At 75.1% G+C, this 56,282-nt stretch carries 46 protein-coding genes, 1 tRNA gene and 3 pseudogenes (1 of these 50 cut by a window edge); 19 read left to right on the top strand and 31 right to left on the bottom strand.

Annotated elements, in window-relative coordinates; genetic code table 11:
- Window positions 1–85: 85 nt before the first annotated feature.
- Both IE245_RS28980 and IE245_RS28975 read left to right on the top strand, forming a co-directional pair.
- Window positions 86–892, top strand: a complete 807-nt coding sequence (locus tag IE245_RS28980) for a LysR family transcriptional regulator substrate-binding protein (protein WP_189952845.1) — start codon at window positions 86–88, stop codon at window positions 890–892.
- 72 nt (window positions 893–964) lie between these two features.
- A complete protein-coding gene (locus IE245_RS28975; RefSeq protein ID WP_189952843.1) occupies window positions 965–1,546 on the top strand; it encodes a Type-2Aa cytolytic delta-endotoxin in 582 nt (193 codons plus the stop codon).
- Window positions 1,547–1,585: 39 nt separating this feature from the next.
- On the opposite strand, the gene IE245_RS28970 is transcribed toward IE245_RS28975, so the two are convergent.
- From IE245_RS28970 to IE245_RS28940, 7 genes are all read right to left on the bottom strand, one after another.
- The gene (locus IE245_RS28970) at window positions 1,586–2,137 is read right to left on the bottom strand and encodes a DUF6328 family protein (RefSeq protein ID WP_229851638.1); all 552 of its coding nucleotides are present in this window, start codon (window positions 2,135–2,137) and stop codon (window positions 1,586–1,588) included.
- Window positions 2,138–2,213: 76 nt separating this feature from the next.
- Window positions 2,214–3,872 carry an FAD-dependent oxidoreductase gene (locus IE245_RS28965; RefSeq protein WP_189952841.1) on the bottom strand — a complete coding sequence of 553 codons (1,659 nt, stop codon included), beginning with the start codon at window positions 3,870–3,872 and terminating at the stop codon, window positions 2,214–2,216.
- A 71-nt stretch (window positions 3,873–3,943) separates the two neighbouring features.
- On the bottom strand, window positions 3,944–4,849 hold the full coding sequence (locus IE245_RS28960) for an AurF N-oxygenase family protein (RefSeq protein WP_189952839.1): 906 nt from the start codon (window positions 4,847–4,849) through the stop codon (window positions 3,944–3,946).
- A 191-nt stretch (window positions 4,850–5,040) separates the two neighbouring features.
- A complete protein-coding gene (locus tag IE245_RS28955) occupies window positions 5,041–6,819 on the bottom strand; it encodes a S8 family peptidase (protein WP_189952837.1) in 1,779 nt (592 codons plus the stop codon).
- A 219-nt stretch (window positions 6,820–7,038) separates the two neighbouring features.
- Window positions 7,039–10,032, bottom strand: a complete 2,994-nt coding sequence (locus tag IE245_RS28950; RefSeq protein WP_189952835.1) for a carbohydrate binding domain-containing protein — start codon at window positions 10,030–10,032, stop codon at window positions 7,039–7,041.
- 195 nt (window positions 10,033–10,227) lie between these two features.
- On the bottom strand, window positions 10,228–11,076 hold the full coding sequence (locus tag IE245_RS28945) for a DUF4344 domain-containing metallopeptidase (protein ID WP_189952833.1): 849 nt from the start codon (window positions 11,074–11,076) through the stop codon (window positions 10,228–10,230).
- 101 nt (window positions 11,077–11,177) lie between these two features.
- Window positions 11,178–11,633, bottom strand: a complete 456-nt coding sequence (locus IE245_RS28940; RefSeq protein ID WP_189952873.1) for a MarR family winged helix-turn-helix transcriptional regulator — start codon at window positions 11,631–11,633, stop codon at window positions 11,178–11,180.
- Window positions 11,634–11,776: 143 nt separating this feature from the next.
- Between IE245_RS28940 and IE245_RS28935 the strand changes: the two genes are divergently transcribed.
- Window positions 11,777–13,225, top strand: a complete 1,449-nt coding sequence (locus IE245_RS28935) for an MFS transporter (RefSeq protein ID WP_189952831.1) — start codon at window positions 11,777–11,779, stop codon at window positions 13,223–13,225.
- A 62-nt stretch (window positions 13,226–13,287) separates the two neighbouring features.
- Here IE245_RS28935 and IE245_RS28930 read toward each other — a convergent pair whose 3' ends face one another.
- From IE245_RS28930 to IE245_RS28915, 5 genes and pseudogenes are all read right to left on the bottom strand, one after another.
- Window positions 13,288–14,118, bottom strand: coding sequence for a VOC family protein (locus IE245_RS28930; RefSeq protein ID WP_189952828.1), 831 nt, complete (start codon window positions 14,116–14,118; stop codon window positions 13,288–13,290).
- Window positions 14,119–14,223: 105 nt separating this feature from the next.
- Window positions 14,224–15,519 (bottom strand): ABC transporter substrate-binding protein, encoded by a 1,296-nt coding sequence (locus IE245_RS28925; RefSeq protein WP_189952827.1) that lies wholly within the window; start codon window positions 15,517–15,519, stop codon window positions 14,224–14,226.
- Between the two features lie 14 nt (window positions 15,520–15,533).
- Window positions 15,534–15,623: pseudogene (locus IE245_RS37340) on the bottom strand (4Fe-4S dicluster domain-containing protein); the annotation flags it as partial.
- Window positions 15,615–16,043 (bottom strand): annotated as a pseudogene (locus tag IE245_RS28920) (GntR family transcriptional regulator); the annotation flags it as partial. The pseudogenes IE245_RS37340 and IE245_RS28920, both read right to left, overlap by 9 nt.
- 130 nt (window positions 16,044–16,173) lie before the next feature.
- The gene (locus tag IE245_RS28915) at window positions 16,174–17,139 is read right to left on the bottom strand and encodes a MerR family transcriptional regulator (protein WP_189952825.1); all 966 of its coding nucleotides are present in this window, start codon (window positions 17,137–17,139) and stop codon (window positions 16,174–16,176) included.
- Window positions 17,140–17,251: 112 nt separating this feature from the next.
- Here IE245_RS28915 and IE245_RS28910 point away from each other — a divergent pair, with 112 nt between their 5' ends.
- Window positions 17,252–18,718, top strand: coding sequence for an alpha/beta fold hydrolase (locus IE245_RS28910; protein WP_189952823.1), 1,467 nt, complete (start codon window positions 17,252–17,254; stop codon window positions 18,716–18,718).
- Window positions 18,719–18,961: 243 nt separating this feature from the next.
- On the opposite strand, the gene IE245_RS28905 is transcribed toward IE245_RS28910, so the two are convergent.
- Window positions 18,962–20,596 (bottom strand): amidohydrolase, encoded by a 1,635-nt coding sequence (locus IE245_RS28905; protein ID WP_189952821.1) that lies wholly within the window; start codon window positions 20,594–20,596, stop codon window positions 18,962–18,964.
- Between the two features lie 209 nt (window positions 20,597–20,805).
- Here IE245_RS28905 and IE245_RS28900 point away from each other — a divergent pair, with 209 nt between their 5' ends.
- On the top strand, window positions 20,806–21,543 hold the full coding sequence (locus IE245_RS28900; protein WP_189952819.1) for a TetR/AcrR family transcriptional regulator: 738 nt from the start codon (window positions 20,806–20,808) through the stop codon (window positions 21,541–21,543).
- A 7-nt stretch (window positions 21,544–21,550) separates the two neighbouring features.
- Here IE245_RS28900 and IE245_RS28895 read toward each other — a convergent pair whose 3' ends face one another.
- Window positions 21,551–23,113 carry an IclR family transcriptional regulator domain-containing protein gene (locus IE245_RS28895; protein ID WP_189952817.1) on the bottom strand — a complete coding sequence of 521 codons (1,563 nt, stop codon included), beginning with the start codon at window positions 23,111–23,113 and terminating at the stop codon, window positions 21,551–21,553.
- Window positions 23,114–23,309: 196 nt separating this feature from the next.
- Here IE245_RS28895 and IE245_RS28890 point away from each other — a divergent pair, with 196 nt between their 5' ends.
- A complete protein-coding gene (locus IE245_RS28890; protein ID WP_229851634.1) occupies window positions 23,310–24,011 on the top strand; it encodes an HAD family hydrolase in 702 nt (233 codons plus the stop codon).
- Here IE245_RS28890 and IE245_RS28885 read toward each other — a convergent pair.
- From IE245_RS28885 to IE245_RS28875, 3 genes are all read right to left on the bottom strand, one after another.
- Window positions 24,001–25,581, bottom strand: coding sequence for a right-handed parallel beta-helix repeat-containing protein (locus IE245_RS28885; RefSeq protein WP_189952816.1), 1,581 nt, complete (start codon window positions 25,579–25,581; stop codon window positions 24,001–24,003). The genes IE245_RS28890 and IE245_RS28885 overlap by 11 nt on opposite strands.
- A gap of 682 nt (window positions 25,582–26,263) precedes the next feature.
- The gene (locus IE245_RS28880; protein ID WP_189952813.1) at window positions 26,264–26,704 is read right to left on the bottom strand and encodes a cytidine deaminase family protein; all 441 of its coding nucleotides are present in this window, start codon (window positions 26,702–26,704) and stop codon (window positions 26,264–26,266) included.
- A 14-nt stretch (window positions 26,705–26,718) separates the two neighbouring features.
- Window positions 26,719–27,237, bottom strand: a complete 519-nt coding sequence (locus IE245_RS28875; protein ID WP_189952811.1) for a winged helix DNA-binding protein — start codon at window positions 27,235–27,237, stop codon at window positions 26,719–26,721.
- 140 nt (window positions 27,238–27,377) lie between these two features.
- Between IE245_RS28875 and IE245_RS28870 the strand changes: the two genes are divergently transcribed.
- Window positions 27,378–28,598, top strand: a complete 1,221-nt coding sequence (locus IE245_RS28870; protein ID WP_189952810.1) for a GNAT family N-acetyltransferase — start codon at window positions 27,378–27,380, stop codon at window positions 28,596–28,598.
- Between the two features lie 220 nt (window positions 28,599–28,818).
- On the opposite strand, the gene IE245_RS28865 is transcribed toward IE245_RS28870, so the two are convergent.
- Window positions 28,819–29,220 carry an STAS domain-containing protein gene (locus IE245_RS28865; RefSeq protein ID WP_189952808.1) on the bottom strand — a complete coding sequence of 134 codons (402 nt, stop codon included), beginning with the start codon at window positions 29,218–29,220 and terminating at the stop codon, window positions 28,819–28,821.
- A 235-nt stretch (window positions 29,221–29,455) separates the two neighbouring features.
- Between IE245_RS28865 and IE245_RS28860 the strand changes: the two genes are divergently transcribed.
- From IE245_RS28860 to IE245_RS28850, 3 genes are all read left to right on the top strand, one after another.
- The gene (locus IE245_RS28860; RefSeq protein WP_229851629.1) at window positions 29,456–29,812 is read left to right on the top strand and encodes an ArsR/SmtB family transcription factor; all 357 of its coding nucleotides are present in this window, start codon (window positions 29,456–29,458) and stop codon (window positions 29,810–29,812) included.
- 109 nt (window positions 29,813–29,921) lie between these two features.
- Window positions 29,922–31,418: an MFS transporter gene (locus IE245_RS28855; RefSeq protein WP_189952804.1), complete on the top strand. Its 1,497-nt coding sequence runs from the start codon at window positions 29,922–29,924 to the stop codon at window positions 31,416–31,418.
- A gap of 76 nt (window positions 31,419–31,494) precedes the next feature.
- Window positions 31,495–31,905, top strand: coding sequence for a RidA family protein (locus IE245_RS28850; RefSeq protein WP_189952802.1), 411 nt, complete (start codon window positions 31,495–31,497; stop codon window positions 31,903–31,905).
- 7 nt (window positions 31,906–31,912) lie between these two features.
- Here the strand turns inward: IE245_RS28850 and IE245_RS28845 are convergent, their stop codons facing one another.
- Entirely contained in the window at window positions 31,913–32,599 is a 687-nt protein-coding gene (locus IE245_RS28845) for a hypothetical protein (protein ID WP_229851625.1), read from the bottom strand.
- A 457-nt stretch (window positions 32,600–33,056) separates the two neighbouring features.
- Here IE245_RS28845 and IE245_RS28840 point away from each other — a divergent pair, with 457 nt between their 5' ends.
- Entirely contained in the window at window positions 33,057–34,298 is a 1,242-nt protein-coding gene (locus tag IE245_RS28840) for a S8 family peptidase (RefSeq protein ID WP_189952800.1), read from the top strand.
- A 56-nt stretch (window positions 34,299–34,354) separates the two neighbouring features.
- On the opposite strand, the gene IE245_RS28835 is transcribed toward IE245_RS28840, so the two are convergent.
- The 5 genes from IE245_RS28835 to IE245_RS28815 all read right to left on the bottom strand — a co-directional run bounded on the left by IE245_RS28835 (window position 34,355) and on the right by IE245_RS28815 (window position 39,366).
- Window positions 34,355–36,760, bottom strand: a complete 2,406-nt coding sequence (locus IE245_RS28835) for a hypothetical protein (RefSeq protein ID WP_373305420.1) — start codon at window positions 36,758–36,760, stop codon at window positions 34,355–34,357.
- Window positions 36,761–36,763: 3 nt separating this feature from the next.
- Window positions 36,764–36,835: transfer RNA gene (locus IE245_RS28830), tRNA-Arg, on the bottom strand.
- A 96-nt stretch (window positions 36,836–36,931) separates the two neighbouring features.
- Window positions 36,932–37,576 carry an L-threonylcarbamoyladenylate synthase gene (locus IE245_RS28825; RefSeq protein ID WP_189952795.1) on the bottom strand — a complete coding sequence of 215 codons (645 nt, stop codon included), beginning with the start codon at window positions 37,574–37,576 and terminating at the stop codon, window positions 36,932–36,934.
- Window positions 37,573–38,205 carry a carbonic anhydrase gene (locus IE245_RS28820; RefSeq protein WP_189952792.1) on the bottom strand — a complete coding sequence of 211 codons (633 nt, stop codon included), beginning with the start codon at window positions 38,203–38,205 and terminating at the stop codon, window positions 37,573–37,575. The genes IE245_RS28825 and IE245_RS28820 overlap by 4 nt, the downstream gene beginning before the upstream one ends.
- A gap of 432 nt (window positions 38,206–38,637) precedes the next feature.
- The gene (locus tag IE245_RS28815; protein WP_189952790.1) at window positions 38,638–39,366 is read right to left on the bottom strand and encodes a hypothetical protein; all 729 of its coding nucleotides are present in this window, start codon (window positions 39,364–39,366) and stop codon (window positions 38,638–38,640) included.
- 538 nt (window positions 39,367–39,904) lie between these two features.
- Between IE245_RS28815 and IE245_RS28810 the strand changes: the two genes are divergently transcribed.
- Both IE245_RS28810 and lysA read left to right on the top strand, forming a co-directional pair.
- Entirely contained in the window at window positions 39,905–40,348 is a 444-nt protein-coding gene (locus tag IE245_RS28810) for an SAV_915 family protein (RefSeq protein WP_189952788.1), read from the top strand.
- The gene (lysA, locus tag IE245_RS28805) at window positions 40,345–41,703 is read left to right on the top strand and encodes a diaminopimelate decarboxylase (protein WP_189952786.1); all 1,359 of its coding nucleotides are present in this window, start codon (window positions 40,345–40,347) and stop codon (window positions 41,701–41,703) included. Before IE245_RS28810 ends, lysA begins: the two co-directional genes overlap by 4 nt.
- A 27-nt stretch (window positions 41,704–41,730) precedes the next feature.
- Here lysA and IE245_RS28800 read toward each other — a convergent pair whose 3' ends face one another.
- On the bottom strand, window positions 41,731–42,816 hold the full coding sequence (locus tag IE245_RS28800; protein WP_189952784.1) for a phosphotransferase: 1,086 nt from the start codon (window positions 42,814–42,816) through the stop codon (window positions 41,731–41,733).
- A 252-nt stretch (window positions 42,817–43,068) separates the two neighbouring features.
- On the opposite strand from IE245_RS28800, the gene IE245_RS28795 reads away from it, so the two are divergent.
- From IE245_RS28795 to IE245_RS37330, 3 genes and pseudogenes are all read left to right on the top strand, one after another.
- Window positions 43,069–44,247: an alpha-hydroxy-acid oxidizing protein gene (locus IE245_RS28795; protein WP_189952783.1), complete on the top strand. Its 1,179-nt coding sequence runs from the start codon at window positions 43,069–43,071 to the stop codon at window positions 44,245–44,247.
- A 242-nt stretch (window positions 44,248–44,489) separates the two neighbouring features.
- Window positions 44,490–46,091 (top strand): adenosine deaminase family protein, encoded by a 1,602-nt coding sequence (locus IE245_RS28790; RefSeq protein ID WP_373305421.1) that lies wholly within the window; start codon window positions 44,490–44,492, stop codon window positions 46,089–46,091.
- 131 nt (window positions 46,092–46,222) lie between these two features.
- Window positions 46,223–46,427, top strand: a pseudogene (locus IE245_RS37330) (arginine deiminase family protein); the annotation flags it as partial.
- A gap of 4 nt (window positions 46,428–46,431) precedes the next feature.
- Here IE245_RS37330 and IE245_RS28785 read toward each other — a convergent pair.
- Window positions 46,432–47,979: a pectate lyase family protein gene (locus IE245_RS28785; RefSeq protein WP_189952781.1), complete on the bottom strand. Its 1,548-nt coding sequence runs from the start codon at window positions 47,977–47,979 to the stop codon at window positions 46,432–46,434.
- Between the two features lie 447 nt (window positions 47,980–48,426).
- On the opposite strand from IE245_RS28785, the gene IE245_RS28780 reads away from it, so the two are divergent.
- Entirely contained in the window at window positions 48,427–48,834 is a 408-nt protein-coding gene (locus tag IE245_RS28780; protein ID WP_189952779.1) for a VOC family protein, read from the top strand.
- Window positions 48,835–48,945: 111 nt separating this feature from the next.
- Window positions 48,946–49,305 carry a MazG-like family protein gene (locus IE245_RS28775; protein WP_189952776.1) on the top strand — a complete coding sequence of 120 codons (360 nt, stop codon included), beginning with the start codon at window positions 48,946–48,948 and terminating at the stop codon, window positions 49,303–49,305.
- On the opposite strand, the gene IE245_RS28770 is transcribed toward IE245_RS28775, so the two are convergent.
- The 4 genes from IE245_RS28770 to IE245_RS28755 all read right to left on the bottom strand — a co-directional run bounded on the left by IE245_RS28770 (window position 49,302) and on the right by IE245_RS28755 (window position 53,551).
- On the bottom strand, window positions 49,302–50,858 hold the full coding sequence (locus IE245_RS28770; protein ID WP_189952865.1) for a SulP family inorganic anion transporter: 1,557 nt from the start codon (window positions 50,856–50,858) through the stop codon (window positions 49,302–49,304). The two genes, IE245_RS28775 and IE245_RS28770, sit on opposite strands and share 4 nt — an antisense overlap.
- Before the next feature lie 335 nt (window positions 50,859–51,193).
- Window positions 51,194–51,676 carry a carboxymuconolactone decarboxylase family protein gene (locus IE245_RS28765; protein ID WP_189952775.1) on the bottom strand — a complete coding sequence of 161 codons (483 nt, stop codon included), beginning with the start codon at window positions 51,674–51,676 and terminating at the stop codon, window positions 51,194–51,196.
- Window positions 51,677–51,758: 82 nt separating this feature from the next.
- The gene (locus tag IE245_RS28760; RefSeq protein WP_189952771.1) at window positions 51,759–52,259 is read right to left on the bottom strand and encodes an SRPBCC family protein; all 501 of its coding nucleotides are present in this window, start codon (window positions 52,257–52,259) and stop codon (window positions 51,759–51,761) included.
- 92 nt (window positions 52,260–52,351) lie between these two features.
- Window positions 52,352–53,551 (bottom strand): ROK family transcriptional regulator, encoded by a 1,200-nt coding sequence (locus tag IE245_RS28755; RefSeq protein WP_189952769.1) that lies wholly within the window; start codon window positions 53,549–53,551, stop codon window positions 52,352–52,354.
- Window positions 53,552–53,896: 345 nt separating this feature from the next.
- On the opposite strand from IE245_RS28755, the gene IE245_RS28750 reads away from it, so the two are divergent.
- Window positions 53,897–54,199, top strand: a complete 303-nt coding sequence (locus IE245_RS28750; RefSeq protein ID WP_189952767.1) for a hypothetical protein — start codon at window positions 53,897–53,899, stop codon at window positions 54,197–54,199.
- A gap of 92 nt (window positions 54,200–54,291) precedes the next feature.
- Here IE245_RS28750 and katG read toward each other — a convergent pair whose 3' ends face one another.
- Window positions 54,292–56,282: the 3' portion of a catalase/peroxidase HPI gene (gene katG / locus IE245_RS28745; RefSeq protein WP_189952765.1), read on the bottom strand. 199 nt of this gene lie beyond the right edge of the window; the window shows 1,991 of its 2,190 coding nt (coding positions 200–2,190); the start codon falls outside the window, past its right edge — the gene reads right to left on this strand; the stop codon is at window positions 54,292–54,294.

The following is a 56,282-nucleotide window of genomic DNA, read 5'->3' as shown; positions in this document are numbered from 1 at the left end:
GAGCACACGGAGCTCCTCCGACCACGGCCGCCCTCCGACCTGCGCGGACGGGCTCCGCCGGCGGAGCGGCGGGTAATCTTGCGGGGTGACAGACTCCCCGCTTGCCCCCGCCCCCGACGCCGCGGCCTTCCGGCTCGCCTTCGTGCCCGGTGTGACGCCCTCGAAGTGGGTGCGGACCTGGGAGCAGCGGCTGCCCGACGTGCCGCTCACGCTGGTGCAGGTGACGGCCGGAGAGGCCCCCGGGGTGCTGCGGGACGGCGGTGCGGACGCGGCGCTGCTGCGGCTGCCGGTCGACGGCGAGGACCTGAGCGCGATCCCGCTGTACGAGGAGACCAGCGTGGTGGTCGTGCCGAAGGACCACCACTTCGCCGCCGCGGAGGAGCTGGCGCCGGGGGACCTGGCCGAGGAGCTGGTGCTGCACCCGCTGGACGACACGCTCGGCTGGGAGGCGTCGCCGCCCGGCCTTCCGGCGTTCCAGCGGCCGGAGACCACGGCCGACGCGATCGAGCTGGTCGCCGCCGGGGTGGGCGTGCTGGTGGTTCCGCAGTCGCTGGCCCGGCTCCACCACCGCAAGGACCTCACGTACCGCACGATCACCGGCGTGCCGCAGTCGCGGGTGGCGCTGTCCTGGCCGAAGGCCGAGGAGGCGCCCGACCTGGTCGAGGAGTTCATCGGGATCGTCCGGGGCCGGACCGTGAACAGCACCCGGGGGCGGCGCGCGGAGGAGCGGAAGGGGCAGAAGACCGTCCAGAAGTCCGGTCAGAAGCCGGCGAAGGCGGCTCCCAAGGGCGCGAAGAAGACGGCCGGGGCGAAGCCGGCGCGGCCGGGGAAGCCCGCCAAGGGCAAGGGCGGTGCCGCGGGGCGCGGCGGGAAGCCCCGCCGCGGCCGCTGAGCGGAGCCCTCGGCATACTCCTCCTGTCGATCAAGCGCCCACCGCGGTGGGCGGCGAGAAGAGGAGAAGCCTTTGGCCGCCAGTTTCAGGACCGTCGTCGAGGTGGCGCCCGCCCACCTGGAGGAGGCCCGGTCGATCGACCGGGTGTTCCAGGAGGCGATCGCCCCCGCCACCGTCAATTTCGACTTCGAGGCCATCCACCGGGCCGCGGCCGCCGTCCCGGACAGCACCATCGTCCGGATGGTGCGCGGCTGGGGGCTCAGGGAGCACGCGCCGCTGCTCGTCATGGTGCTCTCGCTGAAGGAGGCCGTCCGGCAGGCGCTGCCGGCCGAGTGCGCGGAGGCGGGCTTCTGGGAGACCGTGGAGCGCGAGCTGGTCTCCGCGTTCACGGGGCTCGGCGAGCAGCTGGGGCAGCCCGGTCTGTCGTTCTACGAGGAGTCCGAGGAGCGCACCCGCTACTACCGGGACCTGTTCTTCGCGCTCCAGGAGGAGGGCGCGGGCGGTGACGCGCTGCACGCGCTCGCGTTCTGCGTGGACGTCACCGTCGAGCTGCCGAAGGAGCGGGTGCTCGGGCTCGGGCTGACCGACGCGGCGCCGTTCGCCGTCGGTCTCAACGCGATCGTGCTGCGGCGTCCGCTTCCCGTCGCGGCCTGATCCGCCGACCGCGCCGGCCCGCCGTCCCGGGCCGGATCCTCAGCGGGGCCACGGGCCGTAGCCGTCCCGCGTACCGTCGTTCCCCCCGTCGCCGTTCCCGCCGTTGGCACCGCCGCGCCGGGCGACGAACGGGACCACGAACCAGCAGAGCGCCAGCCAGAGCGCCATCACGACGACCAGCCACAGCGCGATCGCGTCGTCCAGGACCATGCGCATGATCAGCAGGAACGTCGACACCATCGTCAGGTAGAGCAGCACCACCCCCACCAGGGTGAGGCGCCCCGCCCAGGACACCGCCTCCGGTTTGAGCCGGCGCCCCGCCACGAGCCGGTGGACCGCCACCGGCGCGACGAGCGCGCCCGTGGTCGCCGCTCCCAGGCAGACCGTCACGACGTAGACGACCCGGTCCGTCGTGCCCAGCTCGGTGAAGCGCGGCTGGAAGACGACGGCGACGAGGAAGCCGAACAGGATCTGGGTGCCCGTCTGGGCGACGCGCAGCTCCTGGAGGAGCTCGTTCCAGCGGCGGTCGGCGCGCTGCTCACGACTCTCTCCGCGTCCGTCGTCGGACCGGACGGGGTCTCCGGTGGCCATACGGGGCGAGTGCCCCCACGCCCGCCCCGCATGCCCTTCCCGCTCGGGTGCGTCTTCCCCGCGCACCCGGTCCGTGTCAGCCCACGGGCCCGCGCAGCCGGCCGCGGCGGGCCGCCGCGACCAGTTCGGGGACCGTCGCGAGCTTGACGCGCGGCCGGCCCGTCGCCGCGCCCCGGGCGCGCTCGGCCCGGTCGATCGCGGCGAGGCCGCGGGCGTCGACGAGCCGCCCGGTGCGGCCGCGGGCGAGGCGGGCGAAGGCCTTCGCGGAGCCCGTCGGCTTCGGGAGGCGGCCGTCGACCGCGTCGGCGAGCAGGCTGCCGACGGTCTCCGCCGCGCAGGCGCGGTTGGCGCCGATGCCGCCGGAGGGGCCGCGCTTGATCCAGCCGACGACGTAGGTGCCGGTCATGCCGTCGACGCGGCCGGCGGTGTGCGGGACGGTGCCGGTGGTCTCGTCGAAGGGCAGCCCGGCGAGCGGTACGCCCCGGTAGCCGACGGCCCGCACGAGGAGGCCGGCCGGGATGTCGACGCTGCCCCCGGGGCCGCCGGCCCGGACCGCGCGGACCGCGTCCTCGCCGAGGGCTTCCTCGGGGGCCGAGTGGAAGCGGAGGACGATCCGGCGGCGGCCGGCGCCGGGGCCGGCGGTCCAGTCGACCGTCTCGCGGGCGGTGTCCTTGAGGAGGGCGGCCTTGTCGCCCGGGGCCGCCGCGTCGATGGCCGCGGCGATCCGGGGGTCGTGGGTGTCGACGACGAGGTCGACGCCGGGGAGGTGGCCGAGGGCGAGGAGTTCGGAGGCGGTGTACGCGGCGTCCTCGGGACCGCGCCGGCCGAGCAGCACCACCTCGCGGACCCGGGAGCCGCGCAGGGCGGCGAGCGCGTGGTCGGCGATGTCGGTGCCGGCGAGGGCGGCCGGATCGGAGACGAGGATGCGGGCCACGTCCAGGGCGACGTTGCCGGTGCCGACGATCACGACCCGCTCGGTGGCGCCGAGGGCGACGGCCCCGGGTGCGGTCTCCGGGTGGGCGTTGTACCAGGAGACGAGGGAGGTCGCGGAGAGGCTGCCGGGCAGGTCCTCGCCGGGGATGCCGAGGCGGCGGTCGGACGGGGCACCGACCGCGTACACGACCGCGTCGTGGTGGGCGGCCAGCTCCTCGGGGGTGACGTCCTTGCCGATCTCCACGCCGAGCCGGACGGTGGCCCGGGGGTGGGTGTGGAAGCGGGCGAGGCTGTCGCCCGCGCCCTTGGTGCCCGGGTGGTCGGGGGCCACGCCGTAGCGGACCAGGCCGCCGGCGACCGGGAGCCGGTCGATGAGGGTGACCTCGGCGTTGGTGTGCAGGAGCAGGTCCTCGGCGGCGTACATGCCGGCCGGTCCCGTGCCGACGACGGCGACCCGGATCGGGGCGAAGTCGGAGGGCAGCGAGCGGCCGAAGGAGGGCTCGCCCCAGGGGTGGAAGGTGGGGGAGGCGAGGACGGGGGCGGGTTCGCGGCCCTCGAAGTGGGCGGCGTTGATCGCCTCGTACCGCTTCAGGGGTTCGGTGAGCCGGTCGACCGGGAAGATCGCGTCCACCGGGCAGGCGTCGGCGCAGGCGCCGCAGTCGATGCAGCTCTTCGGGTCGATGTAGAGCATCTCGGTGGTGCCGAAGTCCGGCTCCTCGGGCGTCGGGTGGATGCAGTTGACCGGGCAGACGGCGACGCAGGTGGCGTCGGAGCAGCAGGTCTGGGTGATGGCGTAGGTCATGGTGGCGGCTCGGCTCGGCTCGGGGTCGGACGCGGGGTCGGACGCGGGGCGGACTCGGGTCGGAGTCGCGGTCAGAGGAGATGGGCGCGCCGGTAGAAGTGGACGGCCGGCCGGGTCAGCATGCCGACGTCGCCGAGGAACTCCATGAGGCCGGAGCAGCTGGCGCGCAGCCGGGCCTTGTAGTGCTCGTTGGCGGCGGCCTCGCGGCGGGCGCGCTCGGGGTCGAGGCCGGCCCGGACGTACACCTCGGGGTTCACCAGGCTGGTGATGATGTAGTACGCGGCGATGGCGACGATCAGCGCCTGGAAGTGGCGGCGGGCGCGGCTCGCGCCGGCGAGGTTGCGGCGGGTCTCGTCCCGGGCGAACTTCATGTGCCGGGATTCCTCGACGACGTGGATGTTGTTGATGGTCCGCACGAAGGGGACCACCCGCTCGTCGCGCATCCAGTCGCGCTGCATGACGTCGAGGACCTCCTCGGCGACGAGGATGCCGGCGTAGGCGGCCTCGCCGAAGCCGACGGTCTTCATGACCCGGCCGAGCTCCATGACGGCGCGCTTCGGCCGGTAGGCGGGGGCGCCGAGCTTCTGGGAGCCGCGGGCGAACATGATCGAGTGGCGGCACTCGTCGGCGATCTCGGTGAGCGCCCACTGGAAGCGGGGGTCGGTGTGGTCGGTGCGGTAGATGTCCCGGAGCACCAGCTGCTGGAGGATCATCTCGAACCAGATGCCGGTGGAGGCGACGGAGGCGGACTCCTGGCGGGTCAGCTCCTTCTGCTGCTCCTCGGTCATCTCGTTCCAGTAGGCGGTGCCGTAGAGGCTGTTCCACTCGGGGCTCTGGCCGTGGAAGTCCTTGTCGAGCGGGGTGTCCCAGTCGACCTCGACGGCGGGGTCGTAGCTGAGCTTGGCCGCCGACCGGAGGAGCCGCTCGGCGACGTCGTCCTGGTCGTGGTTGTCCGGGCGAACGGTGCTGCTGGCCATCGTTGCGGCTCCTTGGGTCACGCGGTCGGCTCGTGGTCGTTCCGTGGCTTGTTAGACGCTGCGTCTAGCAAGCTTGTTAGACGGAACGTATAGCAAGCGTGTCGCGCGGGCTACCCCCCGGTACGGACTTTCTCGTCCGGACATGCCGAAGGGGCCGGAGCGCGGTCCGCTCCGGCCCCTTCGGCCGACCGTCAGAAGGTCAGGTTCCAGGCGTCGATCTTCCCGGTGTCCGCGCTCGCGTTGTCGTTGACGCGGAGCTTCCAGACGCCGTTCGCCACCTCGGAGGAGGCGTTGACGGTGTACGTCTGGGCGATGTTGTCGGCGGAGCCGCCCGTCCGGTTGTGCAGGACGTAGACCGAGCCGTCGGGGGCGACCAGGTCGACCTTCAGGTCGCCGATGTAGGTGTGCTTGACGTCCACGCCCACCTTGAGGGTGGCCGGCGCGTTGCCGGTGACGCCGCTGACGGTGATCGCGCTCTCGACGGTGGTGTTGTCGGGGACGGTCACGTCGGTGAGGTTCTCGAAGTACTTCCCGGGCGGAGGAGTGGTCGAGCCGCCGACGGCCTTCAGGGCGTCGACGCGGCCCTCGCCGAAGAAGCTGTTCTTCGCCGTGGTGCCGGTGCAGCGGGCGTCCGACGGGCAGGCCAGGTCGGTGGCCTGCTCGCCGAGCTTGGCCCGCAGGTCCGCCGGGGTGTACGCCGGGTTGGCGCTGGCCATCAGGGCGGCGACGCCCGCGACGTGCGGGGCGGCCATCGACGTACCGCTCAGCGAGGAGTACTTGCCGCCGGGGACGGTGCTGTAGACCGACTCGCCGGGCGCCGAGACCTCGATGACGTCGCGGCCGTAGTTGGAGAAGGACGCCTTGGACGTGCCGCTGGTGCCGTTGGCGGAGACCGTGACCACGCCCGGCAGCTCGGCGGGGATGTCGAGGCAGTCGTTGGTGATCGTCCGGGTCACCGGGGTCGAGTCGTTCGGGCTCGACGAGTCGGTGGTCTTGTTGGCGAGGTCGACGTTGGAGTTGCCGGCCGCCGCGACCTGCAGCGAGCCCTTGCCCTCGGCGTAGGCCTGGGCGCGGCCCACGCCCTCCAGGATGGCCGCCTGGTCGAGGTTGTTCGGGCAGTTGAACTGCCACGGGTCGGTGTAGTAGCTGTTGTTGGTGACCTTGAAGCCGTGGTCACCGGCCCACACCAGGCCGCAGATGGTGTTCTCGGCGAAGAAGAGGGTGCTGCCGGGCTCGGCGATGCGCACCGAGGAGATCTTCACGCCCGGCGCGACGCCGATGGCGCCCTTGCCGTTCTTGGCCGCCGCGACCGTCCCGGCCACGTGGGTGCCGTGCTGGTCGACGTCGCGCCAGGCGCCGATGCGGGTGTCCGCCTTGCCGTAGGCGCAGGAGACCGAGTCGGCGGCGTTGAAGTTCGGCGCCAGGTCCTGGTGCTGGTCGTCGACGCCGGTGTCCAGGATGCCGACCTTGACCGAGGTGGAGCCCGGATTGACGGCCCAGGCCTGGTCGGCCTTGATCTGCGTCATGTCCGAGCGGACGGGCTCCGTCGACGGGGCCGCGGCCTGCGAGGGGTTGGCCGGGAGCGCCGGGTTGTAGGCGTCGGCCGGGACGTCCGAGGTGCGGGTCGCGCCGACCTTCTGCACGCCGGCGACGCCACGCATGGTGGTGGCGAAGGAGGCGGAGGTCGAGTGGGCGACGATCACGCCGATGGCGTCGAAGGAGGAGAAGACCGAACCGCCGTTCGCGGCGACGGCGGCGCGGACCGCGGTCGTGTCACCGGGGGTGGTGATCACCAGGTAGGCGCGGGTGCCGGCGGCCCAGGCGGCGGACGCCGCGGGGGCCTGCTGCGCGGTCCGCGCGTTCGCGGTGAACGTCGCGAGCGGCTCGTTGTCGACCGGGGCGGCCTGGGCGAGCGAGACCGGGCCCGAGAGGGCCAGGGCCGTGCCGAGGGCGGTCGCCGCGAGCCTCATCCGGCCGGATATGTGGGAAAACAATGCGTCCTCCGATGGCCCGGTGGCGCGGGTGGCGCCGGCCGGGCCCTGTGATGTGTGGGGTGGACGCAAGATCCCAGACGGGCGGCGCGGAAGGAAGCCTTCTGTCCGACAGGCCCGTTCACGTAACAAAATCTTGACTTGAGCATGGCGAAAGGGGGCGGATTTCCGTTTCCGCCCCCTTCCGTGCGCGGGCGCCTACTTCAGGTAGGGGCCCGCCGCGCCGATCTTCCCGGGGCCGTTCAGGACGTACACCCGTAGGTTGCCCTTGCCGGGCGCGCCGACCGTGAGGGTGCCGTGGGAGACCGTCTTCACGTCGCCGGTGACGGCGTCGGTGTACGTGCCGTTCGGGATGCCGTCGTACGTGGCTCCGCCGGAGACCGTGACGAGGGCGAAGCTGTCCGTGGAGCCGCTGGTGTAGCGGCGCTTGAACGCCATGCCGCCCGAGATGCCCTCGGTGGAGTACTGGCCCATCTGGAGCGCGGGGATCGCCCGGCGGATCTCGTTGAGCCGCTGGACGTGCTTGACCAGGGGCTGCTGGAGGGTGGTCGCGACCTGGCCGCTCGCCGCGGAGACCTTCGAGAAGCCGGAGGCGGTGACCGTGCCGGCGAGGTGGGCGCCGTAGTAGGCGCGGCCGGTGGTGGCCAGCGGGCAGCTGGGCCCGCAGTCGATCTTCTGGCCCTTCTGGAACTCGATCTCGGAGCCGTAGTAGAGCGTCGGGATGCCGCGGAAGGTCCACATCAGCGACATGTTCTCGGCCCAGGCGTCGGTGCCGCCGGTGTACCGCTCGCTCGACTTGTTCGGGCCGTAGTCGTGGCTGTCGACGTAGACGACGTTGTAGGTGGCGTCGTTGTAACTGTCGTCCGAGTCCTTGCCGTTGGAGAAGGCGTTGGAGGCGTCGCCGAAGTTCATGTGCATGCGCATGTCGATGACGTTCATGCCGGAGAAGCGGCTGTGGTCGGGCGCGTGGTAGTTGTTGCCGTTCAGGAAGGCGTTGGTGGAGGTGGGCTGGTCTCCGGTGCCCCGCTGCTGCTCGTGGTCGTACATCTCCAGGGCGGCCTTGGTGTCGTCGGCGTCGTACTCCTTGCGCTCCTTCCAGGTGAAGAACTGCGCGGAGTGGTTCACCGAGCCGCGGTTCCACTTGTCGTTGACGAAGGCCGCGACCTCGCCGAAGACGAAGAAGTTCTTCGCCGCCCCGGCGCCGTGCCGCTGGGTCACCCGCTCCTGGATCGCGGGGAGGAAGCGCCGGTTCCAGGTGGTGCGGGGGATGTGCACGGCGGTGTCGACGCGGAAGCCGTCGACCCCCATGTCGATGTACTTGTCGTACGCGCCGATCAGGTAGTTCTGGACGGCCGTGTTCTCGGTGTCGAAGTCCGCCAGGTCCTCGTGCAGCCAGCAGGAGCGGGAGTCCTCGCCCTCCCAGTTGCCGATCCAGCACTGGTGGAAGAGCGCCTTCGGGAACATGCCCGAAGTGGGAGTGGGCCACTGGCAGTTGTAGAGGGTGTAGCCCTCCGGGCTCTTCCCGCCGGTGGGCTTGCCCCAGTCGACGCAGGTGTTGCCGGTGGGCTCGGCCGTCGACCACAGGTCGCCGTTGTAGTACGACTTGCCGGTCTTCGGGTCGACGGTCAGGCCGTCGTACTCGAAGCCGGGCTGCTTCTCGTCGTAGTACCAGCTCCACTGGGTGTCCCGGACGCCGTACACGGTCGGCGTGAACAGGCCCTTGGCGCCCCAGCGGGACGAGTGGTTGTAGACGACGTCCTGGTAGATCTTCATGCCCTTGGCATGGGCGGCGTCGATGAGGTCCTGGTAGGAGGCGCCGGCCGACTCCAGGCGCGGGTCGACCTTGTAGAAGTCGTAGCCGTGGTACCCGTGGTAGTCGTAGTCCGAGCGGTTGAGCACCACCGGGGTGACCCACACGGCGGAGAAGCCGAGGCCCTTGATGTAGTCGAGCTTCTGGATCAGGCCCTTGAAGTCGCCCCGGAACATGGGGTCGTCGTTCGCGGCGTTCCCCGACTTCGCGTGCTGGCTGCCGCCCCGGTTGTTGGAGGCGTCGCCGTCGTGGAAGCGGGCGGTGAGGACGAAGTAGATCGGGTCCTTGCGCGGATCGGTGCCGAGCGGCTTGCCGCCGGCCGGGGTGCCGGGCTTGTCGCCGGTGGTGGCGGTGGCCGGCGCGGAGGCGGCCGAGACGTTCCCGGCGGCGTCCACGGCCTTCACCGTGTAGGTGTACGCGGTGCGTTCGGCGAGGTCCGTGTCCGAGAAGACCGTCGAGCCGACGTCCGTGACGATCGTGCCGGTGGTGCCGCCGGTACGGGTGACCTGGTACTTCGTCACGCCCCGGTCGTCGGTGGCGGCGTTCCAGGAGAGCAGCACGGAGACGCCGTCGGCGGTCGCGGTGAGGCCGGCCGGCGCGGTGGGCGCCCGGGTGTCCGGCGGGGTGGCGGCGCAGGGGTCGGTGGCGTTCGCGGTCACCGCCCGGTCCCGGACCGTGGAGGTGCCGGCGGCGATCGTGTAGTCGGTGCCGCCGTTGTTGTCCCACACGCCGTTGCCGTTGTTGAAGGCCGCCTTGAGGGAGCCGGCGGAGCCGAGGTCCAGCTCCCGCTTCCACCAGCCGGTGCAGGCCGCCGTCATGCCGAGACCCGGGGCGGACGTCCACGTGCCGCCGGCCGGCTGGTAGTGGACGTTCACCGTCGACCAGCCGAGGGAGGCCGAGGAGTAGTACACCGTCGCCTTGTTCGCGGCCGGCGGAGGCGTGGCGGCGCAGGGGTCGGAGTGGGCGACGACGCCGTCCTTCACGGTGATGTTCCCCGTGCCGAGGGCGTAGTCGGCGCCGCCGTTGTTGTCCCAGGTGCCGGCGCCGTTGTTGAAGGTGGCCCGGAGCCCGGCCGCGGAGCCGAGATCGACGGTCTTCTTCACCCAGTCGGTACAGGCCGGCTCCATCGCGGTGCCGGGGACGGTGGTCCAGGAACCGCCGTCGGGCGCCCAATGGAGGTTGTGGGCCGACCAGTTCTTCGTCCTGGTCCAGTAGAAGACGGTCGCCGTGTTCCCGGCGGCGGCCGCGGCAGGGGCGGCGTCGAGGGCCGGGACGGCGGTGGCGGAGGCGCCGGGTGGCGCGGCCACGAGGCCGGCGAGGCCGGCCGCGGCACCGAGCAGCGCGAGCGCGCGCCCGCGTCGCCGTGTGCGGGTGGGGGGCATGGGGATCTCCAGACGGGGGCGCGCCGGACCGGGAGGCCGGTGGAGCGAAGGGGATCGGCCCCCATGGAAGCGCATGCGGAAATTTGCGGAAAGTTCTTGCGTCGGCGGGAAGTTACCGCCGTGGGACGCGCGCGTAAAGGGCCCGCGTCGAAGCGGTCCGCATCCCGGGACGGAGCCCGCGTCCGGGGCGCGGGCTCAGCCCTGCTTCAGGTACGGCGCCAGGAGGGTGCGCCAGGCCGCGTCGATGCGCCGGTACTCCGCCGGGCAGAGCGCGGCGCGGTCGCGGGGCAGCACCCCGTCCGGGTTGCCCTCCGCGTCCACCGCGTCGGCGAACCGCCCGGGATCGGAGCCGTACAGCCGGCAGGCCCAGTCGAAGAAGCGCTGCCCGTCGAGGGAATGGACGTCGGAGTACGCGGCCACTCCCGGGTCGCCGCCCTCGGAGGCCGCCCAGAGCGCGCCCCAGGCGTCGACGGTGGAGATCGCGTAGTCGGCGTGGCGCTCGTCGCCGGAGGCGAGCAGGAGGACGGCCAGTTGGTCGACCGCGTCCTCCTCGCGGCCGGTGACGGGGAGGTCGTAGAGGTCGACGAGGGCGTGGCCGGGCTCGTGGAAGAGGACGCCGTGGGAGAGGCCGACGACGTCCTCGTCGACGGACTCGCCGGCGGCCGTCCGTTCCGCCGGGGCGCCGTCGTCGGCGGCGCGGGCGAAGACCCGGCGGGCGTCGGCCACGAAGCCGTAGCAGTAGGTGATCCGTCCGGTGGCCTCGTCCCGGAAGGGGTTGGGCGCCTCGCAGCCCGCGGCGCGCGGCGGTACGTCCCGGGGGAGGGCGATCCGCGCGTCCGCGTAGGCGGCGGCGTCCTCCAGGATCCGCCGCTCGCGCAGGAAGGCGAGGGCGGCGCGCTCCTCGGGCGTGCGCGGCTCCTCGTGGGCGACGACGAGCCGGCCCGTGCCCCGGGCCGGGGGCGCCGGGGTCGCGGCGCAGCCCGCGAGCAGGGCCGCCGCGGTCAGGGCGAGGGCCGGGCGGCGGAGGCCGGCGGCGGCGGGCATCGGCGGCACCTCGTCTCGTGGGCGTCCCTGCCGACGAGCCTGGCCGGAGCGGGTGTCGGGGGCGAGTCCGCGGCGCCGGACGGGTGAGCCGGGGCCCGGTCTCAGGCGCGGGGCCAGGGGCGGCCCTCCAGGCGCTCGATGTCGCGGTTGAAGCGCTCCAGGAACCCGGCGAAGGCGGTGACGTCCTCCGGTGACCAGTGCTCCATGATCCGTTCGAGCCCGCCGATGTTGAAGGAGCGGTCGGCCTCCAGGCGGCGCTCGCCCTCCTCCGTGATGCGGAACTTCCGGGCGATGCCGCCGTCCGGGTCCGGGATGCGCTCCACGACCCCGGCGCGGAGCATCGCGGCCGTCTGCCGGTTGAGGGTGGAGGCGTCGAGCCCGAAGGCGTCCGTGAGCTGGCCGATGGACATGGGCCCGTGCATCCGGATGCGGGTGAGGAGCACGTACGCGCTGCGGTCGAGGGCGCCGGCGCCGACGCGGGTGCGCGGCGCGTGGAGGTGCGCGTGCCGGCTCAGCAGCATCGTCTCGAACTCGACGCGGTCGGTGGGCTTCTCCACGGGCTTGTCCATGGGGGTCATTCTCCCCTGCGAGGGCGTGGTGTGCGGCATGCATAACTTGTGCATCATGCATTCAATGTGCATCATGCATGAGATGTGCATGATGCACAAAACATTCGCTCCGTGACCCCAGGGAGACACCCGTGGACCGCGCCCAGACCGACGCACGCCCCCGAGGCGTCGTCGGCGTCCTCGTCTTCGCCGGCATCGTGGCGGCGCTCATGCAGACCCTCGTGGTGCCGCTGATCGGCGACCTGCCGCGGCTCCTCCACACGGGCGCCGACGACGCCTCGTGGGTGATCACCGCCACCCTCCTCGCCGCGGCCGTCGCCACCCCCGTCGCCGGCCGCCTCGGCGACACCCTCGGCAAGCGGACCGTGCTGCTCGCCTCCACCGTCCCCCTGGTCGCGGGCTCCGTCGTCTGCGCCCTCGCCGACTCCGTCGTCCCGATGATCGTCGGCCGCGGCCTCCAGGGCCTCGGCATGGGCGTCGTCCCCGTCGGCATCAGCCTGCTCAGGGACGTCCTGCCGCCCGAACGGCTCGGCGGCTCCATCGCCCTCATGAGCGCCTCCATGGGCGTCGGCGGCGCCCTCGGCCTGCCGTTCGCCGCCGCCGTCGCCGAACACGCCAGCTGGCGCGTCCTCTTCTGGGTCGCCGCCGGCCTCGGCGCCGTCGTCGCCGTCCTCGTCCACCGGCTCGTCCCGGCCGGCCGCCGCCACCCGAACCCCGGCCGCTTCGACCTGCCCGGAGCCCTCGGCCTCGGCGCCGGCCTCGTCGCCCTGCTGCTCGCCGTCTCCAAGGGCGCCACCTGGGGCTGGGGCAGCGCCACCACCCTCGGCCTCTTCGCCGCCGCCGCGGTCGTCCTGCTCGCATGGGGCTTCTGGGAGCTGCGCACCCGCGACCCGCTCGTCGACCTGCGCGTCACCGCCCGCCCGGTCGTCCTCCTGACCAACCTCGCCTCGGTGCTCGTCGGCTTCTCCCTGTACGCCCAGTCGCTGGTCGTCCCGCAGCTGCTCCAGCTGCCCGAGGCCACCGGCCACGGCCTGGGCCGGTCGATGATGGAGATGGGCCTCTGGATGGCCCCGGCGGGCCTCGCGATGATGGCGCTCGCCCCGCTCGGCGCCAAGCTGTCCGCCGCCCGCGGACCCAAGGTCACCCTCTCCGTCGGCGCCCTCGTCATCTCCGCCGGGTACGCCTCCTCGCTCGCCCTGATGGGCTCCACCTGGGGCCTGCTCGTCGTCACCCTGATCTGCAACACCGGCGTCGGCCTGGCGTACGGGGCGATGCCCGCGCTCATCATGGGCTCCGTGCCCGCCGAGGAGACCGCCTCCGCCAACAGCTTCAACACCCTGATGCGGTCCATCGGCACCTCGGTCTCCGCCGCCGTCATCGGCGTCGTCCTCGCCCAGATGACCACCACCCTCGGCGGCCACGCCCTGCCGTCCGAGGACGGCTTCCGGACCGCCCTGCTCATCGGTGCCGGCGTCGCCCTCCTCGCCGCGCTCGTCGCCGCCGTCATCCCGGCCCGGCACGCCTCCGCCGCCGACGCCCCCGCGGAAGCGCCCGCGCCGCGGGCGGCCCACGCCGCCTGAACCCGGACCGCCCGCGGCGGAGCGGTACGGGTACGAGGCCGCCGGCCCCGCACCCGTACCGCTCACTTCGTTCCGTCCGCCTCCAGCGTGAACAGCGCACCGTCCGGGTCCCGCACCACCACCCGGCGATCGTCGCCGGCGGCCCCCGGCTCCCGGGCACCGCCCCACTCACCGCCCGGCACCACCAGACCGCCGTGCTCCGTCACCGCCGCCACCGAGGCGGCCACGTCGGGCACCCGGAACCGCACCAGCCAGCGCGGCCGCAACTGCGGCCGGGACGAGGCGGCCTCCACCGGACCGCTGTCGAGCCGCGCCACCGGCACCCCGCCCCGGCGCAGCACCACCCCCTCCTCCTCGTACGAGGTGTCGCAGGAGCCGGGCGTGTCGTCCGCCCAGCGCAGCACCCCGCCGTAGAACACCGCCGCGTCGAAGGCGTCCCGGGTGTGCAGCTCCACCCACGCCGGAGCACTCCGCTCGCCCACCTGCCAGCGCGACACCAGGCGCCCCTCCCACACCGCGAACGCGGCCCCGTCCCGGTCCGTCGCCAGCGCCACCCGCCCCTGCGGCGGGTACGCCACCGGGCCCACGCCCACCGTGCCGCCCCGCTCCCGGATCCGCGCCACCGCCGCGTCCGCGTCGTCCACCGCGAAGAACACCGTCCACGCCACCGGCACCGCCAGCTCGGCCGCCACCGCGGCGATCCCCGCCACCGGCACCCCGTCCCGCTCGCCCACCACGTACGCCGAGCCCGCCTCCAGCTTGCCCGGCCGGAACGTCCAGCCCAGCACCGCACCGTAGAACCGCTCCGCCGCGCCCAGATCCCGCGTCGCAAGACTCAGCCAGCACGGCGCGCCCTGCGCCTCCGCCGTCGTCGGCCCCGTCACCGGAACCACCTCCTCGCCCGAGCGCCCGCCGCCCGGACGCCACCCCGCGCGCCTTCCCCGGTGCGCGGGCTCCCACACCCCGCTTCACCCGGCCGGCCGTACGGTCGGCCGGCCTCAGGGCGTCGCCGGGACGAGCCCGCGGGCCGCGTACGTCCGCACGTCCGCGTCCGGGTCGGCCGCCGCCGTCGCCAGCGCGGCCCGCGCCTCCGGTGCCGGGACGTGCGCGAGGAGCGCGAGCACGGCCGCCTTGCGCACATCGGCGTTCCGGTCCGCGAGGCCCCCGGCCAGCGCCGGCACCGCCCGCTCCGGGGGCGCCGCCCGCAGCTCGGCCTTCGCCGCCCCCGCCTCCGGAAGGCCGGGGGCGGTGACCGCCCGCCGCAGCGGGGCCGGGTCGACGAAGGCGTCCACGTCGACGTCCTTCACCAGACCGGCCTCCCGCAGCACCGGCACGTCCTCCCTGAGCGCGGCCAGCAGCTCGGGCCGCAGGGCGGGGTCGAAGGTCGCGATGCCCTGGGCGCCGTTGTAGAGGTACACGACCTCCGCCGGGAGACCCGTCTCCTTCGCCACCGACTCCGCCGACGCCACCGGCGCGGACCGCAGCCGGTCGGTGGCCCGCCGCTTCGCCCGCAGGAACGCGTCCAGCGCCCCGGCCCGCTCGCGCGCGAACTCCTCGCGGACGGTGATCCCGTGGAAGGTCGGCAGGTCCAGCTCCGCCCCGTCGTACAGCGCCTCCGCCTTGCCCTGGAAGGCGAGCAGCCCCGGCCAGGCGACGAACTGGGACAGGGCGTCGGCGCTGCCGCCGACGAGCGCCGAAGCGCCCACACTGGGCTGCTGGTTGAGCTTGGTGACGTCCTTCGCCGGATCGAGACCGGCCCGCCGCAGCGCCCGTACGAGGGTGCCGTCGGCGGCGGAGCCGACGCTCGTCGACACCCGCTTCCCCTTCAGGTCCGCGAGCGTACGGAGACCCGAACCCGGCGCGGTGACCACCGTGTTGAGGCCGCCGCGCAGGTTGTAGCCGGTCACCGACACCAGCCGGGTGGGCTCCTTCAGCTGCCGTCCCCGGGCCGCGTTCAGGAGCAACGGGAAGTCGCCCATCGAACCGATGTCGATCTTCCCCGCCGTCATCCGGGCCGTGATCGGCGCGCCCGTCGCGTAGTCCTGCCACTGGACCCGGTAGCGGACGCCGTCCCGCCGGCCCTGCGCCGCCAGCTCCTCCTCGAAGTAGCCGAGCGAGCGCAGCAGGGTGCCGGCGGTCACCGTGTTGATGGTCTTCGACTGGTAGCCCACGGCCACCGTCACGGTCCCGCCGGCCTCGTCGTCCGCGCCCGCCGGGCCCCCGCAGCCGGCGGTGAGCGGGAGCAGCAGCGCCACGAGCGGCGCACCGACGCGGGTGATTCTCTTTCCGGACATGGGAGTTCGGCCTTTCAGCGGAGCAGGTAGGGCATGTTGACGGTGACCGCGCCGGTGGGGCAGCGGGCGGCGCACGGGCCGCAGTACCAGCACTCGTCCACGCACAGCACGTCCGCGCCGTCCGGCAGGCCCAGCCGATGGGCCACCGGACCCGGCGCCCGCACGGGACCGAGGTTCCGCACCTCGTTGGTGACCGTGCCGTGCTCGCGCAGCGTCTCGGCGAGGCCCTGGAGCCGGTCCAGGCCGTGCGGGTACTTCTCGGCGACGACGACCGTCCCCACCCCGGGCTGCCGCTCCACCAGACCCTCGCCGCGCAGCAGGTCGAGGGCCTGCCGCACGGTGTTCCGGCTGGCGTGGTGGTCGGCGGCGAGCGCGTCCTCCAGCGGCAGCACCCCCCGCGGGAAGGCGCCGGTCAGGATCTGGTGCCGCAGCAGGTCGGCGAGCTGCCGGGCCCGGTCCGCGCGCAGCCGGCGACGGCGGGCGGCGGCGACCGGAAGGGCGGTGGGGGTGCGTTCGGCGGGCATGGCAGGGAACGTAACCGGGGTGCCGCCCCGATGGTGTTGCCGCAGTATTGCGCCACCGGAAGCCCGCCGCGTACGGCTCTGACCTGCGAGGACGCGTCGGCGGGGCGGACATCCGCCACCCTCGTGCCCATCAGGCGGACGGTCGGCCGCCCAGCATCCGAACACCCGGCGGCCGGGCCCCTCGGGCGGCGGCGCAGGACTCCGACAGGGCCCGCGTGAGGTGGTGGTGCAGCAGGCCGAGGGGAGGGCGGTCCGAGGGGAGGAGGAGCGCGGCCAGCTTCCAGTAGCGGGCCATCACCGTCGTCTCCTCCCGGGCCAGCAGGCCGGCGAGACGGCTGCGGAAGGCGGGGGAGTCGGACTCGCCGAGGGCCCGGGCGTACGCCTCGGCGAAGCAGTCCAGGACACCCCGGCCGGCGGGCGGGCGGCCCGCCTGCACCTCCGCGCCCGCCAGGTCGTACGCTTCCGCCAGCCCCTCGTACAGGACCGCCGCCCGGTAACGCTCGCCCGGCAGCGGCGGGCCCGGCGCCCGCTCCGGCCGCGGATCCGACACCAGGCCGCGCAGCAGGGCGAAGGCCCGTACCTGCGCGGGCGTCGGGTCGTCCGGCGGCAGCGGCACCACCTCGTCCAGGACCCGGGCCACCAGGGGCGGCGGCAGGCGCACCGGCAGCGAACGCCGCCAGAAACGGACCACGGCGTCCGTGTCCGGCGGCAGCTCACCGGCCCCCAACAGCGGCAGCAGTTCGGCGCGTTCGACGCCCTCGCTCTCCGCGAGGAGCCGCAGCGACGCCTCCCGCCACGCCAGCGCCGCCCGCTCGCGCGCCACGCCCCGCAGCTCCCCGGCCACCACGTCCGCCAGCCGGCCCTCGTCCTCCAGCGCCCGCGCCACCTCCGGCACGGCGAGGCCCAGGGCGCGCAGCGAGCGGATCTCCCGCAACCGGGCCAGCGCGCCGGGCCCGTACCGCCGGTGGCCGCCGCCGCTGCGCCCGGCCTCCGGCAGCAGCCCCCGGTCCGAGTAGAACCGGACGGTCTTCACCGTCACCCCGGCCCGCCCGGCCAGCTCACCGATGCTCCACGTCCCGCCGTCCGCGCCCGACACCCCGCACCTCCGCCGCCTCCCCCGGCCCGCCGCGTCCGGGGTGGAATCTCCCCCAGGGGGAGTTCCTAGTCTGCCGGAGGCCGCTGGGGCCACGAGACGCGAGGAGGCGACGATGACGGCGTTCGTACTGGTGGGAGGCGCGTTCACCGGCGGATGGGTGTGGGACGGGGTCGCGGAACGGCTGCGGGAGGCGGGGGCCGCCGCCCACCCGGTGACCCTCGACGGCGGACCGGAGGCCGGACTCGGCACGCACGTCGGGGAGTTGGCGGCCCTCCTCGACCGGATCGACGAGCCGGACGTCGTCCTCGTCGGACACGACTACGGCATCCATCCCGTCCTCGGCGCCGCCGACCGGCGGGCGGACCGGGTGTCCCGGGTGGTGTACGTCGCCGCCGGGCTCCCCTCGGACGGGGACCCCGCCCTGCTCCTCGTCCGCGACGAGGAGGTCCGCGCCCGCCTCGGCCACGACACCTCGCCGGTGCCGCCGCCGAGGGGACGGGAGTGGGCGCGCTGGGGGAGCCTCGACGGGCTCTCCGCCGAGGACCTGGACCGCCTGGACCGGCTCGCGGTGCCGCAGCCGGCCCGCACCCTCACCGAACCCCTCCGGCTCGGCGGCGGCCTCGACCGGGTGCCGGCCGCCGCGGTGATGTGCACGGGCGACGGGCCGGGCGTCGACGTCGTCGAGATGCTGGTCCGCACCGGCCCGCCGCGCTTCCGGAAACTGGCCGGTCCCGGCTACGCCTTCCTCGAACTCGCCGCCGGGCACTGGCCGATGCTGTCGCACCCGGCCGAACTCGCCGACCTGCTCCTGCGGGCCGCGTCGGGGGAGGGGCGCCGCATCACCCTGGGGGACGACCAGCCCGCGTACGAGCAGAGGGAGTTCCTGCTGCCCACACCGGAGGTGCCGTACGAACGGCACGGGCGACTCGACGTGTACGCGCCCGACGCGGAGGGGCGGTGGCCGGCCGTCCTCCTCGTCCACGGCGGGCCCGTCGACGCCGACCGCGTCCCCACCCCGCGCGACACACCCTTCTACCGCGGCTACGCCCGCCACCTGGCCGGCCACGGCGTCGTCGGCGCCACCGTCGACCACCGGCTGTACGCCCTCACCGACTACGCCCGCGCCGCCGGCGACGTCACCGAGGCACTCGAACGGCTCCGCGCCCACCCCCGGGTCGACCCGGACCGCATCGCGCTCTGGATCTTCTCCGGCGGCGGCCTGCTCGCCGCGCACTGGCTGGCGTCGCCCCCGCCGTGGCTCCGCTGCCTCGCCCTCTCCTACCCCGTCCTCGCCGCCCCGCCCGGCTGGGAGACCGTCGAGTCCCGCTTCCGCCCCGCCGACGCGCTCGCGGGTGCCGGGCCGCTGCCCGTGGTCCTGGTGCGCGCCGGGCGGGAGCATCCGGCGTTCGCGGCGACGGTGGAGGCGTTCCTCGCCGCCGCGGAGAAGCACGGCACGGACGTCGAGATCGTCGACGTGCCCGAGGGGCGGCACGGCTTCGAGGCCCTCGACCGCACCGACGCCTCCCGGGACGCCGTCGGCCGCGCCGTCCGCGCCGTGCTGCACCGGGTGGCCCGCTGAACGACCGGCCGGAGCCGTGGTGCCGCCCCCCGACGGCGCCGCGACCCCATGACCGGTCGGCCACCCGGGCCGGGTCCCGGCCTCTTCGCGGCACCGAGCCCAACAGGAGCCGAGTGTAGGGGCGTTCGGGCCCGCCGAGGATGCGGTCGACCGAACCGGACTCCACCCCCCCCGGCCCCCATCACGTCGTGCTCTCGGCGCGGTGCCGGGCGTCGCGGACCCGGCGTGATCCGGGCGCACCGCCTAGCCGCCGTACACCAGCCGGCCGCCGACGTAGGTGCGCTCCACCCGGGCCTCGGCGATCTCGTCGGCCGGTGCGGCCGTCACGTCCCGGTCGAGGACGACGAGGTCGGCGAGGTGACCGGCGGCCAGGCTGCCGGCGTCGTCGTGGCCGTTCACGTGCGCCGCGCCGGCCGTGTACGCGGTGAGCGCGGAGAGGAGGTCGATGCGCTCCTCCGGGTAGAAGACCCTGCCGTCGGGGGAGTCCGGGGCGCGGCGGTTCACGGCGACGTGGATGCCCTCCAGCGGGTCCGGGCTGGAGACCGGCCAGTCGCTGCCCGCCGCGAGGGTCGCCCCGGACCGCAGCAGCGAGCCGAACGGGTACTGCCAGGCGGCCCGCTCCTCGCCGAGGAACGGGATGGTGAGTTCGTCCATCTGCGGCTCGTGCGCCGCCCACAGCGGCTGGATGTTGGCGATGGCGCCGAGCGCGGCGAACCGGGGCACGTCGGTGGGGTGCACGACCTGGAGGTGGGCGAGGTGGTGACGGTTGCCGCGCCGGCCGTTGGCCGCGACGGCCGCCTCGACCGCGTCGAGCGCCTCCCGCACCGCCCGGTCGCCGAGCGCGTGGAAGTGCACCTGGAAGCCGAGGGCGTCGAGCTCGGTGACGTACCCGCGCAGCGCCTCGGGATCGACGAAGCTGAGCCCGGTGTTCCCGGTCGCGCAGCCGCAGCCGTCGAGGTACGGGGCGGTCATCGCGGCCGTGAAGTTCTCCGCGATGCCGTCCTGCATGATCTTGACCGACCCGGCCCGGAACATTCCCGAGGTCAACTGCTTCCGACGGTCCACCAGTTCGGCGATCTGCTCGGCGCCGCGCTCCCGGTCCCACCACAGCGCACCCGTCACCCGGGCGGTCAGCGAACCGTTCCCGGCCGCCGTCAGATAGGCGTCCGACGGGTCCGGCATGCCGTTGAACGCGCCGAGCAGGGCGTCCTGCCAGCCCGTCACGCCCAGCGAGTGCAGCAGCCGCTGCGCCCGCAGCAGCCCCGCGAGCCGGTCCTCCGCGGTACTCGCCGGCACCAGTCGCGAGACCAGGCCGGCCGCGCCCTCCTGGAGCATGCCGCTCGGGGTGCCGTCGGCCTCCCGCTCGATCCTGCCGTCCGCCGGGTCCGGGGTGCGGGCGGTGAGCCCGGCCAGTTCCAGGGCCCGGGTGTTCGCCCAGGCGCCGTGGTGGTCCCGGTTCGACAGCAGGACGGGACGGTCGGGGACCACCGAGTCGAGCAGCCGGCGGGTCGGCAGGCCGCCCGCGAAGCTCTCCAGCGACCAGCCGCCGCCGGTGACCCACTCCCGGTCGGGGTGGGCCTCGGCGTACGCGCGGATCCTCGCGAGGTACTCCGCCGCGTCGACGCTCCCGGTGAGGTCGCACGCGGCGAGTTCGACGCCGCCGCCCACCGCGTGGACGTGGGCGTCCTGGAAACCGGGCAGCAGCAGCCGGCCGGCCAGGTCCACCACCTCGGTGCCGGGGCCGATCAGCTCGCGCACCTCGTCGTGGCCGACGGCCGTGATCCGGTCGCCGGTGACGGCGAGCGAGGTGGCCCGGCTCCGCGCCGGATCCAGGGTGAGGACGGGGCCTCCGGTGAAGACCAGATCGGCCTGGGGCATGCCAGCTCCCTTGCGTGCGGCCGCGCCGGGGCGGGCGCGGGACGGGCGACGACGGCCGGCGGGCGAGGGGTGCCGCGCGGCAGGCGTCGGACGGAGTCCGGCCGCCCGCGGCCGGCCGGATCGCTCCGGCGGCCACGGCACGGCTGACGGGCGCCATGGAAGCCCGCGAGCCGTTTACACGTCAATGGTGTTGACGTAAGGTCCCGGCCATGTCCGCACGCGTCGTCCCCGAAGGCAGCCGTCGGCGCCGCCGCCCCACCAAGCAGGGTGCCGTGCTCTCCGAACGGCTCATCGTCGACACCGCGCTGCGCCTGGTGGCCCGGCACGGCGCCGAAGCCCTCTCCGTACGCAGGCTGGGCGCGGCCCTCGGCGCCGACCCCAGCGCCCTCTACCGCTACTTCCGCAACACCGACGCCCTGCTCCTGGCGATCGCCGACGAGCTCGTCGGGCGGGCGCAGGAGGGCTGGGAGGCGAGCGGCGACTGGCGGACCGACCTGCGGGTCATGGGCCTGCGCATCCACCGCTCCTACCTCGCCCAGCCGCAGGCCGCCCTGCTGGCCGCGCACCGCACGACCGGCCGTCCGCACGAGACGCGGGCGGTCGAGAAGATCCTGGGCATCCTGCGGGACGGCGGCTTCCCCGATCCGCTGGCCGTCCGCGTCTACCACGCCTTCGTGGACCAGGCGTTGGCCTTCGCCGCCCAGGACGCGGCCGCCGCCGCGCTGCCGCGGGCGGCGGGGGAAGCGGACAGGGAGGTCTGGGGGAAGGTCTACGGCCGCCTGCCGGCCGAGACCCATCCGCACATCGCGGCGACGTTCCCCCTCCTCGCCGCCGACATGCGCGACAGCGGCTACCCGTTCGCCCTGGAGCTCATGCTGACGGCCCTGGAGACGCTGCACCCCGATGCGACGGCGGGCCCGGAACGAGCCCACGGGAAGAAGTCCTGACGTCGCTTCAGGAAGCCGGTACGGGCGTGTGCCGACCGACCGCCGCCAGGTCGGCCGAGATCAGTCCCGCCGTCTCCCGCAACAGGGGAAGGACCGCCGCGAGACTCTCCTCCGGCGCGCACCGGCCCGCGTTCAGGGCGATGTTGAGCGCGGCGACCACCCGGCCCGCCCCGTCGCGCACCGGCACCGCGATCGACCGCAGCCCTTCCTCCAACTCCTCCTCCACCCAGCCGAAACCCCGTTCGGCGGTCACCGCCACGGCCTCCCGCAGTTCGTCGGAGCCGGTCAGGGTCCGGGGCGTCAGCGCCTCCGGCGTGATCCGGCCGAGCCGTCCGTCCCGCTCGGCCTCCGGCAGGGCGGCGAGCAGCACCCGCCCCATCGAGGTGGCGTAGGCGGGCAGCCGGGTGCCCACCACGATGTCGATGCGCATGATCCGGCTGCCGGCCACCCGCGCCACGTACCGGATGTCGTCCCCGTCGAGCACCGCCACCGACGCCGACTCCCGCACCGCCCGCACCAGACGGACCAGGTGCGGCGTGGCGATCTCGGGGAGGGTGAGCGCGGCGAGCCGGGCGTGGCCGAGTTCCAGGACGCGGGGGAGGAGCGCGAAACCGCCGGCGTCCTCGCGTACGTACCCCAGGTGGCACAGGGTGATCAGCGACCGGCGGGCGGTCGCCCGGGGCAGCCCCGCGAGGCGCGCCAGATCCGTGAGCCGGGCGGGCCCGCGCAGAGCCCCGAAGGCGCGCAGCACGTCGAGCCCCCGGGCCAGCGACTGGAGGAACCCGGCCCCCAGCTCCTCCTTCAGCGCACCCCGGGCGGGCGCCACGGCCCGCGGTTCCGCCTCCGGTGGTACGGCTCCGAGGGCGAGCACCCCCTCCATCGCCGTGACCGTCTCCCGCAGGGGCGTCAGGGCGAGCGCCTCCAGGGCGGCGGCGTCGTGCCGGCTGGTGTGGCTGACCACGCTCACCGCGCACACGACGGCACCGGCCGGGCCCCGTACGGGCAGGGCCACGGACACGAGCCCCGGCTCGATCAGCTGGTCGTCGACGGCGACGCCCCGCTCACGGGCCTCCCGCACCCGCTGCGCGAACCCGCCGTCCCCGCCCGGGACCTCTCCCTCGGCGGCGAACAGCGCGCCGGGAGCGCACCGCTCGGCCGGCAGCAGGTCGCCGGGCCGGAAGGCGAACGCCAGGGCCCGCCGACGGCTCGCCTGCGCCAGGAAACGGACCCCGTCCCCGTCGGGCACGGCCAGCGACACCGGCTCGTCGAGCCGCTCGGCGAGCGCGGCGGCGTGCGGGCCGAGGAGCGCGGGCAGTCCGCAGAAGTCCAGATAGGCGTTCCCGAGCTCGGCCGCCCCGGGCGCGAGGAGCAGATCACGGCCCTCGGCCCGCAGCACCCCGAGGACGATGAGGGTGGACGCGACCCGGTCCACGGTCGCCCGGGCCAGCCCCGTCTCCCGCGCCACCTCCCCGATCCCGCGCCGACCGCCGTCCCCGGCGACCACGGCCCGGACCACGGCGAGCCCCCGCTCCAGCGGCCCGACCACCTCGACCGGCCTCGTCGTCGTCATGCCCACTCCCCTCCCTCCGCAGCGCGCGGGAGCACCGTACCCGGCCCGCGGGACCGGCACCGCCCAGGAGCTGTGGCCGATCGTGGCGAGGGCCGCCGCGACCTGTGGCTCCGCACCCCCGACCGCGTCGGCCCGGCTTCGGCGGCCGACCGCCCCCGCCGCGACGTAGGCTGGCCTCCGGACAGGGGAGGGCACGGTGAAGGACGGACGGCTGCTGCACGTCTTCGACATGGACGGGACGCTGCTGAGGGGCACCTCGGCCAGCCTGGAGATCGCCGCCCGCCTCGGCTGCCTGGACGAACTCCGAGCCCTGGAGGCCGAATTCGCGGAGGGCGCCGTCGACACCCGGGGCTTCGCCGCCGCCCTGTACGGGCTGTGGCGGGAGCTGACCCCCGGTGTCGTCGCCGAGGCCTTCGACGGGGCGCCGTGGATCGGCGGCCTCCCGGAGGTCCTCGCGGACATCCGGGCCCGGGGCGACCGGGCCGTCGTCGTCACCATGTCACCGGACTTCTTCGCCGACCGGCTCCGCGGCCTCGGTGTCGACGACGTCGTCGCCTCCGGCTTCCCGCCCCCGCCCTTCCGGACGGCGCCCGACCCGGCGCGGATCCTCGTCCCCGAGGACAAGGTGACCGCCGTCGACCGCCTCCGCGGCGCCCTCGGCCTCGACCGCGACGCCTGCGTCGCCTACGGGGACTCCGGCTCAGACATGCCCCTCTTCTCCGTCCTCCGCCACACGGTGGCCGTCAACGCCACCCCGGGCCTGCGCGCCCTGGCCGGTGCCGGGTACGAGGGGGACGACCTGCGGGCCGCGTACGCCCTGGGGAGACGGCTGCGCGCCCGCGCCCGAACGGTCGGGCGCGGGCGCGCGGTTCGCGGGAGCGCCGTCCCTACCAGGTGACGGTCCTGCCGCCGAGGGTCACGGTGAGCGAGCCGTTCGCGGCGAAGGACCAGCCGAGGGCGCCGCCGTAGCCGGCACACCGCGAGCCGTTCGTCCCGGACCAGAACTGGTTGGTGGCGTCGACGTCGCCCACGAGCTTGTCATTGGTGCCGGAACTCGTGCTGCGGCACGAGGTGTTGCCCCGGAACACCGAAGTGCCCGCCTCGAAGGTGTAGTTGCGCTGGGCGTTGTCGATCGAGATGTTCTCGGAGACCTTCAGGGAGCCGGGGTTGCTGTTGTACGTGAAGCCGTGCTTGCCGTTGCGGTAGGCGATGCTGCGCCGCACGACGTGGTCGACGGCGATGGACTCCCCGCCGAGCTTGTAGCCGTTGCGGTCGCCGTTGGCGTTCACGGTGCCGTCGGAGAGGGTGCCGTTGACGTACGCGAGGGAGTTCTCGATCGTCACCGGGTCGATGGGGCCGGTGTCCGGCTTGGTGTAGAGGTCCCAGCCGTCGTCGATGTTGTGGTGGGCGACCGCGTACCGGAAGACGTTCCCCGGGCCGGTGGTGAGCTTGGCGGCGAAGCCGTCGGCGTTCTCGCCGGCCGTGTCGGCGTTGTCGTGCGACTCGACGCTCACCATCAGGTTGCGGGCCGGCCACCGGTCGCGCGGGGTGGTGGAGGCGGCCCGTCCGAGCTGGAGGCCGGTGTCGCGGTTGAAGCGGGTGACCGTGCGCTCGATGACGTTGTCGCTGCCGCCGACGTAGATGCCGTTGTCGCCGGCCCGCTGCACGATCAGCCCCTTCACGTGCCAGAAGTCGCCGTTCAGGGCGAGCCCCCGGTTGGAGGACGACTCGGCCATCGCGGAGAAGTCGAGGACGGGCGTCTCGCCCGGGTAGGCGGCGATCGTCTTGCGGGCGGCGGAGGTGCCGTTGTTGCCCGGCGCGACGGTGATCGTCTGGGCGTGCGCGTACGTGCCCCCGCGCAGGTAGATCGTGCCGCCGGCGCCGATCCGGGTGATCGCGGAGGCGAGCGTCGTCGGATCGGCCTCGGTGCCCGAGGCGCCCGCGGTCCCGGCGGGCGACACGTAGAGGGCGGGCCCGGAGGGGGCGGGTGAGTCCGAGGTGGTGAGCTCGACGTGGTCGACGTTGGGCAGCCCGGCGGCCGTCGTCGGGTTCAGCCGGACGGTGTGGGAGCCGGCCGCGACCGGCACGGTGAAGGTCTTCGTCGTCCAGCCGGTCCAGGCGCCGGTGGACGCGAACGACGCCCCGGCGGCCACGGTCGAGCCGTTGACGACGACGTCGGCGGGGCGGTTCGTGGTCGTCCCGTTGGCGTACCGCACGGAGAGCGTCGCCGTCCCGGCGGCGGGCGCCGTCACGGTGAACTGGGCATACGCGCCCACGGCGTTGGTGCCGTTGCAGAACCCGCTGCCGGAGAACCCGGTCCAGTCGGAGTCGATCGTGCCGGTGCAGACGGCGGGCGAGACCTCGGCCTCGTACCGCCCGGTCGCGGCCTGGGCGCCGCCGGCGGCGCCCAGGGCGACGAGGGTGCCGGCGACGAGGCCCACGCTGATGGCGAGGGAAGTGGTGCGCATCGGTGTCTCCTGGTGGGGGAGGCGGCTCGGACACGGTGGAAAGCGCTTTCTCGGCGCTGCGGGTGACGCTAGGGGGGTGTCGGAGACACGTCAATATGCGGGTACGTGATTGAGGTTCACGAATATGAACGTCGCGGATGGGTGCGGCGGCGCCGTACCGACATCGGGTCACCGGGCACGGAAGGGACCGGCTTCGCGGGTGAGGCGCGCCTCGCCGCGCTGGAGGCGGGGCGCGCCCGCCCGGTCGCGCTCGGAGCCGTACGCTTCCGCCTGCTGGAGGCGGACGGCGGGAACGGGCCGTGCCTCGTGATGCAGGCCGTCGAGGGCGACGGGTCCTGCCTCGACCGACGGCGCATCCGGCCGTGTCAGGGGAGTGCGGGCCGGGGGCGGACATGGTGCGCCGGGAGAAGGCGTCGTCGCGGGTGGGGCCCGCGCACCGGCGGAGCGTGGGGACCGGAGTCACCGGCTGGGGAACCGCCCTCGGCTGGAACCCCGCGGGCCTGGCCCGCCCGGCCGCCTTCCCGTCCCGCGCGACACCGGGCGCGGCCCCGGCGTGGCTGTGGCGCTCCTTCTGGCGCCCGGGCCCGGAGCGCGCCGCTCGCGTCGGCCGTCCCGCGAGACCCGGAGGGATCCGAAGTGGGGCGAAGCGATCCGGAGGGACCCGGAGGGGACCGAAGAAGGGTCACTCGGCTTCGAGCTGGTGGTCGGCCCAGACGTAACTCTCCGGCAGCAGGTCGGTGACGGGGACGGTGCGAAGACGGTCGCCCCGGCCGACGATGACGTCGACGTCCGGGAAGTAGTCGAGGAGGACCTGGCGGCACCGGCCGCAGGGCGGCACGACTCCTCGGTCCCGGTCGCCCACCGCGACGACGGTCGTCAGGTCGTACACGCCCTGGGCGGCCGCCGCGCCGAGGAGGACCAGCTCGGCGCAGGGGCCGCCCGTGAAGTGGTAGGCGTTCACGGCGGTGACGATCCGGCCGTCCCGGGCGCGGCCGGCGGCCGCCATGGTGTGGTTGTCGCCCCGGCAGCGGGTGCGGGCGACGTCCGCCGCCGCCCGCACGAGCGCCTCGTCGACGGGCCTCTCGGCCGCGGGGCCGGGGCGCGTGGGGGTCTTCTCCTTCATCGGTGCGCCTTCCGTCAGGCGGTACGGGGAGCCACGGCGTCGGCCCCGGCGTTGGCGGCCATCCGGCGCAGCACCTTCAGTGCCGCCACGTACTCCTCGTCGCTGACGCCCTCGTGGACCACGGCGCGCAGATCGGTGGCCAGCGCGCGCAGGCGCACCCGGGCCGCCTCGCCCGCCTCGGTGAGGCGGATGCGGTCGTCGGCGTCCGTCCGCAGCCACGCACGGTGGAGCAACTGGTCGACGACCCGCGGGATTTCGTGCGGCCCTTCGGCGAGCGGCGTCAGCTCCTCGACCACCTCGTGCCGATCCGGGGCGACCGGGCGGTACGTGACGTGGTTGAGCACCCAGTACTGCGGCTGCGTCACGTCGATCCGCGCCATCTTGTCCCGCAGCCGCCGCGTGACGGCCGCGTGGACGAGTCCGCTCCAGTAGCCGACGGGCTGGGTGGCGAGCGCCTCGTCGGTGGCGGCCGGGTCGGCCGGTGCCTGGTCGGTGGAGGGCCGGGCGGGTGCTCGGGGCGTCGAAGATTCCATGATCGTGACGCTACCCGTTCCGGCGGGAGGACGGGGACGCGGGCGGCGTAAATCCGTTTGACCGGGGCTCGGGAGCGGCGCTGGACTGGGGCCCGGGCGCCGCGGGGCGGTGCGGAGCTGCGGGGAGGCTGCGGAAAACGATGGAGATCCGTTCTACGACGGACGAGGACTTCGATGTCTTCGTCGACACGTTGCACGCCGCTTTCGGGCTCGTCCGGGAGACGCCCGGCGAGGACGGCGGCGGGGTGTGGTGGTCGGCGATCGAGAGGGACAGGAACCTGCTCGCGCTGGCCCCGGGCGGAAAGCCGATCGGCACCGCCGGCGCGTACTCCTTCGAGCTCACCCTGCCCGGAGAGGCCGTCGTCCCGGTCTCCGGCGTGACGGCCGTGGGCGTCCTGCCCACGCACCGACGGCAAGGCGTCCTCAGCGCCCTGATGCGCCGTCAACTCGCCGACCTGCGCGAGCGGGGCGAGATCCTCTCCGTGCTGCTCGCGTCCGAGGCGCTCATCTACCGCAGGTTCGGCTACGGGCCCGCGACCTACACGACCCGGATGACCGTGCAGCGGCAGCGGGCTGCCTTCGCGCCGCGCCGGCCGCTCGGCGCCGCCGACGACACCCGGCCGGGCTCGGTCGAGCTGCTGCGCCGCGCGGAGTGCGGCGCGGTCCTCGAAGCGGTCTACGACCGGTACCGCCTGGCCCAGCCCGGCGCGCTCACGCGCCCGCACCGCTGGTGGGAGCTGGGCGCCGGCCGGCCGCCGGTCGCGCGGACACCGCGGTACGTGGCGCTGCACCGGGACGCCGACGGGACCCCGGACGGCTACGCCTCGTACGCGGTCGACGCCGGGACCCTCACCGTCGACGAGATCGTCGCCACCGACGACGCGGTCTTCGCGGACCTGGCGCGGTACGCGCTCGGCCACGACCTCGTCACGCGGGTCGTCTTCGAGCAGGTCCCGCGCGATCACCCGCTGCGCCACCGGCTCGCGGACTTCCGGGCGGGGGACGTGAGCCACGACACCGACTGGCTGTGGGTGCGCCTCCTCGACGTCCCGCGCGCGCTGGCCGCGCGCGCGTGGACCACGGACGGCGAACTCGTCCTGGACGTCGACGACCCCTTCCTCGGCGAGCGGACCGCCTACCTCCTCACCGTCCGGGACGGCAAGGCCGACTGCACCACCACGGACCGCGGCCCCGACCTCTCCCTGGACGTGAGCGACCTCGGCTCCCTCTACCTGGGCGGTACGACCCCGAGCACCCTGGTCCGAGCCGGTCACATCCGGGCCCACCACCCCGCCGCGGCCCGTCGGGCGGACGCGCTCTTCCACACGGACCGCCCGCCGCACTGCCTGAGCTGGTTCTGAGCGCGGAGGCGGCGGGGCCGGGGCGGAAGGGACTCCGGGCCCGGCGGCGGGACCGGGGCTGCGAGCGGGACGGGGGCTGCGAGCGGGACGGGGGCCGGGGCGGTCGGGGTCCGAGGTGGTCACGACCGGGGCCGGGGTGGCCGGGGGCCGGACCGGCCGGACTCCGGACGGCCGTGGCCAGGGCGGCCGGGGCCGTACAGCGGACACGCCCGTACCGGTCTCAGTCGCCTTCCGGCCAGGCGTCGCTCCGCCATTCGCGTTCCTCGACGCCCCGGTCCCGGTGGGCGGAGAGCGCGGCGGCGAGGTCGCCGTGGACCGTGACGACGACCTCGCCGTCCCCGAAGTCGTCGCCGGCCACGGACGCCCCGCTCCGCGGCACGGCCGCGAGTTCGAGCCCCCGGCCCTCCGCGGCGAGCCGGAGCGCGGCCTCCGACACGGCGAGGCGGCCTCCGTCGGACCATCCGCGCAACCCCGTCAGGTCCAGCACGACGGGCCCGGTGCCCCGGGCGAGCGCCCAGCCGACGGCTCCCTGGAACCGTCCCACGGCCTCCTGGCCCAGGAAGCCGGCCAGGGAGAGCACACCGAGGCCGGGGTGGATGGTGTAGCGCCACTCGATGGTCATCGTCGTCTCTCCTCGCTCCCGGCCACGTCCCGGCCGTCCGCAGCATCCTCACCCGGGAGTCCGTCCGCGTGCACGACGGTCCACGGATCGGTCATCCGTCCCGGGAGGCCCCGCCGTGCTCCCCGCTCCCTACGATGGGCGCATGGTGGATCCACTCCGTGAAGCACAGGCCGCGCGTGAAGCGCGTGAGGCCCGTGAAGCGGGTGCAGTACGCGAAACGGGTGAGGTGCGCGAGGTGCGGGAAGAACGCGAGCGGACCGTGTCCCCCGTCCATCGACGGGCCCCGGGGGCGACGGAGCTCGCGGCGGCCGCGGAGGTCTTCGGGCTGCTCAGCGACCCGACGCGGCTGCAACTGCTGTGGGTGCTGACGCGCGGGGAGGCCGACGTCACCGCGCTGACCGAGGCGTGCGGGGCGGCGCGGCCCGCGGTCAGCCAGCACCTCGCGAAGCTGCGGCTGGGCGGGCTGGTGCAGGCCCGGAAGGACGGGCGGCGGGTGGTGTACGCGCTGCCGGACGGGCACCTGAAGCGGCTGGTGACCGAGGCGCTGAACCGGGCCGATCACGTGGTGACGGGCGAGCCCTGGCACGACTGAACGCAAGGGCCCGTCCCGCGTCGCCCCCTTCACTCATACATGTGCGCACTCATGCACGTGTCGGCTACCGTGAAGAGGACCGCACCCGCTGCCGAACGAGGGCGACCCCATGCTGTCCGTCCTGCGCGACCGCACCTACCGGCACCTCTTCCTCGCCCAGACCGTGGCCCTCACCGGCACCGGGCTCGCCACCGTCGCGCTCGCGCTCCTCGCGTACGACCTCGCCGGGGGACAGGCCGCCGCCGTGCTCGGCACCGCGCTCGCGCTCAAGATGACGGCGTACGTCGGTCTGGCACCGCTCGCCGGCGTCCTGGCCCGCCGGATGCCGCGCCGGACGCTGCTCGTCGGGGCCGACCTCGTACGGCTGCTCGCCGCGCTGGTCCTGCCGTTCGTGGACCGGGTCTGGCAGGTGTACGCGCTCGTGCTGCTGCTCCAGGCCGCCTCCGCGGTCTTCACCCCCGCCTTCCAGGCCACGATCCCGCGCGTCCTGCCCCAGGAGGGCGACTACACCCGGGCCCTCACCCTCTCGCGGCTCGCCTACGACCTGGAGAGCCTCGTCAGCCCGGTCCTCGCCGCCGCCCTCCTCACGCTCGTGCCGTACGGGTGGCTGTTCGCCGGCACCGCCGCCGGGTTCCTCCTCTCCGCCCTCCTCGTCCTGCCCCTGCGACTCCCCGCGGACGATCCCGACCGCGACCGCGACCACGACCGCGACCGCGACCACGACCGCGACCGCGACCTCGGCGGGGACCGTGACAACGACCTCGGCCATGACCGCGACCTCGGCCTCGGCCATGCCCACGCCCACCACCGCGGCCCCGTTCACCGCCGGCCGCGCGGTCCGGCGTCCGCCCGGGTCCTCGGCGTCCGGGTCTTCCTCGCGACCCCCCGGCTGAGGGCCCTGCTCGCGCTCGACCTGGCGGTCGCAGCCGCCGGGGGGCTGGTGCTCGTCGACACGGTCGTCCTCGTCCGGGACGGCCTCGGGCGCCCGGCCGGAGACGTGTCGCTCGCCCTCGCCGCGTACGGCGCCGGGTCGATGACCGTCGCGCTGCTCCTCCCGCGCGTCCTCGGGCGCACCGGCGACCGCGCCCTGATGCTCCCCGCCGCCGGCACCCTCGCCGCCGCCCTCGGCCTGCTGACCGCCGGACTCGCCTCCGGCTGGGCCGGCGCCCACCCGACGGCCGCCTGGCCCGCGCTGCTGACCCTCTGGCTCTGCCTGGGCGCCGCCACCTCCGCCGTCCTCACCCCCGGCGGGCGGCTGCTGCGCCGGTCCGCCGCCGCTGCCGACCTGCCCGGGCTCTTCGCCGCCCACTTCTCCCTCTCGCACGGCTGCTGGCTGCTCACCTATCCGCTGGCCGGCTGGCTCGCCTCCCGCGCGGGACCCGCCGCCTCGGCCGCCGCCCTCGGCGTCGTCGCCCTGGCCGCCGCGCTCGCGGCCGCCCGCCTCTGGCCGCGCCGGGACCCCGAGGAACTCGCCCACGCCCATCCCGAGCTCCCCGCCGGTCACCCCCACATGGCCGACGCGCGCGACGGAGGACCCGTGCGGGTGCACGTCCACGCCTTCCGCATCGACGCCCTGCACCGCCACTGGCCCACCCCCACGGGGTGAGGGAAATCCGGTCGATCCGGCGGGCGGGGCCTGGGAGAGTGGCCCGGATTCGCCGCAGTCGCCGAGAGGAACCCCCGTGCCCCGGGCCGTCCAGCTCATCCGTTCCGCTTCCCTGTCCGACGTCGCCGAGTACGCGTACGCGGCCACCGCGCCCGCCGAGGCCCGGCTGATCTTCCTCGCCGGTGCCTGTCCGCTCGACGCCGACGGCGCCACCGTCGCCGTCGGGGACGTCCGCGGGCAGGCCGCCGCCTGTGTCGCGAACCTGCGGACGGCCCTGAAGGACGCCGGCGCCGGCATCGAGGACGTCATCAGCACCCGGGTGCTCGTCGCCACGACCCGTCAGAAGGACCTGGTCGCGGCCTGGGAGGTCGTACGGGACGCCTTCGGCGACCACGACGTGCCCAGCACCCTGATGGGCGTCACCGTGCTGGGGTACCACGACCAGCTCGTCGAGATCGAGGCCGTCGCCGCCGTGCTCGACGCCTGACCGCCCCTCACGCCGGGCGGCGCGTCCACAGCGTCAGATCGCTGGACGTGGCGACGGCGAGGGTCTGCCCGGACGGGGAGAAGCCGGCGGCGCGCAGCGTCGACCACGTGGAGTGGAAGACGTGCCACCAGCCCTCCGTATGGGGCGGACGGTGCCAGCCGCCGCCGTTGTCCGAGAGCAGGATCCGGTGGTGCGGCCAGTCGGGAGCCTCGACGTCCACCGACCAGCCGTCGCCGCTCGTGCTGTTCAGCCCGCCGCCGAACAGCCCCGCGACCCGCACCCGGCCGCCGGCGAGCGGACCGATCCAGGGGCACGACAGGTCGGGCGTGCCGTCCGGCCCGTCGTCCTCCGGGTCCCGGTCCCGCGCGATCCGCTCGCCCGTCACCGCGTCGAAGACGCCGTGGCCCTGGGTCGAGACGACCATCACCAGGTCGTGGCCGGTGGCGGGGTCCACGCCGAAGCCGACGCCGGTGAGCCCGCCGACGGCCGCCGGTCCGCCGAAGACGTTCCGCCACGGCGCGGGCGCCGGGACGACCGGCGCGGCCAGGAGGCGCCGGCGCAGCCCCTCCTGGTAGGGGGAGAGGGCGGGAGCGGCGGCGGCCGCGGGAGGGTCGACGGGGGAGTCCGTGGGGGAGTCCTGGGAGACGGTCCCGTGGGCGTCCTCGGAGGGGTTCGGACCGGTGTTCCTTCGCATGCCCCGATGATGACGGAGCGACCTGGCCTGCCGCTCTCCCGGCCCCGGTCGGTCGTCGGCGGCCTCGTTCGCCACCGCGTCCCGGGGCGCGCCCGTCCTGCCCCCACACCGTCCCGTCCGCACTTCCACCTGCCCGCACCCCCCCCACCTGCCCCGCCGTCTCCTCCTTCCCTGGCCGGTCCTCGTGGGTGGCGGCCGGAACGTGACGGTGGGGGAGGGAGGGGTGGTTCGCGGGGGTTCGGCCGGGGATCGGGGGAGTCCTTGTGTCAGCCACGTGTCGGATCCATGACAAGGCGTCAACTTCCTTGATCCTCCCGGGCGGTGAGGAACAGGATTCTGCCCACGCCGGTCGGAGGGACGCCTCCTTCCGGCGAGCGTGCGACCGCACGCGGCCCACCCCCACGCACCGTGCCCGCCCCGAACCAGGGCGCGCCGCCAAGAGGAGGAACCCCTCACCATGGCACTCCCCACGCACCGCACCTCGCGCCGGAACCTGATCGCCGCCACCACCACCGCGGCCTCCGCCGTCGTCGTCGCCGCGCTCGTCACCGGCCTCGCCGTGGCCCCCGCGCAGGCCGCCTCGGCGCCGGCTCCCGAGGGCGTCGTCGTCGCCGCGGGCTCCCCCGACGCCGTCGAGGGCAGCTACCTCGTCACGCTCGAGCCTGATGCCGGCTTCGCCGCCGGGTCCGCCAAGGGGCGCGGGCTCATAGCCGGTTACGGCGGCACGGTCGGCAAGACCTTCGGCGCCGCGCTCAACGGCTACACCGTCAGCCTCGACGCCGCGGCCGCCCGCCGGCTCGCCGCCGACCCCGCCGTGGCCACCGTCGAGCAGAACCGCGTCGTCCGCGCCGACGCCACCCAGAGCAACGCCCCCTGGGGCCTCGACCGCATCGACCAGGCGGCCCTGCCGCTCTCGGGCACCTACACCTACCCCGACAGCGCCGGCGCCGGGGTGACCGCGTACGTCATCGACACCGGCGTACGCGTCAGCCACGGCGAGCTCGCCGGCCGTGCGGTCGACGGCTACGACGCCGTCGAGGGCGACAACGTCGCCCAGGACGGCAACGGCCACGGCACCCACGTCGCCACCACCCTCGCCGGCTCCACCTACGGCGTCGCGAAGGCGGCCAAGGTCGTCGCCGTCCGCGTCCTCGACGCCAACGGGTCCGGCACCACCGCCGGCGTGGTCGCCGGCATCGACTGGGTGACCGCCCACCACCCGGCCGGAGCCCCCGCCGTCGCCAACCTCTCCCTCGGCGGCGGTGCCTCCACCACCCTCGACAACGCGGTCAAGCGCTCCATCGCCGACGGCGTCACCTACGCCGTCGCGGCGGGCAACTCCGGCGTCAACGCCCGCAACTCCTCGCCCGCCCGCGTCACCGAGGCCCTCACCGTCGGCGCCACGGACAGCGCGGACGCGAAGGCGAGCTGGTCCAACTACGGCGCCGTCCTGGACCTGTTCGCCCCCGGCGTCTCCATCAAGGCCGGCTGGCACACCGGCGACACCGCCACCCACACCATCTCCGGCACCTCCATGGCCACCCCGCACGTCGCCGGAGCCGCCGCCGTCTACCTCGCGGGCCACCCGTCCGCCACCCCCGCCCAGGTCGCCACCGCCCTGGTGAACGGCGCCACCCCCGGCAAGGTGACCAGCCCGGGCACGGGCTCCCCCAACCGCCTCCTGCGTCTCGTCCCGTAAGCGCCGCCTCCGGCGCCCCGGCACCCCCGCCACCGGGGCGCCGGGGCGCCGTCACCTCACTTCCAGGGAGCGGGCCGCAGCCAGTGCCCCGCCACCGACCAGCCGGTCAGCCGGCGCGCCCGCCCCGACCGGGCCGTCCCGTCCGCGTCGAAGAGGCCGCCCTCGGCGACGTGCCGCAGGCCGAGCAGCGCGGGCGCCAGCCGGGAGGCGACCAGCGGGCGGCGTGCCGCCTCCGCCGGCAGCCACGCCAGCACCTCGGCCCGTTCGGACCGCTCGCACAACGACAGGTGGAAGAGCATCTGGCGCCAGGCGTACGCGGCGTCCTTCAGACCCGTCAGCGGGTACGGGCCCCGCCCCGCGCGTTCCGTGAGCCGGCAGACCGTTCCGAAGCAGCGGCGTGCCGCCTCGGCCCAGCCCGGTTCCGGCGCGACCCCGACCCTCCGCACCAGCGTGGCCAGGTTGTGCGTCGTGAGGATCTGCGCCTGCTCGATCACCATGCCGTTCCCCGCGACGGAGTCGTGCCCCGGCGTCCGGCCCGCGCGGGCGTGGCACAGCCGGGCGAACTCCGCGAGCGCGTCCCGGTGATCGCCCCGCGCGCCCCGGCGTCCGGTGTCGCCTGCCGCGCCTGCCAGGGCGCTCAGTCCGGCGTAGTCGATGCCGTAGTACCGCTCGTACAGCGAACCCCCGCCCAGGAGTTCCGCGGCGATCCCCGCCGAGGCGAGGAACTTGCCGCTGAACCGGCCCATGAAGATGTCCGCGGCCAGTTCCTCCGTCAGGGGCGCGTCCAGCCCCGACGCGCCCAGCAGGGCGCCGAGTTCGCGCACCAGCGGGTTCGGCAGCAGGGTTCCGGGGAAGTGCTCCACCGCCGTCTCCGCCAGGGTGCGCGCCGCGGCGGCCGCCGAGCCGCGGGTGGTGGCGTCGCCGTCCGCGTACCCGCGCACGGCCCGTACCCACGGCAGTTCCTCCGGCGCCACCTGGCGTGCGAGGTGGAGCAGCAGGAGGGAGCGGCGGTTGCGGAAGGCGCGGTAGTTCGCCGTCATCAGGACGCGCAGCGCGGGGTCCCGGTACACCGCGGCCCGCTCGGCGGCGACCAGCTGGGGCACCAGCTCGGCCATCGCCTCCGCCGAGGGGACGATCCCGGAGGCGACCAGCACGCCGAGCGGCGCGCTGCGCGCCCCGTCGACCACCCGCCGCACCGACGGAGGCACGTCGGCCCCCTCGGGAAGCCCGGTGCGCCCCTCCTCGGCCGCCGTCACCGGCACCACGAACGGTGCCACGTCGACGAGGCCGGACTCCTGCGGCAGGCCGGCCAACCGCTCCGCGACCAGGTGCGCCACGGCGTGGTGCGCGGGGAGCGCCGCCCGCGCGGCCTGTCCCTCCCGCAGCGCCGTGTGCCGGGCGGAGCCGGGCAGGCCCCGCTTCCGCACCATCCCCGTGACCGCGACCCGCACGAGGCCGGCCCGCCGGGCGTCCAGCGCGCGTCCGGACACCAGCTCCGCCAACGCTCCACGCAGGATGCCCTCGTTGCTTCCCGGCTTCCGGTGCCGGCCGGTGAGCGGATGGGCGGCGAGCAGCCGTTCGTACCGGTCGAGGAGGGCGCGTCCCCGCGTCAGCCACGCCTCCTCCGGCGCGGCACCCGGCCGCACGACCCCCTCGGGCCCCGTGAACTCCAGCCAGTGGGAAAGGAGTTCGTCGGCGAACGGACGCCAGACGCCGAGGGCCTCGCGCTGTTCCTCCACGGCCCGCTTCGGCGCCCTGGCGGCCAGTGCGGCGCGCGTCTGCTCGACGGTGGAGCGGTGCACCGCACCCGCCTCCGACATCGGCAGCCCCGTGGGACGCTCCGCTCCGCGCCGTGCCTGACGCCTCGCGGAGCGGCGTTCCGTCGGCCGGGGGAGGAAGCGCAGCCGGTCCGCGAACGGCCTCAGGGCATCGACCAGTTCGACCGCCGCGTCCGTCTCGCCCGCCCGCACCAGCCAGGCCACCGTCAGGAGCGCCGCCTCCTCGGGCAGGCCCACCTCGTAGCGGCCCGAGTCGAGCAGTTCCCACAGGTCGGCGAGGCCCGGCTCGGTGAGGTGGTGGGCGAAGAGCGCCGCCCGCTCGGCGGGCACGCCGGCGTGGTGCGCCGCCTCCCGCTCGAACTCCCGGAGCGGTCCTCCGGCCCGCGCGGAGCCGGTCGCGAAGCCGCCGTGCAGGACGTCGGGCGTCACCCAGGCGGGCAGCTCGGCCACCGGCGTGCGCGAACCGATCCGCAGCGTGCCGGAGGCCGTCCCCACCAGGACGTCCCGCCAGCCGCGCGCCCGCTCCCCGGCCCGCTGCCGGGTCGCGGGGTCCGGGTGGCCGAGGGCGGTGGCGAAGGCTCGCGCCAGCTGTTGCCGGGCGTAGCCGGGAGAGGCGGCGAGAAGCGCGGCGGGCACCGTGGGAGGGGTGGACGTCGGAGGCTGCTGATCAGCGTGCGTGTTCATGAGCCGACGTGGCGGGTACTGCCCCCGCGCCCTCCGGGACCGGAGCCCGGCGCTCTGCTGCTGAGCTACACGTCGATGGGACGAGACCCTAGTGAGCGCCCCGGCCCCGGGCAACGGAGATTCCGTCGCGCCGGGGCCGGGAACAGGAGCGGGTGGGGCCGGAGGGAGGGGTCAGGGGACGATCAGGTCCGGTACGAGCGCGCGGAGTTCCGCCACCGGCAGGACGCCGTCGCGGACGAGGACCGGCGTCTCGCCGCTGAGGTCGACGATCGACGACGAGATCGCGCCGGCGGTGCGTCCGCCGTCCAGGTACACCGCCACGGAGTCGCCCAGCATGGCCTGCGCGGCGTCGCAGTCCTGCGGGGACGGGTGGTCCGTGAGGTTGGCGCTGGAGACCGCCAACGGGCCCGTCGCCGCGAGCAGTTCCAGGGTGAGGGGGTGGTCCGGCATCCGGACCGCCACCGTGCCGCCCGTCTCGCCCAGGTCCCAGTCGAGGGACGCGCGGTGGCGGACCACCAGGGTCAGCCCGCCCGGCCAGAACGCCTCGATCAGCGCCCGTGCGGCGTCGGGGAGTTCGTCGGTCAGCTCGCCGAGCGCGGCGGCCGAGTCGACGAGGACGGGGGAGGGCTTGTGACGGCCGCGGCCCTTCGCCGCGAGCAGCGAGGCGACCGCCTTCGGGTCGAAGGCGTCCGCCCCGACCCCGTACACGGTGTCCGTCGGCAGGACGACGAGGTCCCCGCGGCGCACCGCGGCCGCGGCCTCGCCGAGGCCGGCGGCGCGGGCCGCCGGATCGGAGCAGTCGAAGCGGGACGTCACGCCGGAGTGCCCTCCTCCACGACGGCTCCGCGCGTGGTCACGAGGCGGGCGCTGCCGCCGGCCAGCTCGTAGCCGAGGCCGACGACGGCGACCTCGCCGGCCGCCACCTGCTCGGACAGCAGCCGGGAGCGGTCCAGGAGGAGGTCCACGGTGTGCCGGATGTGCTCGTCGATGATGTCGCTGTCCGCGGTCAGGCCCGCGGTCCGCGCCGCCAGGACGCTCGGCGTCACCCGCTCCACGACGTCCCGCACGAAACCGCGCGCCGCGAAGCCGTCCTCCACGGCCGCGCGGGCCGCGGCGACCGCGCCGCAGGAGTCGTGGCCCAGGACGACCACGAGCCGCGCGCCGAGGACGCTGGTCGCGTACTCCACGCTGCCGAGGACCTCCGGGCCGGTGACGTGGCCGGCGGTGCGGACGACGAAGAGATCGCCGAGCCCGCGGTCGAAGATGATCTCGGCCGCGAGCCGGGAGTCGGAGCAGCCGAGGATGACGGCGAACGGGTCCTGGCCGGGCGCCAGCTCCGTACGACGGGCGGCGTCCTGGTTGGGGTGCTCGGGCGTGCCCGAGACGAAGCGACGGTTGCCCTCGAGAAGGGCGTCGAGAGCAAGGGCCGGGGAAGTTCTGGGCATGCCGCTACCCTATGCGCGCCCCCCGCCCTCCGCGCCACCGGCTGAGCCCTCGCCGCGCCCCCGTGTGACGCATTGCACGCCACCCGGAACCCCCGCCGCTCCTCACCCGGCGGCCCCGGGCTCCGGTCCACGCATCGGCCCCCGCACCCCGTCCGCCCCGCTTCGCCGCCTTGCCCCGGGACTCCGGCGCCCACCTCGGGCCCCCGCCGTACGCGCATCCGCCCACCCGCGCACACACCCGCCCGAGAGCCCCGCGCGCGCCCGCCGCGCCCGCCTTCGCCCCGACGCGCCCCGCCGGTGCGCCCCGCGCCGTGGGGCGCCGACCGGGTACGGGCGCCGACTGTTCGGTCCCCGTACCGACCTCCGCGCCCACCGGACGGGGTGTCGGCGCGATGGCGGCCGGCGACCGACGGCCGACCGGCCGCAGGGGGTTCAGGCCGTCGCGTCCCAGGCGCGCGTCAAGCCGTCCAGCCAGGCGGGCGGGAGTTCGGCCGCGTCCCACTCCTCCCGCAGCTCCGCCGGCCGGACGGAGAGCCGTTCGAGGACCGCGAGGCTCGTGGGGGAGTGGACCAGGGTGTAGCGGCCGTGGATGGCGATCGCGCTGCCCGGGCCGTACGTGGCGTACAGCCGCTCCAGATGCGTCCGGTTGTCCGCGGCGAACGACGTCAGCCGCCCGGGATAGGCCGCCCGCTGCCGCGGCCCCATCGTGGCGAGCGCCGACGCGAGCACCTGCTCGGTGACCTCGGGATCGAGGTCGGACTCCTCGGAGAAGGAGAGGTACAGCGGGACGACCGCCACCTTGGCCCGCTCGACCTCCATCCGGCCGACCCGGGACCGGGCCTCCGGCTCCGCGGCGGCGTCCTCGGCGACGGCCGCGCCCAGTGCCCGGTCCGCGAGGCCCGCGAGCCCCTCGGTGACGGCCCGTGAACCGTCGCGCCAGCCCGCCGCGTACGGCTCGCCGCTCCCGGGCGGGGCCTGCCGGCCGGTGCCCGCAAGCTCCTCGTGGGCGCCGGCGAGGGCGCCCGCCTCGACGAGCCCGATCAGTTCCTCGGCGTCGCCGGAGTACACCCCCGCCCGCGCGAGGAGCTGGAGCAGCGTCGTCCTCGCGTTGTCGACACTCGCGGCGTCGAGCCGGAGCCGTTCTTCCCGGGCGGCGGTCATCGGTGGTCCTCCTCCTCGCGGTACCGGCGCGTACGGGTGCGGCGGACGCGCCTGCGAGGACGCGACGATCACGGGCCCGCGCCACGCTCCCCTCGCGGCGGCGCACGTCGGGACCGGTGACCGGGTCCTCACCGCCGAGGTTTTCAGCTCGCCGTGCCCTCCGTCCAGCCGACGTCCCGGTCCCCTCCCACCAGGCACTCCGTGCCATACGGGCCTCGGGGCCGCGACGCTCCGAGACCGCCCCCGCGCACCACGGTCTTCGTACCCCCGCCGGGTACCTGAGCCCGCCGGGCGCGGCCGCATGGCCGCACGGAACGGAGACACCAAGTGCCAGTCCCGTCCCCGCGCGATCGGGCCTGGCGGAGGCGCGTCCTCCGCCGGGGCGGGGTCCGCCCTGGCGTGACCATCGCGTCAAGAGTCGCCCGGCCAGGCGTCAGGACCGCGTCAGGGACCGGGACTCCGGGGACCGGGGCGGGCAAGGCTGCGAGGACAGGCCCCGGCGGAACGCCGCCGGGCCGGACCCGCCCGGGAGGACCCCATGCCCCGCACCCCGCACGCCGACGACCGCACGGCCGCGGCCCCGGCCCCCGGGCCCGTGGACCCGGAACCCGTCGAACCCGCCCCGGCCGGACGCCTCTGCGTGCCCGTCCGGCCGGGCGGACACGGCGTCACGGCCCGCTTCTCCCGCACGCCCGTCGGCGCCCGCACGGCCGTCGCCTTCACCACCCCCGAACGGCTCCGCGCCACCCTCGGGACCGAGCAGCCCTGGATTCCGCTCTCCGAGGCCGCCCTGCGCACCCTCGCCCACCCGCTCGGCGTCCACGCCCTCACCGTCGACCCGGTCCTCACGGCTCCCTTCACCCCCGCGCCCGATCCGGTGCCGGAACCGGTTCCGCTGCCCGCGCCCACCTCCACGCCCGCCCGCCCCGGCACCCCGTGCGCCCGCCGCTCCGACCCGGCCGCGAGGGGGACCGCCGCATGACCACCACCGACCTGACGGCCCCCGTCCCGCCCGCCCGTACGCCCGCCCCCGCCCCGGAGTTCTCCGTCTGGCCCGCCACCGCCACCGAGGAGCCCGGCGGCCGCGTCCTGCTCGCCGGGGTGCCGCTCGCCGACATCGCGGACGCGCACGGCACGCCCGTGTACGTGCTCGACGAGGCCGAGATCCGCGACCGCTGCCGCACCTACCGGGCCGCCTTCCCCGCGGACGGCGCCGACGTGCACTACGCGGCCAAGGCGTTCCTCTGCCGCGGTCTCGTCCGCCTCGTCGACGAGGAGGGGCTCGGCCTGGACGTCTGCTCCGCGGGCGAGCTCGAACTGGCCGTCACCGCGGGCTTCCCGCCCGAACGGATCCTCCTCCACGGCAACGCCAAGTCCCCGGCCGACCTCGCCGCCGCGCTGCGCCTCGGCGTCGGCCGGATCGTCATCGACGGCCCGGCCGAGATCGCCCGGCTGGCCGCCGCCCTCGGCCCGCGCGGCCACCAGAAGGTCATGCTCCGCGTCACCCCCGGCGTCGGCGCCGGCGGCCACGCCAAGATCCGCACCGGCACCGACGACCAGAAGTTCGGGCTCTCCCTCCGCGACGGACACGCCCAGCACGCCGTCGCCCGGATCCTCGACCAGCCGCGACTCGAACTCACCGGCCTGCACTGCCACCTCGGCTCCCAGATCACCGAGACCAAGCCCTACCTCACCGCCCTGCGGCGGCTCGTCGGCCTGATGGCCCGGATCCGGGACGCCCACGGCGTCGTCCTGCCGGAGCTCGACCTCGGCGGCGGCCACGGCATCGCCCACCGGCCCGGCGACCCGGCCCTCGACCCGACCGCCCTCGCCCGCGGGCTCCGCGCCGCCCTCGCCGAGAGCTGCGGCGCCGCCGGACTGCCCGTGCCCCGGCTGCTCGTGGAACCGGGCCGGGCCGTCGTCGGACCGGCCGGCGTCGCCGTCTACCGCGTCCTCGCCGTCAAGACGAGCGGCGGGCGCGCCTTCGTCGCCGTCGACGGCGGCATGAGCGACAACCCCCGCCCGGCCCTCTACGGCGTCCGGTACGCGCCCCGTCTGATCGGCCGCCGCTCCACCGCCCCGACCGTCCGCACCACCGTCGCCGGGCGCCACTGCGAGGCGGGCGACCTGCTCGCGGAGGACGTCGGCCTGCCCGCCGACGTCCGGCCGGGCGACCTGCTCGCGGTGCCGGTGGCCGGCGCGTACCACCTCTCCATGGCCTCCTCGTACAACCTCGTCGGCCGCCCGCCGGTGGTCGCCGTCCGCGACGGCGCCGCCCGGCTGCTGGTCAGGCGGGAGACCCTGGAGGACCTGCGGGCCCGGGACGTCGGCCTGTAGGCGCGGGAGCGGCGCGCCCGGCCGGCGTCAGAGCTCTTCGTCGGTGGCGGCGAACAGCTGCCGCACCCAGTACGCGCTCGCCTCCTCGCTGTCGCCGGTCGGGGTGCCGGGGAAGAGCCGGAACCAGGAACCCGCCCGGCCGAGCGCCGCCAGCCGGACCGCCAGGACGGCCGCCCGCCGCAGCTCCGCCCGCGAGGGGCCGAGGCCGGTCCAGTGCTCCAGGTACGCGTCCACCATCGGGGCCACGTGCGCGGGGCCGTACCGCTCCCGCACCTCGCGGACCGGGACCAGGAGGCTGCCGAAGGGGTGCGCGACACAGGCGTCGCCCCAGTCGAAGAAGGTGAAGCGGCCGGGGGAAGGGGCGAGGATCTGCCCGTCGTGCAGGTCGCAGTGGTCGAGCGAGTCGGGCAGGCCGTACGCGTCGAGCTCGGCGCACAGTGCGACGAGCCGGGGCCGCCGCCGCAGCAGCGCGGCCCGCTCGTCGTCGTCGAAGAGCGGGTTCCCGGCGACGAGCGCGTCGAACACCTCCGGCAACTCCCGCGTCCGCGCCCCCGGCACCCCCAACCCGCCGAGCCCGCCACCCCCTTCCGGCGCACCCGCTTCCTGCCCGCCGTGGCCCGCGGCCCCGTTCGCGTACGGGACCAGGCGCCGCTGCATCGCGCCGTACCGGCCCAGCGCCGTCGTCCAGGCCTCCGGGCCGGCCGTGCCCGCGTCGAGGACGTCGCGGAAGAGCGGGCCGCCGTCGGGGAGGAGGGACCAGCCGCGGGCGGCGTCCACCGCCAGCGGGGTCATCACGTGCTCGGGCGTCCACGCGGCGAGCGCGCCGGCGAGTCCGGCCTCGAAGGCGTTGGAGGGGGCGCCCGCCTTCAGCCAGACGGCGTCGCGCGCGCCGCCGCCGGTGCGGAAGCGGACGAGGACCGACCAGGGCCGCACCCTCACCTCGCGTACCCCCGCCTCCACGAGGCCGTGCGAGGCCAGCACCCGCTCGGCCCAGCCGAACACCTCGCGCCGCCACCCCGCGTCGTCCCAGGGAGTCATCGAGTCGGCGAACCGGCCCCGGTCCACCACCGCGGCCCGCTCGGCGCCGCCCGTCCGTCCTTCGTTCCCGTGCATCGGGCGATTCCACCACCGGCCCGCACCCGCGCGCACCGGAATATGCCGCCGCGGCCGCCCCGCCACCGGGCCGCCGGGCTCGGCCGCGTGGAGCCCGGCGAGCCGTACGCCGTCCGGGTACGGCCCCACCCCGCTCGCGGATCCCGCCCGACCGGTCCGGCCCATGGCGCTCCGGCCCGGCGGCTGGCACCGTGGGCGCCACCGGCGGCCGGGGAGGGCCCGGTCCGGGGCGAGGGAAGGGGCGGGGCCACGATGAGCGGCGCGTTCGGCGGGCGGTACGGCGACTACCAGAACGAGATCTACCTCGCCGGTCTCGGCGGAGTGCTCCCCGGCCTCCCCATGACCTACGCCGAACTGGAGGAACGGGCGGCCGCCGCGCTGCCGCCGTCGGTGGTGTCGTACGTCGCGGGCGGCGCGGGCGACGAGTTCACCCAGCGGGCGAACGCGACCGCCTTCGAACGGTGGGGTCTGGTGCCCCGGATGATGGTCGGCGCCGCCCGGCGCGACCTGAGCGTCGACCTCCTCGGCCTCCGGCTGCCCTCGCCGCTCTTCATGGCACCGGTCGGCGTCGTCGGGCTCTGTGCCCAGGACGGACACGGCGACCTGGCGACCGCCCGCGCGGCCCGCCGCACCGGCGTCCCGATGGTCGCCTCCACCCTCGCGGTGGACCCGATGGAGGAGGTCGCGGCCGAGTTCGGCGACACCCCGGGCTTCTTCCAGCTCTACACCCCCACCGACCGGGACCTCGCGGAGAGCCTGGTGCGCCGCGCCGAGGCCGCCGGGTTCAAGGGGATCGTCGTCACCCTCGACACCTGGGTCACCGGCTGGCGCCCGCGCGACCTCGCCGCGAGCAACTTCCCGCAGCTGCGCGGCCACTGCCTCGCCAACTACACCTCCGACCCCGTCTTCCGGGCCCGCCTCGCCAAGGCCCCCGAGGAGGACCCCGGAGCGACGATCCTCGAATGGGTCGGCGTCTTCGGCAACCCCCTCACCTGGGCCGACCTGCCCTGGCTGCGCTCCCTCACCGACCTCCCGCTGATCCTCAAGGGCCTCTGCCACCCCGAGGACGTGCGCCGCGCCCGCGACGGCGGCGTCGACGCGGTGTACTGCTCCAACCACGGCGGCCGGCAGGCCAACGGCGGCCTGCCCGCCCTCGACGCCCTGCCGGACGTCGTCGAGGCCGCCGACGGCCTCCCCGTCCTCTTCGACTCGGGCGTCCGGACCGGCGCGGACGTCGTCAAGGCCCTGGCGCTGGGCGCCACCGCCGTGGGCGTCGGCCGCCCCTACGCGTACGGCCTGGCGGCCGGGGGCGAGGACGGCATCGTGCACGTCCTGCGCTCCCTCCTCGCCGAAGCCGACCTGATCATGGCCGTGGACGGCTACCCCACCCTCGACTCCCTCCGCGAGCCGGGAGCCCTCCGCCGCCTGTGACGCCCCGGCCCCGGACCCCAGTCCCTGATCCCGCGCCCCGGCCCCCCGGACACTCGAACGCGGGGCCCGGGCGCACCCGTTCGAGGGTCGGGGCATCACCCGGTCGGGTGGTCGCGGCCGTCACCGCGTTTCGCCGGAGGCGGCGGACGGCCGACGTTCACGATCATGCCCCGGTGACTACCCCTCACCGATCCGTGACGTCCCGGCGATCCGAAGCGTCCCCCCGCTCCACCGCCCGCCGCCTGCTCCTCCCGGCCGCCGTGGCCGTACTCGGCCTGCTCCCGCTCGCCGCCGCCGCCCTCCCCGCCGCCGCCCGGCCCGCCTCTCCCCTCCCCACGTCCGGGGCGCCCGGCCTCCCCGTCGTCACGCCCCGCGTCCCGACCCCCGGCGAGGCGCGGACCGACGCCTACCTGAAGTCCGTACGGCAAGATCCCGCCCGGCTCGGGGAGTTCTTCCGGTCGCTGCCCAAGGGCGGGGAGCTCCACAACCACCTCTCCGGAGCCGTCTCCACCGAGTACCTGATCACCCTCGCCGCCGAGGACGGGCTCTGCGTCGAGACGGCGACCATGACCGCGGTCGTCCCGCCCTGCGGCCCCGGGACCCGCCCGGCCGCCGACGCCCGCACCGACCGCGCCTTCCACGACGCCCTCGTGCGCGCCTGGTCCATGGAGGACTTCCCGCCCGGCGGCAACGGCCACGACCACTTCTTCGACGCCTTCGCGAAGTTCGGCGAGGTGACCTGGCGGCACCGGGGCAAGATGCTCGCGGAGTTCGCCGACGACGTCGCCGCGCAGAACCAGTGGTACCTGGAGACCATGGTCAGTCCGGCCTCCGAGGGCGCGAAGAAGCTCGCGGGCGAGGTCGGCTGGGACCCGGACCTCGCCGCCCTGTACAAGAAGCTCACCGCGGGCGGCCGGCTCGACGCCCTCGTCGAGGAGGCGGTGCGGGAGGCCGACGCCGGCGACGCCGAGTTCCGCGCCGCGGCCCGCTGCGGCACCGAGCGCGAGCGGCCCGCCTGCGGGCTCACCGTCCGCTGGATCTCGCAGGTCTCGCGCGGCAGCACGCCCGAGCGGGTCTTCACCCAGATGGCGCTCGGCATGGCGCTGGCCGAGCGGGACGAGCGCTTCGTCGCCGTCAACCTGGTCCAGCCGGAGGACTGGGACAGCTCGCTCGAGAACTACCGCCTCCAGATGCGGATGCTCGCCCACCTCCGCGAGGTCCACCCCAAGGCCCATGTGACCCTGCACGCCGGCGAGCTGTGGCCCGGCCTGGTCAAGCCCGAGGACCTCGCCTTCCACATCGCCGAGGCCGTCGACGTGGCCCGCGCCGAGCGCGTCGGCCACGGCGTGGACCTGGTCCACGAGGACGACTGGCGGACCACCGCCCGCACCATGGCCGCCCGCGAGGTCGCCGTCGAGGTGCCCTTCACCAGCAACGCCCAGATCCTCGGAGTCCGCGGCGCCGACCACCCCTTCGAGACCTACCGCGCCCACGGCGTGCCGGTGGTGCTCGCCACCGACGACCCCGGTGTGTCCCGGATCGACATCAGCCACGAGTACCAGTACGCGGCCCGCACCTACGGCCTCTCGTACCCGGAGCTGAAGGACCTCGCCCGCGCCTCCCTGGAGTACGCCTTCCTCCCCGGCCCGAGCCTGTGGCGCGGCAACCCGACCGCCGAGGGCTACCGGACGGTCCCGGCCTGCCGCGGCGAGCGCCCCGGCACCCCGGTCCGCTCCGCCGCCTGCCGGCGCCTCGTCGAGGGAAGCCCCAAGGCCTCCCTGGAATGGCGCCAGGAGGCCGCCTTCGCCGCCTTCGAGTCGGCACACGCGACCCCCGGCCGCTGACCCGCGACACCCACGCACGCGCCCGGCACCCGTCCGCGGGGTGCCGGGCGCGCCCGTCCGCGTACGATCCCGTGCCGGACGGACAAGATTGTAGAAAGCGGTCGAAAGGTGACACCTCGGGCTGGAGCCTGATCGCCCCGACGCCCCTCGCCCCGGGGGGCGAGATTACCGACGAGGGCGACACCCCCTTCACGGACGTGGTCGCCGAGGCCCTCGGCCTGCCGGGGCTGCGGGTGATCGAGGTCATCACCATCGTGGGCGCGGAACTGGGCCGCGGACGAGGCGGCGGCCACTGCATGACCTGCCCCCCCCGTCCGCGACCCGGTCGGGTTCTGAGCCCCTACGCGTACGTCTCGAACTCGGCGACGCGCGGGGTGCCGGTGGCCGAGGTGATCTCGAAGGTGACCTTGCTCAGCGAGGTCGCCGGGAGGGAGACCGTGCCGGCCGCGCCGCCGGTGGCGAGTACGGCTCCGGTGTCGGCGTTCAGCAGCCGCCAGCCGGTGACGGTGCCGGCCCCGGAGGCCTCGCGGACGCGGACGGACCGGATGGTCGTCGGGGAGGCCCACTTGACCGAGACCGAGCCGGTGGTGCCGGCGGGCGACCAGTAGGTGGCGAGGTTGCCGTCGCGGACGTTGCCGTAGCTGGTCCCGTCGGCCTTGCTGGAGCCGTCCGAGCCGGCGCCGATGCTGAGGTTGGTGCCGGACGGAGGGGCGGTGGTGGCGGTGGCCGTCGGGGTCGGCGTCGGCGTGGGCGTGGGGCTCGGGGTCTGCGGGGTGCAGGAGCCGTCCGAGACGAGCAGGCCCTTGTTCGCGCCGGCCGTACGGGCGACCACGTCCGGCACGCAGGAGGCGCTGTCCGGGGTGTAGCCGTACGGGACGGAGACGGTCGTGTTGGAGGTCGGGTTCGGACCGGCGGGCCTGTAGTCGGTGCCGACGGGCGACCAGGTCACGTTGTCGAAGACGTTCCCGGCGACCTGCCAGTAGCCGGCCGCGTCGGTGTAGAAGGTGCCGAGGACGTCCTTGGAGTCCTCGAAGTAGTTGTTCTCCACCTTGGCGCGGGCGCCGGCACGGGAGTTGATGCCCGACTCGTTCAGCTGCCGGTAGTGGTTGCTGTACATGTGGGCGATGCCGCCGCGCAGCAGGGGGGCGCGCGAGTCGATGTTCTCGTACAGGTTGTGGTGGTAGGTGATGAAGCCGTTGCTCAGCTCGGTCTCGCTGGAGCCGACCAGGCCGCCGCGGCCGGAGTTGCGCAGCACGCTGTAGGAGAGCGTCACGTACTGCGTGTTGTCCTTCATGTCGAAGAGTCCGTCGAAGCCCTCGGACTCGCCGCCGGAGGCCTCCAGGGTGCTGTGGTCGACCCAGACGTTGCGGACGTCGCTCTCCATGCCGATGGCGTCGCCGCCGTTGGAGACGGGGGAGCCGGACTTCTTGACGTTCTTGACGGTGACGTTCTGGATGATGATGTTGCTCGACTCGCGGATGTGGATGCCGACCTGGTCGAAGACGGCGCCCGCGCCGACGCCGACGAGCGTGACGTTGCTGATCTGCTTGAGCTCGATGACGCCGGCGGCGGTGTTGCAGCTGGTGCCGGAGACCTTGGCGGTGTTGGCGTGGTTGATGGTGCCCTCGACCTGGATGACGATCGGGGTGCTGCTGGAGGCCCGGCCGCAGAGGGCCGCGTGGATCTGGGTGCCGGTGGTCGCCCGGACGGTCTGTCCGCCGGCGCCGCCGGTCGTCCCGCCGTTCTGGCTCGCGTAGCCGGTCGCCCCGGCGGCGACGGCGGCGGAGGCGGAGGCCTCCGGCACGGTCAGGATCACGCCGGTGGCGGCCGCGACCGCCATGGCGGCCAAGCCCGCCTGGAGTCGCGTGGAGGGGGAGCGTCGTCCCATGCTCGCCTGCCCTTTCCTTGGCGCCCGCACCGCTCGACGGCGGCGCGGGGCGTTGTCGTCGTGAGTCCCGTCCCTGGGCCAGAAAGCGCTAGAAAGCGCTTTCTGGCGGGTGACGATAGGGCTGCCGTCGAGTACCTGACAAGACTTCGCGCACGGTCGGAATGCGCGGGTCCCGTGGGGCGGTGGGAGCGCTCCCGTCTGCCGGGGCGCCGCGGGGCTCCCCGAGCGGAGGGAAACCCGCAGGTCGAGGGCGGGGCGGCTGCCGACAAAAGGGTGGGTCGGGGAGGGGCGCCCGTGATAGGCACTACCTGCACACGGGGGAGGTGCGGACCGGCCGCGGCACGCGTGCGCGCGTACGGGGGACCGGCGGGCGCGGGCGCGCCGGGGCCGCGCCGGGCATCGCTCCCGTACGACCGCACCATCGAACGGAACAACGGGAGACACCGCATGCGCGTGAAAGCCTTCGACCACCTCGTCCTCAACGTCACCGACGTCGAGCGGGCCCTCGCCTTCTACACCGGCCCCCTCGGCCTCGCGCCGGAGCGGGTCGAGGAGTGGCGGGCGGGCAAGGTGCCGTTCCCGTCCGTGCGGATCGACGAGGGCTCCGTCATCGACCTGTTCTCCCGGCCCCGCGGCGAGTCGAACGTGGACCACATCTGCCTCGTCGTCGACCCGCTCGACTGGCAGGAGGTCATCGCCTCCGGCACCTTCGACGTCGTCGAGGGTCCCGTCCCGCGCTGGGGCGCCCGGGGCTCGGCTCAGTCCGTCTACGTGAAGGACCCGGACGGCAACACCGTCGAGCTCCGCTGGTACCCCCAGGACCTCCCGGCGGAGGAGGACCGGCCCGCCTCCTGACCCCCGGGCCTCCCGGCGGGCGCGCCGACCGGCCCGCGCCGCCTCCTGCCCCCCGCCGGCCCCCGGGCGGCGCTCGGCGCGGCCCGGGGGGACCTGGCAGGCTGCGGCGGCATGAGCGACGAAGAGACCTGGACGACCGTCACCCGCCTCCACGACTGGCTCACCGCCCATCAGTCCCTGCCGCCGGGGCAGGAGATCCTGCTCCGCGTCCTCAAGCTCTCCGAGGAGGTCGGGGAGGCGGCACAGGCGGTCATCGGGGCCACCGGGCAGAACCCCCGGAAGGGGACCAGCCACACCTGGGAGGACGTCGAGGCCGAGCTCTGCGACGTCGTCATCACCGCCATGGTCGCGCTGCGCACCCTGACCCCGGACGCCTCCGAGGTCTTCGCCCGCCACCTGCGCCGGGTGGCGGCGCGGTCGCTGCCGGACGGGCGACCGGACAGGGCGGGGACGGAGCCCCCGGCCTCCTAGTGACCTGAGACGGCCCCGGCCCCGGCCCCGGCCCCGGCCCCGGCCCCGGCCCCGGCGTCGGGCCCGGAGACGGTGCTCACGCTTCCGCTTCCGCCCGTGCCCGTGCTCATGCCCGTGCCGAGGCGGTCGCGGAGGGCGGCGTCGGCCGGGGCGAGGCCGGTGAGCTCGACGGTCTTGCCGTGGCGGGCGTACGCCGCCTCCACGGCCTCCAGCGCCGCCACGGCGGAGGCGTCGGAGACGTGGGCGGCGGACAGGTCGATCACCACCCGGTCCGGGTCGCCGGCGGGGTCGAAGCGCTCGGCGAACGCCTCGGCCGAGGCGAAGAACAGTTCGCCGGACACCCGGTGGACGACGGTCGTCCCGTCGGGGTCGGTCACCGAGGTGACCTCCGTGCGCCGCGCCACCCTCCGGGCGAAGACGAGGGCGGCGGTGACCGAGCCGACCACCACACCGAGGGCGAGGTTGTGGGAGACCAGGACGCACGCCAGCGTGACCAGCATGACGACGGTCTCCCCGGCGGGGGTCCGCCGCAGGGTGCGCGGGGCCACCGACTCCCAGTCGAAGGCGGCGACGGACACGATCACCATGACCGCCACCAGCGCGGCCATGGGTATCCGCGAGACGAGCGGCCCGAGGACCACGCACAGGACCATCAGGAACACGCCGGAGAGGAAGGTGGAGAGCCGGGTCCTGGCGCCCGCCACCTTCACGTTCATCATCGTCTGGCCGATCACGGCGCAGCCTCCCATCCCGCCGAACAGGCCGGTGACGACGTTCGCGACGCCCTGCCCGATCGACTCGCGCCGCTTGCTCGACGACGTGTCGGTGAGGTCGTCGACGAGCTTCGCGGTGAGCAGCGACTCGACCAGGCCGACGAGGGCCACGGCGAGGGCGTACGGCGCGATCGTCGCCAGCGTGCCGAGCGTGAAGGGCACGTCGGGCAGGCCCGGCACGGGCAGCGCGGACGGCAGCGCGCCCCGGTCGCCGACGGTCGGCACGGCGATCCCGGCGGCCACCGTGACCAGGGTCAGGGCGGTGATCGTGACGAGCGGCGCCGGCACCAGGGTCGTCACCTTGGGGAAGAGCACGAGCAGGACGATCCCGGCCGCGATCAGCCCGTACACGCTCGTCGGCACGTTCCGGGTCTCGGGGAGCTGGGCCAGGAAGACCAGGGCGGCGAGCGAGTTCACCGAGCCGACCAGCACCGGGCGGGGGACGTACCGCATCAGCTTCGCCACTCCCACGATCCCCAGCGCGATCTGGAAGAGGCCCGCGAGGACGACGGTGGCGATGAGGAACGGGACGCCGTGCTCCCGGCTCACCGGCGCGATGACGAGGGCGACGGCTCCGGTGGCGGCCGAGATCATCGCCCGTCGGCCGCCGACGATCGCGGTGGTCACGGCCATCGTGAACGAGGCGAAGAGCCCGAGCGCCGGATCGACGCCGGCGATCACCGAGAAGGCGATGGCCTCGGGGATCAGCGCCAGGGCGACGACGAGCCCCGCCAGCACTTCGGTACGCCAGACCCGGGGGTCACGCAGCCAGTCGGGCATCAGGGCGCGCGACCGGGGCGCGGGCGGAGAGGGGACGGAGGGCGAGGGGGAGGCGGAGGAGACGGCGGTGGGCAAGGAGGACGGACCTGTCGTACGAGGGGGAGGGCGGGGGCGATCGCGGGCCGGCGGCCTCGGTGCGGGGCGTGGCGGCGCGCGACGGCCCGGCGCGGGGGCGACCCACCGACTTTACCCGCCGGCCCTCGCCCGCTCGTTCGACCCGCGTCTCGCCCTGGCCGTCCGGGATGGACGCGGGACGACCGGCCATCGCGCGCGAGGGGGGGAGGTGGCCGGGTCGGGACGGCGCCCCGGCACTCCTCGCCCCGGCCGGCCGGTGATCAGTTCGGGCGCACCGGGTGCTTGCTGAGGATGGACACGCGGTTGAAGGCGTTGATGGCGATGGCCACCCAGACGACGGCGGAGAGCTCGGCGTCGTCGAGGACCGGGCGGGCCTCGGCGTAGGCCTTCTCCTGGGCGTCGGCCTCCGCCGGGTGGGTGGTCGCCTCGGCGAGCGCGAGGGCGGCGCGTTCGCGGGCGGTGAAGACCTCGGTGTCCCGCCAGGCGGCGAGCAGGCCGAGCCGGCGGGGGGTCTCGCCGGCGAGGAGGGCGGCGCGGGTGTGCGTGTCGAGGCAGTAGGCGCAGCCGTTGAGCTGGGACACGCGCAGGTTGACCAGCTCGACCAGGATCCGGTCGAGCCCGGCGTCGTCGGCGGCGGCCCGCACGGTCTGCGCGGCCCGCACGAACGCCTTGTAGGCGTCCGGGGTCTGCTTGTCGAGGAAGATCCGCTGGCCGGTCGATGCCGCCACGGCGCCGTCGCTCACTGTCCGCTCCTTCGGGGTGGTCCCCCGCGCGGGTGGGCGGGAGTGGGCATCATCTTCCCCCGAAAGGATGTTGAAAATCAAACTAATTGGTGTCGTCGTGAGCGGGTCCCGGTCCCGGCGCCCGGTGCGCTTCCTCCGGCCGGAGACGGCCCCGCCAGGCGCCGGTCGCGGCGTGACGGTCCTCCACGAAGTCCTTGAACCGCCGGAGGTCGCCGGAGACCCGGCTCGACACGACGCCCAGCGCGACGGCCGCGCGCTCCGCGGGACCCTCCGGCTCGACCTCCATCGCCAGGCGCACGCGTGTGTGACGCTCGTCGAGGGGCGTGAAGGTCACGACGCCGCGCTGGCGGACGTCGCCGCCGACGGTGCGCCAGGCGATGCGTTCGTCCGGGAGCTGGTCGACGATCTCGGTCTCGAAGGCGCGGCGGAACCCGGCGATGCCGGTGCGCCAGCGCAGGTGCCGTGCGTCGGTCTGCTCGACCGCCACCACGCCGTGCATGAAGCGCGGAAACTCCTCGAACTGCGTCCACTGGTCGTACACCCGCCGCACCGGCGCGTCGACCGTGATCGTCCCCTGCACCACGACGCCACCTCCTGACCCCCTCCCCCCATTGTCCGCCGCCACGCCGTGAGGGGCCCGGCCTCCCGCCGGTACGGGGTGGGCCCCCGGGCGGGTCAGAGGGGGGACGGGCCGCCGAAGGTCCGGTCCCGGACCTCCGCGAGGGCCAGGGCGAGCGCGCCGGCGAGCACCGGGTTGCCCGTGACGGCCGACAGGCGGACCCGCGCCCGGGAGTGCGCGAGGACGCGCAGCTCGCGCTCGACAAGGGCGCGCAGCGGCTCGCCCCCCGCCGCGCAGAGCCGGCCGGCGAGGACGACCAGGCCCGGGTCGACGACGGTCACGATCGAGGCCAGCCCGGCCGCGAGCCGCGCCGCCACCGCGACGAGGCCCGCCCGCGCCGCCTCCGCGCCCTCCTCGGCCGTGTCCGCCCGCCGTGCCGCCTCCGCCACCGCCTCCGCGAAGTCGGCGCCCGGCACTCCGTGGCCGTGCAGGAGGTCCCGGACCGCGTCGCCGCCCGCCAGCTCCTGGTAGCCGTGGCGGCCGTAGCGGTCGCCGGCCTCGCGCGCGGTGGGCGCGCCGGGCAGCGGGAGGTAGCCGACCTCGCCGGCGCCGCCGAAGTGGCCCCGGTGGAGGCGGCCGCCGATCATCAGCGCCGCGCCCAGGCCCTCGTCGGCCCACAGGAGGACGAAGTCCGGGCAGTCGGCGGCGGCGTGGTCGCGTTCGGCCACGGCGGCGAGGTTGACGTCGTTCTCGACGCGGACGGGGAGGCCGAGGGCCTCGCCCAGCGTCCGTTCGACGTCGGGGAAGAGCCAGGCCGCCATGTCCTCCTCGCTGGCGTAGCCGAGGCGGCCGGTCGTCGGGTCCACCGCGCCCTGCACGCCGATCACGACGCTCCGCGGCGGCTCCGGTGCCCGGACCAGGCCGAGGGCCGTCCGCAGCGCCTCCACCAGGGCCTCGCGGTCCGGGCGCGCGGGCACGGGCGCCTCGGCCTCGCCGAGCACCGCGCCGGTGATGTCCGCGGTCCGTACGGCGATGTGTTCCGGCGTCACGTCCACGGCGGTCGCGTAGGCCGCCGCCGGGTTGACCCGGTACGTCTCCGGGACCCGGCCCGGCAGGCCGGGCCGCAGGCCGTTGCCGACCACGAGTCCGGCGTCCAGCAGGCGGGCGAGGACCTGGGAGGCGGTGGGCTTGGAGAGTCCGGTGAGACGACTGACCTCGGGGCGGGTGAGAGGCCCCTGACGGAGCAGCAGGTGGAGGGCGGCGCGGTCGTTCACCGCCCGCACGAGGCCCGGTGTCCCGCGGACGAGCTCCGTCACATGCCCTCCGCCCCGCAGGTCCGGCCCGGTTCGCTCGCATGATCCGCGAACGCGCGAGCGCACAGCCTACAGCGCCCGGCATCCGCCCGGCGGAGCGCGGCCGGGCCCGCGGTGCCCGGCACGGCCCCTCCTCGTCACGTCGCCGAGATCAGTCCCGAGCACGTCGGACGGCCCGAGGCCGCCCCCCCCCGCTCCACGGCGCACGGCCCGCTCCGCAAGTCCCCGGCCGGCGCGCCGAGCACGACGGTCCGGTCCCCGCGCGGACGGCCGCGGCGGCCGTGCCCCGTTCGGAGGATGCTCGCGGGCGGTCGCGTGTCTCCCGGCGGAACGTTCCGTTGTGAGGGTGTGACCTCACCTCGACGCATCTCCTCGGTCCTCGCCGTCGCCGCGGCGTTCACCTGCCTCGGCGGCGCGGCCGCCTCCCAGGCCGCCGCCGCGCCCGTCGGCCCGCTCGGCCCGCCGATCAGCCCGATCGCCGAACTCGACTCCGTCGCGACCACCGGCATGCCGGAGGACGCCCGCGCCGCCTACCCGGGCGTCGGAGCGCAGCTCGGCGGCCTGAGCCGGCTCAACGAACTCCACCAGCTCCACCAGCTCACCGACCAGGCCGCGCCCGTCACCGGCCTGCTCCCGGCCGTCTCCACCTGACCCGCACCACTCCGGCGCCCGGACGGCCGCAGCACGACCGTCCGGGCGCCGGCGCGTTCCCGTACGGGCGCCGCCGGCCCGGCCGCGGCCCGTCAGCGCAGGTCGAAGCGGTCCAGTTCCATCACCTTCGACCAGGCGGCGGCGAAGTCCCGGACGAACTTCTCGCCCGCGTCGCGCGCCGCGTACACCTCCGACAGGGCCCGCAGCTGGGCGTGGGAGGCGAAGACCAGGTCCACGGCCGTGCCCGTCCACTTCGGCTCGCCGGTGGCCCGGTCCCGGCCCTCGTAGACGTTCTCGTCGTCCTCCGAGACCTTCCACTCCGTCCCCATGTCCAGGACGTTGACGAAGAAGTCGTTGGTCAGGGAACCGGGACGGTCGGTGAGGACGCCGTGGCGGACCCCGCCGTGCCCGGCGCCGAGCGCCCGCATGCCGCCGAGCAGCACCGTCATCTCCGGCGCCGTCAGCGTGAGCATGCTCGCCCGGTCGAGGAGGAGCGTCTCCGGGGAGAGCTTCTCGTCGGGGCCCAGGTAGTTGCGGAAGCCGTCGGCGCGCGGTTCGAGGACGGCGAAGGACTCCACGTCGGTCTGCTCCTGCGTGGCGTCCGTGCGGCCGGGCGTGAACGGCACGGTCACCGGGTGGCCGGCGTCCTTCGCGGCCTTCTCGACGGCCGCGCAGCCGCCGAGGACGATCAGGTCGGCCAACGAGATCCGGGTGGCGTCGCTCCGTCCGGCGGCGAACTCCTCCCGGATCGCGTCCAGGGTCCGCAGCGCCTCGGCGATCCCGGGCAGATCGTTGACCGCCCAGTCCTTCTGCGGCGCGAGCCGGATCCGCGCGCCGTTGGCGCCGCCGCGCTTGTCGGTGCCGCGGAAGCTCGCCGCGGACGCCCAGGCGGTGGTGACCAGCTGGGGCACGGTCAGGCCGGAGGAGAGGATCCGCTCCTTGAGGGCGGCGATGTCCTCGTCCGCGACGAGGTCGTGGTCGACCGGCGGCACCGGGTCCTGCCAGAGCTGCGGTTCGGGCACCCACGGGCCGAGGTAGCGGGAGATCGGGCCCATGTCGCGGTGGAGGAGCTTGTACCAGGCCTTGGCGAACGCCTCCGCCAGGAGTTCCGGGTTCTCGTGGTAGCGGCGGGCGATGGGGCCGTACACCGGGTCCATGCGCAGCGCGAGGTCGGTCGTCAGCATCATCGGCGCGTGCGACTTCGACCGGTCGTGCGCGTCCGGGACGGTGCCCTGGGCGGCCGGGTCGGTGGGCTTCCACTGCCGGGCGCCGGCGGGGCTGGTGGTCAGCTCCCACTCGTACCGGAAGAGGTTGTCGAGGAAGCCGTTGTCCCAGGTGGTCGGATGGTTGGTCCAGGCGCCCTCCAGACCGCTGGTGAGGGCGTCGGGGCCGGTGCCGGTGCCGTACGTGTTCTTCCAGCCGAGGCCCAGCTGTTCGACCGGGGCGGCCTCCGGCTCCGGGCCGATGTACTCGGGGTCCACGGCGCCGTGGCACTTGCCGAAGGTGTGGCCGCCGACGATGAGCGCGACCGTCTCCTCGTCGTTCATCGCCATCCGGGCGAAGGTCTCGCGGATGTCACGGGCGGCGGCCAGCGGGTCGGGGTTGCCGTTCGGGCCCTCGGGGTTGACGTAGATGAGACCCATCTGGACGGCGCCCAGCGGGCCCGACAGCTCCCGGTCGCCGCTGTAGCGCTCGTCCCCGAGCCAGGTGTCCTCCGGTCCCCAGAAGATCTCCTCCGGCTCCCAGATGTCCTCGCGGCCGAATCCGAAACCGAAGGTCTTGAACCCCATGGATTCCATCGCGCAGTTTCCGGCGAAAACCAGAAGATCTGCCCAGGAGATCTTCTGTCCGTACTTCTGCTTGACCGGCCACAGCAGACGGCGCGCCTTGTCGAGACTCGCGTTGTCCGGCCAGCTGTTCAGCGGGGCGAATCGCTGGGCGCCGCTTCCGCCGCCGCCCCGGCCGTCGGCGATGCGGTACGTGCCGGCCGCGTGCCAGCTCATCCGGATGAAAAGCGGACCGTAGTGACCGTAGTCCGCCGGCCACCATTCCTGTGAATCCGTCATCAGGGCGATGACGTCCC

The organism is Streptomyces roseolus (assembly GCF_014649855.1).
GTDB classification, from domain to species: Bacteria; Actinomycetota; Actinomycetes; order Streptomycetales; family Streptomycetaceae; genus Streptomyces; species Streptomyces roseolus.
This window is presented reverse-complemented; position numbering and strand designations above follow the sequence as displayed.

What these genes read in the sequence shown, in the direction of transcription:
- IE245_RS28880 (WP_189952813.1), bottom strand. Translation starts at nt 26,704, where the DNA reads ATGAAGGAGAAGACCCCCACGCGCCCCGGCCCCGCGGCCGAGAGGCCC.
- IE245_RS28970 (WP_229851638.1), bottom strand. Translation starts at nt 2,137, where the DNA reads ATGGCCACCGGAGACCCCGTCCGGTCCGACGACGGACGCGGAGAGAGT.
- IE245_RS28855 (WP_189952804.1), top strand. Translation starts at nt 29,922, where the DNA reads ATGCTGTCCGTCCTGCGCGACCGCACCTACCGGCACCTCTTCCTCGCC.
- IE245_RS28815 (WP_189952790.1), bottom strand. Translation starts at nt 39,366, where the DNA reads ATGACCGCCGCCCGGGAAGAACGGCTCCGGCTCGACGCCGCGAGTGTC.
- lysA (WP_189952786.1), top strand. Translation starts at nt 40,345, where the DNA reads ATGACCACCACCGACCTGACGGCCCCCGTCCCGCCCGCCCGTACGCCC.
- IE245_RS28905 (WP_189952821.1), bottom strand. Translation starts at nt 20,596, where the DNA reads ATGCCCCAGGCCGATCTGGTCTTCACCGGAGGCCCCGTCCTCACCCTG.
- IE245_RS28875 (WP_189952811.1), bottom strand. Translation starts at nt 27,237, where the DNA reads ATGGAATCTTCGACGCCCCGAGCACCCGCCCGGCCCTCCACCGACCAG.
- IE245_RS28865 (WP_189952808.1), bottom strand. Translation starts at nt 29,220, where the DNA reads ATGACCATCGAGTGGCGCTACACCATCCACCCCGGCCTCGGTGTGCTC.
- IE245_RS28955 (WP_189952837.1), bottom strand. Translation starts at nt 6,819, where the DNA reads ATGAGGCTCGCGGCGACCGCCCTCGGCACGGCCCTGGCCCTCTCGGGC.
- IE245_RS28820 (WP_189952792.1), bottom strand. Translation starts at nt 38,205, where the DNA reads ATGCCCAGAACTTCCCCGGCCCTTGCTCTCGACGCCCTTCTCGAGGGC.
- IE245_RS28885 (WP_189952816.1), bottom strand. Translation starts at nt 25,581, where the DNA reads ATGCGCACCACTTCCCTCGCCATCAGCGTGGGCCTCGTCGCCGGCACC.
- IE245_RS28810 (WP_189952788.1), top strand. Translation starts at nt 39,905, where the DNA reads ATGCCCCGCACCCCGCACGCCGACGACCGCACGGCCGCGGCCCCGGCC.
- IE245_RS28770 (WP_189952865.1), bottom strand. Translation starts at nt 50,858, where the DNA reads ATGCCCGACTGGCTGCGTGACCCCCGGGTCTGGCGTACCGAAGTGCTG.
- IE245_RS28845 (WP_229851625.1), bottom strand. Translation starts at nt 32,599, where the DNA reads ATGCGAAGGAACACCGGTCCGAACCCCTCCGAGGACGCCCACGGGACC.
- IE245_RS28900 (WP_189952819.1), top strand. Translation starts at nt 20,806, where the DNA reads ATGTCCGCACGCGTCGTCCCCGAAGGCAGCCGTCGGCGCCGCCGCCCC.
- IE245_RS28785 (WP_189952781.1), bottom strand. Translation starts at nt 47,979, where the DNA reads ATGGGACGACGCTCCCCCTCCACGCGACTCCAGGCGGGCTTGGCCGCC.
- IE245_RS28800 (WP_189952784.1), bottom strand. Translation starts at nt 42,816, where the DNA reads ATGCACGGGAACGAAGGACGGACGGGCGGCGCCGAGCGGGCCGCGGTG.
- IE245_RS28780 (WP_189952779.1), top strand. Translation starts at nt 48,427, where the DNA reads ATGCGCGTGAAAGCCTTCGACCACCTCGTCCTCAACGTCACCGACGTC.
- IE245_RS28840 (WP_189952800.1), top strand. Translation starts at nt 33,057, where the DNA reads ATGGCACTCCCCACGCACCGCACCTCGCGCCGGAACCTGATCGCCGCC.
- IE245_RS28965 (WP_189952841.1), bottom strand. Translation starts at nt 3,872, where the DNA reads ATGACCTACGCCATCACCCAGACCTGCTGCTCCGACGCCACCTGCGTC.
- IE245_RS28945 (WP_189952833.1), bottom strand. Translation starts at nt 11,076, where the DNA reads ATGCCCGCCGCCGCCGGCCTCCGCCGCCCGGCCCTCGCCCTGACCGCG.
- IE245_RS28795 (WP_189952783.1), top strand. Translation starts at nt 43,069, where the DNA reads ATGAGCGGCGCGTTCGGCGGGCGGTACGGCGACTACCAGAACGAGATC.
- IE245_RS28910 (WP_189952823.1), top strand. Translation starts at nt 17,252, where the DNA reads ATGACGGCGTTCGTACTGGTGGGAGGCGCGTTCACCGGCGGATGGGTG.
- IE245_RS28925 (WP_189952827.1), bottom strand. Translation starts at nt 15,519, where the DNA reads ATGTCCGGAAAGAGAATCACCCGCGTCGGTGCGCCGCTCGTGGCGCTG.
- IE245_RS28950 (WP_189952835.1), bottom strand. Translation starts at nt 10,032, where the DNA reads ATGCCCCCCACCCGCACACGGCGACGCGGGCGCGCGCTCGCGCTGCTC.
- IE245_RS28870 (WP_189952810.1), top strand. Translation starts at nt 27,378, where the DNA reads ATGGAGATCCGTTCTACGACGGACGAGGACTTCGATGTCTTCGTCGAC.
- IE245_RS28835 (WP_373305420.1), bottom strand. Translation starts at nt 36,760, where the DNA reads ATGAACACGCACGCTGATCAGCAGCCTCCGACGTCCACCCCTCCCACG.
- IE245_RS28775 (WP_189952776.1), top strand. Translation starts at nt 48,946, where the DNA reads ATGAGCGACGAAGAGACCTGGACGACCGTCACCCGCCTCCACGACTGG.
- IE245_RS28960 (WP_189952839.1), bottom strand. Translation starts at nt 4,849, where the DNA reads ATGGCCAGCAGCACCGTTCGCCCGGACAACCACGACCAGGACGACGTC.
- IE245_RS28895 (WP_189952817.1), bottom strand. Translation starts at nt 23,113, where the DNA reads ATGACGACGACGAGGCCGGTCGAGGTGGTCGGGCCGCTGGAGCGGGGG.